Here is a 45,529-nt window from a genome sequence, read left to right as displayed (position 1 = left end):
CGAACCGGCCCGCGGGCACCCGCCCGCCCCCGGGCCCGCCGACGCGGCGCGGGCGGCCGAGTCGGCGTACGACGCGGAGCGGCGCGCCGCCGAGGCGCTCGGCGCCGAGCCGCGCCTCATCGAGCTGCTGGGCCTTCCCCAGCCCACCGCAGCCATCCCCGCCGCCCGCGCCTCGGCCGCCGAGTCCCCGCGTACGGGCTGGATCACGGTCCGGGTGGACGACGACCCCGACGCGGACGACATGCTGGGCCTGTCCCAACTCCCCGCCGCCTTCCGCGCGGACCCCGCCACCCGCTCCCAGGACGAAGGCGCGCTGGACCCCACCGCCGACCACGAGTACGCCCCCGACACCCCCCACGAAGCCCGAGGCCCGCGCACGGCGTTCGCCGTCGAGGAGGGAAGCCCGGACGACGCGCCCCACGAGGCGGCCCCCGGCGATCCCGCCCCCAGCGGCCGCACCCACCCCGCAGACTCCCGCCCCCGGGGCCGAGTGACGGTCCGCATCGAGGACGGGCCCGCCGCCCCGGAAGACGGCGACGGCACGCAGGCCACCGGCCCCCGACCAGCGGGCCGGGACGCAGCCCGTGCGGGGGAGGAGCGGCCGGAGACCGGCGCTGCGGATGGCGCTGGGGCCGAGGGCACCGGCGCCCGCATGCGGGCCACTGGCGCTGCGGATGAACGCGGCGTGTCGTCGTCGGCCGGGGCCGAGCGCTGGGGTGCGCCCACGGCGCGTGCGGGCGACGGCGCCGTCTCCGGCACCGGCCGTGCGCGGGGCACCAGTGCGGCGGACGAGAGCGCTGGCCCGGTCGCTGACTCCGTTGTGGCGGAGGCCGATTCGCAGGCTGCGCGGGGCGGCACGGACGCCCGTACCACCCGCACGCGGGCCACCGACGGCGTGGGCGAGAGCGGTGTGCCAACCGCTGCGCGCGTGTACGCGGCCGATTCGCCGCCGCCCGGGCGGGTGTCGGCCCGGGTCGGGGACGACAGCGAGGGCGACGGCGGCGACCCGACGGCCGCCGAGGCCGACGCCGACGAGCAGGCGCCGGAATCCGGTCAACCGCACCCAGCGGAAGACGCGCAGGACTGCTGGGACCCCGAGGTCGGGGACGGCGAGACGGGGCCCGCTGCCCCGGACAACGCGCCGCCGCGGCGGCCCGTGGGCGACGGGCCGCTGACCGCCGAGGAGCTGGACCGGAACGCCGACGCGCTGCGGGAGCTGCTGGAGGAGAGCGTGGCCTCCGCCGAGCGGCAGCTGTTCGACCTGCGGACCGCCGCCGCCGACGACTCCCGCATCCTCGCCGCGCTCGGCGACGGCGGGCTGCTGCCGCCCAGCACCGACGTGCTGGCCGCCGTCGAGTACCTGGGCGAGCACGGCATCCCCGCCCTGCCCGGCTGGCGCTACCTGGCCCAGGCCGTCGACCCCGTCGACCACGCGGCCGTGCTCGCGGCCCGCCCCGAGCTGGTGGATGGCGTCGTCATCACGGACCCCGACACCCACGCCCGCGCCCGCGAGGTGCTGGCGCAGGCGTCGCTGCTGCCGCGTTCGGCCGTCGCGGTCGGGACGGCCGCCGCGCTGCTCGCGCCGACGCCCGCGCCCGAAGAAGGCGCGGAGAGCGGGGTGTTCCTCGTACCGCCGAACCCGGCGATGCACGACGAGCGCGCCGCCGACGACGAGCGGCGCGGGCTGCGGGACCGGGCCACCGCGCGGGACGAGGAGATCCGGGCGCTGGCCGCCCGGCTGGGCGGGGACCGGGCGCTGGCGGCCCGGCTGGCGTCGTGGCGCGACGGCTGCCCGGCCGGGCGGCTCACCGAGCTGGCGGCGGCGGCCGAGGGTGCCGCGGAGTCGGCCGAGGCGGCGCAGCGGGAGCTGGTGGAGGCGCGTACGGCCCGGGCCGAGGCGGACGAGGCGGCCACCGAGGCGGCCCGGGTGCGGGACGAGCGGCAGGAGGCCGCACAGCGGGCCCGCCGGGTGGCGGACGCGCTGGCGGGCCTCGCCTACCGGCTGCGCGAGCGCGCCAACTGGCAGACCCGGCTGCGCGAACTCGCCGACGAGGCGGCCGAGGCCGAGGAGCAGGCCGCCGCCTGCGTGGACCGGGCCCGCGCCGCCGACGAGGACCGGCGCGCGGCCCAGCGCGCGGCCGACGACGCGCACCGCACCGCCCGCGCCCTGCGCGCCGAGCGGGCGGAGATCGCGGGCGCGCCCGACGACCTGGGTGAGGACACCGAGCCGCCCACCGCGTCGCTGCCCGCGCTGCGCGAGGCGTACCGCGCGGCCTCCCAGGTGTACGAGAAGGTCGGCGTCGGCGCCGACCTGCGGGCCGAACAGGCCCGCGCGGAGAGCGACGAGAGCGCGGCGCTGGCCAGCCTCGACCGGCTCACCAACAAGGTCCGCACCCGCGCCGCCCAGCTCCTGGAGGGCACGGACGGGGCGGACGGCCCGTCCCGGCAGGCCGCCGCGGCCCGCGCCGAATCGCTCGTCCAGATGCTGGAGACCCGCGCGTCGACGGCGAGCGAGCAGCTCGGGCGGCTGCGCGGCGAGGCCGAGCGGCTGGCCCCGGCCGACGGCGACGACGCCCACACCGTCCTGCCGGACGAGATGGCACCGGCCGACGCGGAGCAGGCGAAGGAGCTGCTGCGCACGGCCAACGGCGAACTGGCCGCCCGTACGGACGCGCTGGACACCGCCCGCACCGCCCACGCCGACCTGCTGCGCGCCCACCGCTCCGCCGAGGACGCGGCGGGCGGTTTCGACGAGACCGCCGCCCTGCTGCGGGACCTGCTCCGCGACGGCCCGGGCGCCGAGGACGACGGCGAGCGCCCCGACCCGTACGCGGGCGGCCTGGACGAGGCCCGGCAGGCGGCCACCGAGGCCCGCCGCTCGCTGCGCGGCTGCGCGGCCGATCTGTCGGGCGCCGAGTCGTCGGTCCGGGAGGCGAGCGACGTCCTCGTACGGCACGCCAACTCCACCCGCTACGAGCAGGTCCGCACCCCGGCCCGCCAGCAGATCCGCGAACTGCCCGCGGCCGCGCTGCCCGAGCACGCCGCCGCCTGGGCGGACGCGTTCGCGCCCCGGCTGCGCGTGCTGACCGACGAGCTGGAGCAGCTGGAGCGCAACCGCGACTCCATCGTGGACCGGCTGCGCGGCCTGGTCGAGTCCTGCCTGGCCACGCTCCGCTCGGCGCAGCGGCTCTCCCGGCTCCCGGAGGGTCTTGGCGAATGGTCGGGGCAGGAGTTCCTGCGGATCCGTTTCGACGACCCGGACCAGGCGACGCTGACGGAGCGGCTGGGCGAGGTCATCGACGAGGCGACCCACTCGGCGGTCAAGAAGAACTCCGACCTGCGCCGGGACGGCATGTCCCTGCTGCTGCGCGGTGTCTCGGCGGCGCTCCAGCCGCGCGGGGTGGCCGTGGAGATCCTGAAGCCGGACGCGGTGCTGCGCGCGGAGCGGGTGCCGGTCGGGCAGATGGGCGACGTGTTCTCCGGCGGCCAGCTGCTGACCGCCGCCATCGCCCTGTACTGCACGATGGCCGCGCTGCGCAGCAACGACCGGGGCCGCGACAAGCACCGCCACGCGGGCACGCTCTTCCTCGACAACCCGATCGGCCGCGCCAACGCCACGTATCTGCTGGAGCTGCAGCGGGCGGTGGCGGACGCGCTGGGCGTCCAGCTGCTCTATACGACGGGCCTGTTCGACACCACGGCGCTGGCCGAGTTCCCGCTGGTGATCCGGCTGCGGAACGACGCGGACCTGCGGGCCGGGCTCAAGTACATCAGCGTCGAGGAGCATCTGCGGCCGGGCCTGCCGACGCAGGACCCGGAGGGGGAGCAGGTGCACGGCCAGATTACGGCGACGCGGATGTACAAGCGCCCGGAGGGGGACGGGACGCCCGCCGACGCGGCGGAATAGAAGCACACAGCCTCAGTTCACCGTCTGGGTGCGGGTCGCCGAGGAGGCGGAGTAGCCGACGCTGCCGTTGTAGTTGGCGGTGATGGTGTGCGTCCCCTTGGGCAGCGGGTTGAACACCGCGCTGGCCGTGCCGTTCACGAGCGTCACGGTCTGCGGGGTGCGCCCGGGGATGGAGAGCGTGACGGTCCCGGTGGGCGTGCCCGAGCCGGGGGCGACGGGGGACACGGTCGCGGTGACGGTCACCTGCTGGCCCGTCGTCGAGGGGTTCGGCGAGGAGTTCACGGCCGTGGTGGTGGCCGCCTTGGTGACGGTCTGGGTGTCGGTGTCGCTGGAACTCGCGTAACTGTCGTTGCCGTTGTACGTGGCCGTGAAGGTGAACGGGCTGCCGGTGGTCGTCGTGTAGGTGTGGGTGACGAAGGCGAAGCCGAAGAAGAGCGACACCGTGGAGGTCGGGGTGCCGTCGCCGAAGGCGAAGGTGACGGTCCCGGTCGGCGTTCCGGACGGGGACGTGACGATGGCCCTCAGGGTGACCGACTCACCGACGACCGAAGGGCCGCTCAACGAGGTCGTCGTCGTGGTGGTCGCGGCCTTGGTACCGACGGTCTGGGTGTCGGTGCCGCTGGACGCGGTGTGGTTGGTGCTGCCGTTGTACGCGGCCGTGATGAGGAAGGGGCTGCCGGTCCTGCTGGCGTAGGTGTGGGTGGTGGTGGCGATGCCGCCGGAGAGGGTGGCGGTGGCGTTGCTGGTGCCGTCGCCGAAGCTGAAGGTGACGGTTCCGGTGGGGGTTCCGCTTCCGGGTGCGACGGAGGCCACGGTGGCGGTGATGGTCACCGACTGCCCGGCCGACGAGGGGTCCGGCGTGGACGTCACGGCCGTGGTGGTGGCGGCCCGGCTGACGGCCTGGGTGTCGGTCCCGCTCGACGTGGCGAAGTTGGCGTCGCCGTTGTACGTGCCGGTGATGGTGTACGGGCTGCCGGAGGTCCCGGTGTAGGTGTGGGTGGTGGTGGCGATGCCGCCGGAGAGGGTGGCGGTGGCGTTGCTGGTGCCGTCGCCGAAGGCGAAGGTGACGGTTCCGGTGGGGGTTCCGCTTCCGGGTGCGACGGAGGCCACGGTGGCGGTGATGGTCACCGACTGGCCCGCCACCGACGGATCGGGCGAGGAGGCCACGGTCGTGGTGGTGGCGGCCGCGTTGACGGTCTGGGTGTCATTCCCGGTGGACGTGGTGAAGTTGGCGCTGCCGTTGTACGTGGCCGTGACGGAGAAGGGGCTGCCGCTGCGCACGGGATAGGCGCGCGTGGCGGTGGCGACACCACCGGTCAGGGTGGCCGTGGTGCTGCCCGAACCATCCCCGAAGGTGAAGGTGACGGTTCCGGTGGGGGTTCCGGTTCCGGGGGCCTGGGGGGAGACGGTGGCGGTGAAGGTGACGTTCTGGCCGGTGACCGAGGGATCGGGCGAGGAGGCCACGGCGGTCGTCGTGGCGGCCGGGTTGACGGTGTGGGTGTCGGTGCCGCTCGACCCCGTGAAGTTGGTGTCGCCGTTGTACGTGGCGGTGATGGCGTACGGGCTGCCCGCGGCCGACACGTAGGCACGGGTGAGGGTGGCGATGCCGCCGGACAGCGGCGCCGTGGTGCTGCCCGAACCATCCCCGAAGGTGAAGGTGACGGTTCCGGTGGGGGTTCCGCTTCCGGGGGCCTGGGCGGTGACGGTGGCGGTGAAGGTGACGTTCTGGCCGGTGACCGAGGGATCGGGCGAGGAGGCCACGGCCGTCGTCGTGGCGGCGGCGTTCACGGCGTGGGTGTCGGTGCCGCTCGACCCCGTGAAGGAGGCATCCCCGCCGTAGGTGGCGCTGATGGTGTACGGGCTGCCGGAGGTGGCGGTGTAGGTGTGGGCGACGCTCGCCAGGCCCCCGGTAACGGGCGCGGTGGCGGTCGGGGTGCCGTCGCCGAAGTCGAATGTGACCGTCCCGGTGGGCGTTCCGGAGCCGGGGGCGACCGGTGCCACCGTCGCGGTGAGGGTCACGGACTGGCCCGCCACCGACGGGTCGGGCGCGGAGACCACGGCCGTCGTCGTCTCCGCCGTGGTGACGGTCTGGGTGTCGGTGCCGCTGGACGAGATGAAGCTCGCGTCCCCGTCGTAGTTCGCGGTCACCGTGTACGGACCACCGGCGGCCGCGTACGTGTGGCTGATCGTGGCGACCCCGCCGGAGAGCGGCGTCGACGCGACCGGGGTGCCGTCCCCGAAGTCGAAGGTGACGGTCCCGGTCGGCACCCCCGCGCCCAGCTCGATCGGCGCCACCGTGGCGGTGAGGGTCACGGACTGGCCCGCCACCGAGGGGTCGGGCGCGGAGGTCACCGTGGTGACGGTCGGCGCCGGACCGACCGTGTGGATGTCCGTGTCCGAGGAGAGGCTGAAGTTGCTGTCCCCGCTGTAGTGCGCGGTCACCGTGTACGGGCTGCCGGTCGCGGTGGCGTAGGAGTGGGTGGCGGTCGCCACCCCGCCGGTGACGGGTGCCGTGAGGCCCTCCGTACCGTCCCCGAAGTGGAAGGTGACGGTGCCGGTGGGCACCCCGGCCCCGGGCGGGGTCGGTTCCACGAGCGCGGTGAACGTCACCGACTGCCCGGTCACCGAGGGGTCCGGGAAGGAGGTGAGCGTGGTCATGGTGGTGGCGGCCCCGGCCGCCACCGTGTGGGTGTCGGTGGCGCTCGCCCCCGTGAAGTCGGCGTCGCCGCTGTAGTCCGCGGTGACCGTGTACGGGCTGCCCGCCGAGTCCGCGTACGCGTGGGTGGTGGCCGCCACCCCGCCGGAGACCGGCGCCGTGACGGGCGGGGTGCCGTCCCCGAAGTCGAAGGTGACCGTGCCGGTCGGTGTTCCGGCGCCCGGTGCGACCGCCTCGACCTCGGCGGAGAAGGTGACCACTTCCCCGGCCACGGACGGGTCCGGCGAGGTGAACAGGTGCAGGCCGGAGGAGGCTTGACCCACGGTCTGGGTGTCGGTCCCGGTGGAGGCGGTGAAGCGCGGATCGCCGCCGTAGTCGGCCGTGATGGTGTACGGGCTGTCCGACGTACCGGCCCAGGTGTGGGTGGCCGTGGCCACGCCCGCCGCGACCGGCACCGCCACGGGCGCCGTACCGTCGCCGAAGTCGAAGGTGACGGTCCCGGTCGGCTCACCCGCCCCCGGCGCGACCGGCGCCACGGTGGCCGTGACGGTGACCTCCTGCCCCGCCACCGAGGGGTCCGGCGCCGAGGCCACGGTCGTCGTGGTCGCCGCCGGGCCGACGGTGTGGGTGTCGCTTCCGGTGGAGGCGGTGAAGCCCGGGTCGCCGCTGTACTCCGCGGTGATGGCGTACGGGCTGCCGGTGGTGTCGGTCCAGGTGTGGGTGAGGGTGGCGGTGCCGCCGGTGAGCGGCGCGGTGACGGGCGGGGTGCCGTCGCCGAAGTCGAAGGTCACGTTGCCGGTCGGCACCCCCGCCCCCGGCGCGACCGGTGCGACCGTGGCGGTGACGGTCACCTCCTCGCCCGTCACCGAGGGATCCGGCGCCGTGCCGACCACCGTGGCCGTCAGCGCGGGCTGCACGGTGTGGGGTTCGACCCCCACCGACTCGGTGAAATCGGCGTCGCCGTCATAGTGCGCGCTGACCGTGTACGGGCTGCCGGCCGCGCTCGCATAGGCGTGCACGGCCGTCGCCACACCCTCCGTCACCGGGACGGTGACCGGCGCGCCGCCGTCGCCGAAGTCGTACGTCACCGTCCCGCCCGGCGCACCGCCCCCCGGCGCGTCCGGCGTCACCGTCGCGAGGAACGTCACCGGCTCGCCCGTCACCGACGGCTCCGGCAACCCCCTGAGCGTGGTGGTGGTCGCGGCCGGGGCGACGGTCTGGGTGTCGGTGCCGGTGGACGGGGCGAAGTCGGGGTCGCCGTCGTAGTCGGCGGTGATGGTGTACGGGCTGCCCGCCGTACCGGCCCAGGTGTGGGTGAGGGTGGCGGTGCCGCCCGTGAGCGGTGCGGTGACGGCCGGGGTGCCGTCCCCGAAGTCGACGGTCACGGTGCCGGTCGGCACCCCCGCGCCCGGCTCGACCGGCGCCACGGTCGCGGTGAGGGTCACCGGCTGACCGGCCACCGAGGGGTCCGGTGCGGAGGTCACCGTCGTCACTGTGGTGGCCGGGTCGACGCTCTGGGTGTCGCTGCCGGTGGACGGGGCGAAGTCGGCGTCGCCGTCGTAGTCGGCCGTGATGGCGTACGGGCTGCCCGACGTACCGGCCCAGGTGTGGGTGGTCGTGGCCACGCCCGCCGCGACCGGCACCGCCACGGGCGCCGTGCCGTCGCCGAAGTCGAAGGTGACCGTCCCGGTGGGGGTTCCGCCGCCCGGTGCGACCGCGGCCACGGTGGCGGTCACGGTGACCGGCTGGCCGGTCACCGACGGGTCGGGCGACGAGGCGACCTCGATCGCGGTCAGGGCCTGGTCGACGGTGTGGGTGGCGGTCCCGGTGGAACCGGTGAAGTCCAGGTCGCCGCCGTAGGTGGCGGTGACGGTGTACGGGCTGCCGGAGGTGGTGGCGTAGGCGTGCTCGGCCGTCGCCACGCCGTCCACGATGAACCCCTCGGCCGGGTCCGTGCCGTCGCCGAAGTCGAAGGTCACCGTCCCGGTGGGCGAGCCGTCGCCCGGCTGCTCCGGGGCCACGGTCGCCGTGAAGGTGACCTGCTGCCCGGCCACGGACGGGGTCGGCGCGGAGGTCACCGTGGTGGTCGTCGTACCCTGCACCACCGTGTGGGATTCGGTGGCCACCGAGGACGTGAAGTCGCCGCTGCCGTCGTAGGTGGCGGTGATGGCCAGCGCGCCGGGGTGGGTGTACGCGTGGTCGAGGATGACCGCACCGCCGGTCAGCGGCACCGTGACGGGTGCGGTGCCGTCGCCGAAGTCGAAGGTCATCGTCCCGTCCGGCGTCCCGGCCCCCGGCGCCACCGGGGTGACGGTCGCCGTGATGGACACCGCTTCGCCCACCACCGAGGGGTCGGGCCCGGCGGTCAGCTCCGTGGCGGTCGCGGCCGGGAGCACGGTGTGGGAGACGGTGTTCGTGGACGCGTTGAAGTCCGCGTCGTCGCCGTAGGTCGCCGTGATGGTGTACGGGCTGCCGCCCGTGCCGGTGTACGCGTGGGTGACCGTCGCCAGCCCGCCCACCGCGTCGGCCGTGACGGTCGGGGTGCCGTCGCCGAAGTCGAAGGTGACCGTGCCGAGCGGAGTGCCCTCCGCTGGGGCGAGGGCGGTGACGGCCGCGGTGATGGTCACCGACTGCCCGGCTGCCGACGGGTCCGGCGACGAGAAGACTCTGATGGCGGTGTCTGCCGCGTTGACGGTCTGGGTGTCGGTGTCGGTTGACCCGGCGAAGCTGGCGTCCCCGTTGTAGGTGGCGGTGACGGTGTACGGGCTGCCGGTGGTGTGGGCGTACGCGTGGACAGCGGTCGCGACGCCGCCGTCGAGGGGAGCCTGGAGGGGGTCGGTGCCGTCGCCGAAGTCGAGGGTGACCGTGCCGCTCGGGGTCCCGGCGCCCACACTCACGGGCGCGACGGTCACGGTGACGGTCACCGGCTCGTCGACGACGGACGGGTCCGGGGCGGTGCTCACCGTCGTCGTGGACGCGGCCAGGATGACCGTCTGGTCGTCGATTCCGGCCGACCCGGCGAAGTTGCTGTCGCCGCCGTAGACCACGGTGATCGGGTACGCGGCGCTGGCGGCGGTGTAGATGTGGGTGACCGATGCCGAGCCGCCCGTGAGCGGGACGGTGGCGGTCGCGGTGCCGTCACCGAACCTGAAGGTCACCGTCCCGGTCGGAGTGCCCGAGGCGGGCGGGACGGCCACGACGGTCGCGGAGATCGTGACCTCCTCGCCCACGACCGACGGGTCCGGGTCCGAGGTCACCGTCGTCTCCGTGGTCGAGACGCTCGCGTCCACGTCCTGCGCGGTGGTCCCGGTGGAGGTGGCGAAGTCGCCGTCACCGCTGTACGTGGCGGTGACCGTGTACGGGCTGCCCGCCGTGCTGGTGTAGGCGTGCGCCGCCAGGGCCCGGCCGCCGGAGACCGGTTCGGTGACGGTCGGGGACCCGTCGCCGAAGTCGAAGGTGACCGTGCCGGTCGGCGCACCGGCGCCCGGTGGGGTCGGCGACACCCGGGCGATCATCGTCACGCTCTGGCCCACCGCCGACGGATTCGCCGATGACGTCACCCGGGTGACGGTCTCCGCCGGGTCGACGGTGTGGACGATGGTGTCCTCGGACGGGGCGTAGTCGGCGTCTCCGCTGTACTCGGCGGTGATGGTGTACGGGCTTCCGGACGCGCTGGCGTACGCGTGAGTGACCGTCGCGGTGCCCGCCACCAGCTGGACCGTGACCATCGGGGTGCCGTCGCCGAAGTCGATGGTGGCCGAACCGGTCGGGACGCCGGACGCGGGCGAGCCGGGCACCACGGTGACCGTCACTGTCTCGCCCGTCACCGAGGGTTCGGACTCGGCGGAGACCACGGTGGTGGTCGTGGCCTGGTCGACGCTCTGGAAGGTGGTGCCGGTGGACGCGGTGAAGTTGAGGTCCCCGCTGTAGGCGACGGTGACCGGATACGGGACGAGCGCCGCGTGGGCGTAGGCGTGGGTGACGGTGGCGGCGCCGCCGACCAGGGGCGCGGTGGCGGGCGCGGTGCCGTCGCCGAAGTCGAAGGTGACCGTGCCGGTGGGGGTTCCGGTGGCGGGCGGGGCGGCCTCGACGGTCGCGGTGAAGGTGACCGTCTCGCCCGTCACCGAGGGCTCCGGCGCGGACGACACCAGCGTCGTCGACCCGGCTTGGACGACCTCGTGGCTGTCCGACGCCCCGGAGGCCAGGAAGTTGGCGTCCCCGCTGTAGGTGGCCTCGACCGTGTACGGGCTCTGGTCCACCTCCGGGTTGGTGTGCTCGACCGTCGCTGTACCGCCCACGACGGGCGCCGTGACGGGCGGGCCGCCGTCGCCGAACTCGAACGTCACCGTCCCCGTCGGCGTCCCGGACGCCGGGGCCTCGGGGACGATCTGCGCGACGAACACCGTCGACTGGCCCACCGCGGACGGGGCGGGCACGGCGCTGAGGGCGGTGGCGGTGTCGGCCTGTTCGACGGCGTGGGTGTCGGCGCCGGTCGATCCCGTGAAGTCGGTGTCGCCGTTGTACGTGGCGGTGACGGCGTACTCGTCGGCGTCGGCGTAGCTGTGGGTGCTGGTGGCGACGCCGCCAGTCAGGGGCGCGGTGGCGGGTGGCGTGCCGTCGCCGTAGTCGAAGGTGACGGTGCCGGTGGGGGTGCCCGCGCCGGGCGGGAAGGCCGTGACCGTCGCGGTGAAGTCCACCGGTTCGCCCACCACGGACGGATCGGGCGCGGTGGTCACGGCGGTGGCGGTGTCGGCGGGTGCGGTGGTGTGGGTGTCGTCGCCGGTCGACCCGGTGAAGTCCGCGTCCCCGCTGTAGGTGGCGGAGACGGCGTACTCGGCCGCGTCGGCATAGGTGTGGCTGGCCGTCACCGTGCCGCCCACCAGCGGGGCGACCACGGCCGGGCTTCCGTCGCCGTAGTCGAAGGTGACGGTCCCGGTGGGGGTGCCCGCGCCGGGCGGTACGGCCGCCACCGTCGCGGTGAAGTCCACCGGCTCGCCCACCACGGACGGATCGGGCGCGGGGACCACGGACGTCGTGGACGCGGCCTGACCCACCGTCTGGACGCCGGTCTCCACGGAGGCGATGAAGTCGGCGTCGCCACTGTAGGTGGCGGTCACCGTGTACGGGCTGCCGGAGGTGGTGGCGTACGCGTGGGTGGTGCTGGCCGTGCCGCCCACCAGCGGGGCGACCACGGCCGGGGTGCCGTCGCCGTAGTCGAAGGTGACGGTCCCGGTGGGGGTGCCCGCGCCGGGCGGGACGGCCGCCACCGTCGCCGTGGCGGTCACCGGCTCTCCGGTCACGGACGGATTCGGCGCGAGGACCACCGAGGTGGCGGTGGCCGCCTGGTCGACCGTCTGGGTGTCCAGCCCCGTGGAGGCCGTGAAGTTGGCGTCGCCGCTGTAGTCCGCGGTGAGGGCGTACGGGCTGCCGCCGGTGTCCGCGTAGACGTGGTCCACGGTCGCCGCGCCACCCTCCAGCGGCAGGGTCACCGGGGGAGTGCCGTCGCCGAAGTCGAGCGTCACCGTGCCCGTCGGCGTACCGGCTCCGGGGGCCACGGGGGCGACCCGCGCCACGAGCGTCACCGGCTGCCCCGCCACGGACGGATCGGGCGCGGAGGTCAGCGTGGTCTCGGTCGCCGCCTCGTCCACGGTCTGGGTGTCGTCGCCGGTGGAGGCCGTGAACAGGACGTCGCCGCTGTAGGCGGCGGTGACGGCGTAGGGAGCGCCCGACGGCGTGGCGTAGGCGTGGGTCACCGTGGCGGTGCCGCCCTCCAGCTGGGCCACCACGGCCGGGGTGCCGTCGCCGTAGTCGAAGGTGACGGTGCCGGTCGGGGTGCCCGCCGTGGGCGGGACCCCGGTCACGGTGGCGGTGAAGGTCACCGGCTCGCCGACGACGGACGGGTCGGACGCGGAGACGACCGCCGTCGCCGAACCCGCCTGATAGCCGAAGGCGCCGGGCACCGTGACACTGCCCCCCGGCGTGGTGACGGTGATGTCGGCGGGCCCGGGCCCCGCCGCAGGGGGCGTCACCACGACGATCAGGGTGTCCGAGTACGCGCGGAAGGACGCCGCGGGAACGCCGCCGACGGTGACCCCGGTGACCCGGCTGAGCGCCGTACCGGTCAGGACGAGGGTCGTTCCGCCCGCGATCGACCCGGTCGACGGGGTCACACCGGTGACGGTCGGCACGCCCACATAGGTGTAGAGCAGCGGGTTGCTCACCCCGCCGATCGCGGTGACGTAGACGGCGACGGTGCCCGGCCCCGCGGCGGGCGGTACGGCCACCAGGAGCTGCTGGTCGGAGACGGGCGTGGGGTGCGCCGTGCCGTCGCCGAAGTGCACCAGCTGCGCGGTGCTCAGGCCGACGCCGCTCAGCTCGACCACGTTGCCCCCGCCGACCGGACCGGCGGCGGGCTCGATGCCCTGCAGACTGGGCCAGCGCAGATAGAAGAAGTAGCCGATGACGGCGCTGCCGCCGGGCGTGATGACCGAGACCGGGACCGCTCCGTAGCCGGGCGGGCTCACCGCCAGGATGGTCGCGTCGTCCAGGACGGTGAAGCTCGCCGCCGGACGGGACCCGAAGCGCACGGCCGTGGCGTTGCTGAAGTTCGTGCCGATGAGGGTCACCAGGGTGCCGCCGCTGTACGAACCCTGGTCGGGGAAGACACCGGAGAAGCGGTTGAGGAGTTCTTCGAACGTGTCGAAACGCCCGGTACGCAGCCCAGGGACGTCGGCGGCGGCCGTGAGACGGGCGACGACGAGCCCGGCGGGGAGGCCCGAGGCGCCCCGTACCACGAGCGGGGCCGGTACCCCGAGCGTGCGGACGACCTGGCGGGAGACCGGGTCGATCACGGCGACGCGGTTCCCCCGGTGGTCGGTGAGGATGATGAGCCCGTCCGGGCGATACGGAGTCAGCATGACGGCGCGCCTTCCACTCCTCCGGAAAGGATGGGCGGCCCGCCGGATATTGACGGACTCAGTAACCCATTCAGGTGAGGGCGAAGGCAACGCCGCGCACAGCGGATCACCCGAACGGCGGAGCGCGGAGAGGCAGCCCCTCCGCGCTCCCCGCGCCGGTCAGACCGTGGCGGCCGGGTCGCTGTCCGTCGTGCCGCTGTCCGTCCCGGTCGCCGCCGCGTGCTCGGCCAGCACGCCCGTACGGTGGCGCTGGACGAACCAGTAGTACGCGAACCCGCCGAGCGCGACCGTCCCCACGAAGAGGAACGCGCCCCAGCGCAGATACCAGTGGTGCGGCGGAGCCGCGTTGTAGACCGCGTCGCGCGGCCACGCCAGGTTGAGCGTCATGCCCGCGCCCCACAGCACCGCGAGTACGTTGACCGGCAGCCCGAACCGTCCCAGCGAGAACCGCCCCTCACCCGCCGGAGTCCACCGGCCGCGCACCCTGGCCACCAGCATCGGCAGCGTGACCAGCAGATACGCCACGTAGATCATGATGATGCCGATGCTGGTCACCACCGAGAAGATCTGCGGCTGACGGATGTTCACGGCCAGCACGCCCAGTGCGAGCAGGCCCACGATCACCGCGGGCAGCACCGGGGTCTGGAAGCGCGGGCTGACCCGGGCCATCAGCGACGCGGCGGGCAGGTTGTTGTCCCGGGACATCGCGAACGCCAGCCGCACCGCCGCCGTGTGCACGGCCAGCGCGCACACCGTCACCGCGATCAGCACACACCACAGCATCGCCTTGCCGACCGTCGGCCCGAGCACATCGAGCACCACATACTGCAGACCGTCCGTGGACAGCCCCTCGCCGGTCAGGCTCCCGACGCTCATCAGCGCCAGCAGCAGGATCAGCCCGCCCAGCGCGAACGACGCGATGAGCGCGCGCAGGATCGCCCGGGGCGCGTTGCGCGACGGGTCCAGGGACTCCTCGCCGAGGGAGGCCGCCGTGTCGAAGCCGTACATGACGTACGCGGAGGCCAGCGAGGCGGTGAGGAAGGCGCCCAGATAGCCGAGGTTCTGCCCGGAACCGGTGTGCGCGGTCTCCGTGACGACGCCCGGACCACGCACCACATGGACGGCGAGCAGGACGATCAGCACGACCGTGGCGACCAGCTCCAGGAACACCCCGGCCGTGTTGATCCGCGCCATCAGCTTCACCCCGAAGGCGTTGACCAGCGTGGTGAAGAGGATGAGGACGGCGGCCAGCAGCACCGCGTTGGTCGCCGTGTCATACGTACCGGAACCGTCCCCGATGAACTGGAACGCCGAGGATATCTGCGGCAACGTGAGCTGATAGGCGAGCGCGACGGCGGCCAGCGACACGATGGAGGCGACCAGCATCATCCACCCGGCCAGCCAGCCCACATGCGGGTTGCCCAGCCGCTTCGCCCAGTTGTAGACGGATCCGGCCACCGGATGGCGGGCGGCCAGCTCGGCGAAGCACAGCGCGACCATGAGCTGCCCGCCGAACACCATGGGCCAGGACCACCAGTAGGCGGGTCCGCCCTGGGCGAAGCCGAAGTAGAAGAGCTGGAAGGTGCCGGTGAGGATGGAGATGTAGCTGATCCCGGCGGCGAAGGTGTGGAAGCTGCCGAGGGTTCTCTTCAGCTCGGGGCGGTAGCCGAACTCGGTGAGTTCGGCGTCGTCCTGCGTAGTGGACACGGTGGACACTCCAAAATGTCGGGCGGGCGAGCCCGAGGTGTGGGTCAGGTGAACCAACCCTGAGGCCTGGGGTGGGTGTTGCACCAGATGTGTTTCGCCTCGCGATATTCGGCGAGCCCACTCGGCCCCAGTTCCCGACCCGTCCCCGACTGCTTGAACCCGCCCCACTCCGCCTGCGGCACCGACGGGTGGTAGTCGTTGATCCACACGGTGCCCAGCCGCAGCCGGGACGCGACCCGCCGCGCCCGCCCCTCGTCGCAGGACCACACCGCCCCGGCCAGCCCGTACACCGTGTCATTGGCCAGCCGTATCGCCTCCTCCTCCGAAGCGAAACGCTCCACCGTGAGCACCGGCCCGAAGGACTCGTCGGCCAGCACCGACATCCCGCTGTGGCAGCGGTCGAGCACCGTCGGCCGGTAGTAGAAGCCGTCCCGCAGCTCCGGATCCTCCGGGCGGCGGCCGCCGCAGCGCAGCCGGGCGCCCTCCGCGAGCCCGGTGGCCACGTACGCCTCGACCTTCGCCCGGTGCGCGGCCGAGATCAGCGGACCGGTCTGGGCCCGCTCGTCGAACGGCCCGCCGAGCCGGATCTCGCGGGCGCGGCGCACCACCTCCTCCACGAACGCGTCGTGCACCGGGGTCTGTACCAGCAGCCGGGCACCGGCCGAGCAGACCTGCCCGGAGTGGAGGAAGACGGCGGTGAGCGCGTAGTCGACGGCGCTCTCGAAGTCCGCGTCCGCGAACACGATGTTGGGGTTCTTGCCGCCCAGCTCCAGAAAGGTCCGCTTGACCGTGCCGGAGGCCGCCGCCATGACACGGCGCCCGGTGCGCAGCCCGCCGGTGAAGGACACCAGGTCCACATCGGGGTTGTCGGTGAGCGGGGCGCCCGCCTCGGCGCCAGGACCCAGCACCAGGTTGGCCGCCCCGTCCGGCAGCCCCGCCTCCGCCAGCAGCCGCATCAGCGCGATGGCCGTGGACGGGGTCAGCTCGCTGGGCTTGAGGACGATGGCGTTGCCCGCGGCGAGCGCGGGTGCCACCTTCCACGCCGTCTGCAGCAGCGGATAGTTCCACGGGGTGATCAGCGCGCACACCCCGACCGGTTCGTAGACGATCCGGCTGACGGCGTCCTCGGTGCCGGTGTCCACGATCCGCTCCGCCTCGGTGCGCACCAGCTGCCCGTAATAGCGGAAACACGCGATCACGTCGTCCACGTCCCGGCCGCTCTCCGCCAGCCGCTTCCCCGTGTCCAGCGACTCCGCGCGGGCCAGGGCAGCCTTGTCGCGGGCCAGCAGACCGGCCACCCGCAGCAGCAGATCACCGCGGGCGGCCACCGGGGTGCGCGGCCACGGGCCGTGGTCGAAGGCCTGCCGGGCGGCGGCCACCGCCTCGGCCGCGTCCTTGCCGCCGCCCTCGTCCACGACGGCCACCAGCGAGCCGTCGGCCGGACACCTGATCTCCCGGGTGCGTTCGTCGATGGCCTCGGTCCACTGGCCTCCTATGAAGAGGTCCCTCACGGGCATTCCTCCGCTTCCGGGGTCGGGACATGGTCGGTCACCCATTGGTGAAAGGCACCGATGTGGTGTTCGCTGGGCACCAGCACCCCGCCGCCGCGATAGGCGCGCGAGTGCATGGCGGGCTGGGTGCGCTCACAGGCGTCGAAGTCCTGGGTGTTGACCCGGTGGAACAGCTCGACCGACTTGGACAGATCCCGCTCCGACGCCACCACCTCCGGCGCGTACAGCCAGTCACAGGTGATCAGCGTGCGGTCGGCGGCGAGCGGGAACATCCGGTGGACGATCACATGGTCCGGGACCAGGTTGATGAACACCTGCGGCCGCACGGTGATCGCGTAGTAGCGGCGGTCCTGGTTCTCGGCGATGCCGTCGAACCGGTCGAAGCCCGCGCTGCCGTCCACCGTGAACCCCTGGGCCTCCTCGGCGAACTCGGCGCCGTGCCCCACGAAGTACTGCGCCGCCAGACCGTCGGCGAACTCCGGCAGCACCTCGGTCAGTTCGGGGTGGATCGTCGCGCAGTGGTAGCACTCCATGAAGTTCTCGACGATCAGCTTCCAGTTGGCCTTGATGTCGTACTCGATCCGGCGGCCGAGCGACAGCCCCGCCACGCCGTACCGCTCCACCGCCTCGGTGTCGCCCAGCCGCTCGGCGACCGCCCCGACGACGGACTCCTCGAACGACGGCGGCTCATCGGCCAGGCACACCCAGGCGTACCCCAGCCACTCGCGCAGCCGCACCGGCAGCAGCCCCCGCTCGCCACGGTCCACATCGGGCATCCGCTGGAGGTTCGGGGCGGCGGTGAGCCGTCCGTCCAGGTCGTACGTCCAGGCGTGGTACGGGCACTGGAGCGAGCGCCGCACCGTGCCCGACTCCTCCGTGCACAGCTGGGCGCCGCGGTGGCGGCAGATGTTGAGGAACGCGCGCAGCTCACCGGCGCGATTGCGGGTGATCAGCACGCTCTCCCGGCCCACCTGCACGGTACGGAACGCCCCCGGCCGGTCCAGATCGGCGCTGCGCACCGCGCAGAACCACATCGCCTCGAACAGGTGCTCCTGCTCCCGCCGGAAGACCGAGGGGGAGGTGTACCAGGGGCCGGGGAGGGTGGTGATCAGGCTGGAGGCCGGGGCGGCGGGGGATTCAGGAGCCACGGTCATGGGATTCTCCTCAGACGGGCAGGGATCACCTGCGGATGCGTTCCATGCGCGGATCGAAGAGGGGCTCGGCGGCCACGGTCGCGGGGACCTTCTCGCCGAAGTACTCGACGTGGACGGCGGTTCCGGGGACAGCGGCCCCGGCGGGCAGCCAGGCGTAGGCGACGGTACGGCCGATGGTGTAGCCGTACGCGGCGCTGGTCACATAGCCCGCGGGGACACCATCCACATACACCGGCTCCTTGCCCAGGACGATCGCGGCCGGGTCGTCCAGGGTGAGAGGGGCCAGCCTGCGCCGCGCCGTCTCCTCGCCGCGGCCCTCCAGCGCCGCGCGCCCCAGGAAGTCGCCCTTGTTCATCCGGACGGCGAAGCCGACGCCCGCCTCGTACGGATCGTGCTCGGTGGTCATGTCATGGCCCCAGGCGCGGTAGCCCTTCTCCAGCCGCAGGCTGTTGAAGGCGGAGCGCCCGGCGGCGATCACCCCGTGCCGCTGCCCGGCCTCCCACAGCGTGTCCCACAGCCGCAGGCCCAGGTCGGCGGTGGTGTACAGCTCCCAGCCCAGCTCACCGACGTAGCTCAGCCGCATCGCGGTCACCGGGACATGGCCGATATATGCGCGCCGGGCCTTGAAGTAGCCGAACGCCTGGTGCGAGAAGTCGTCCCGGGTCAGCGGCTGGACCAGCTCCCGGGCGAGCGGGCCCCACACCCCGACGCAGCAGGTGCCGGGCGTGATGTCGGCGATATGGACGCCGTCAGGGGCGTGCCGCAGCAGCCAGTCCAGGTCGAGACCGCTGTTCGCGCCGACCTGGAAGCGTTGTTCACCAAGGCGGGCGACGGTCAGATCGCTGCGTACGCCCCCGGCCTCGTCCAGCAGCAGGGTGTAGGTGACCGCGCCCGGCTTCTTCGCGAGCTGGTTGGTGGTCATCCGCTGCAGGAAGTCCAGCGCGCCGGGGCCGGAGACCTCCAGCCGCTTGAGCGGGGTCATGTCGTACAGCGCGACCCGCTCCCGGGTGACCCGGGCCTCGGCGGCGGCGATCGGCGACCAGTAGCGGGCCGACCAGGCGTCGCGCGCGGGCACTTCGAGCCCCTCGGCGAGCGGGGCGTTGGCCTCGTACCAGTGCGGCCGCTCCCAGCCCCCGGCCTCCAGGAAGTACGCGCCCAGCTCCCGCTGCCGCCCGTAGAACGGGCTGACCCGCAGCGGGCGCGGCTGCTCCATGGGCTGCAGCGGATGGATGACGTCGTAGACCTCGGTGAAGCTCTGCGCGCCGCGGTCGGCGATGTAGGCGGGGGAGGTCTGGGCGTCCTCGAAGCGGTACGGGTCACACTCGTGGACGTCCACGGACGGCCGCCCCTCGGTCATCCACTCGGCGACGGCCCTGGCGACGCCCGCGGAGTGGGTCACCCACACCGCCTCGGCCAGCCAGAAGCCGCGCACCTCACGGGACTCGCCGACGACCGGCATCCCGTCGGGGGTGAAGGAGAAGACCCCGTTGAACCCCTCCTCGACGCGGCTCGCGCCGAGCGCCGGGATCAGCCCGAGGCTGTCCGTCCAGCTGGGCGCGAAGTCCTCCTCGGTGAACGGCAGCGAGGACGGCATCACGGGCGCGTCGTCGAAGGCGGGCACGGCGGCCGGGTCGACCGGCATCGGGCGGTGGGCGTAACTGCCGATGCCGATCCGGTCGGTGTGCTCGCGGTAGTACAGGTCCCGGTCCTGGAAGCGCAGCAGCGGACGGCTCGCCTCGGTCCGCGGGTCGTTCACCCCGGCCAGCTCCGGCAGCGGTGCCGTCTTCGCGTACTGGTGGGCGAGCGGCAGCAGCGGTACGCGGACGCCCGCCATCGCGCCGATCAGCGGACCCCAGAACCCGGCCGCCGAGACGACGATGTCGGCGGGGAAGGTGCCCCGGTCGGTGACGACCGATGTCACCCGGCCGCCCTCCTGCTCGATGCCGGTGACGGTGTGCCGCTCCAGGAAGCGGGCACCGCGCGCGGTGGCCCGCTCGATCTGGGCGCGGCAGGCGAGCAGCGCGCGGGCCAGTCCGTCGTCCGGGGTGTGGAAGCCGCCGAGGATCTTCTCCGGGTCCAGCAGCGGCCACAGTTCGGCGCACCGGGCGGGGGAGAGGAGTTCGCCCCGGATGCCCCAGGACGCGGCCAGCCCCGCCTTGCGGTGCAGATCGGCCCAGCGCTCCTCACTGGTGGCGATCTCCAGACCGCCGACCGGGTTGAAGCAGGACAGCCCCTCGACCTGAAGCGCGGAGAACTTCTCCACGGTGTAGACGGCGAATTCGGTGAGGGTCTTGGAGGGGCTGGTCCGGAACACCAGACCGGGCGCGTGCGAGGTCGAGCCGCCGGGCGCGGCCAGCGGGCCCTGCTCCAGGACGGTGACGTCGCTCCAGCCGCGCGCGGTCAGCTCGTCGGCGAGCGAGCAGCCGACGATCCCGGCGCCGACGATGACGACGCGCTGGTGCACCGCCCCGGCCATCAGAGCACCACCACGGAACGCAGCACCGCACCGCGCTGCATCTTGGCGAACGCGGGCTCCACCTCGTCCAGCGTGATCGTCTCGCTGACGAACGCGTCCAGGTCGAGCTTGCGGCTGAGGTGGAGGTCGATCAGGACGGGGAAGTCCCGGCTGGGCAGACAGTCGCCGTACCAGGACGCCTTGAGCGCGCCGCCGCGCCCGAACACGTCGATCAACGGCAGGTCGATGCGCATCTCCGGGTCCGGCACCCCGACCTGGACCAGCGTTCCGGCCAGATCGCGCATGTAGAAGCCCTGGCGGTAGGTCTCGGGACGGCCCACCGCGTCGATGACGATGTCGGCGCCCACGCCCCCGGTCAGCTCGCGGACCGCCTCGACCGGGTCCGTACCCCGGGAGTTGACGGTGTCGGTGGCGCCGAAGCGGGTGGCCAGGTCCAGCTTGGCGTCGTCGATGTCCACGGCGATCACCCGGCGCGCCCCGGCCAGCGCGGACGCGGCGATCGCCGCGTTGCCGACCCCGCCGCAGCCGATGACCGCGACGGTGTCGCCGTTGGACACCCCGCCGGTGTGCACCGCCGCGCCGTACCCGGCCATCACCCCGCAGCCGATCAGCCCCGCCGCCTCGGGCCGGGCCGACGGGTCGATCTTCACCGCCTGTCCCGCCGCGACCAGCGTCTTCTCCGCGAACGCGCCGATGCCCAGCGCCGGGCTCACCGCCGTGCCGTCGGCGAGGGTCATGGGCTGGGCGGCGTTACGGCTCTCGAAGCAGTACCAGGGGCGGCCGCGGCGGCAGGAGCGGCAGCCGCCGCAGGGCGCGCGCCAGGCCAGCACCACATAGTCGCCGGGGGCCAGGCCCGTGACGCCGGGGCCCACGGCCTCGACGATTCCGGCCGCCTCATGTCCGAGCAGATACGGGAACTCGTCGCCGATCGCGCCGTCCCGGTAGTGCAGATCGGTGTGGCACACCCCGCAGGCCTGGACCCCCACCAGCACCTCGCCGGGTCCGGGATCGGGCACGAGGACCGGCAGCACCTCGACGGGTGCGCCCTTTTTCAGCGCCACGGCGGCGCGGACTTCTTGCGGCATGGCTCACTCCTCTGTTCTCCTGCGACGCGGGCAGGGACCGGTGCGTGGGAGCTGGCACGAGCTGGCATGAGTGGGGTACTCGGAAGATGCGGGAAACCCGGCCGGTTGAACGGCCGCTGGTTACCCCCCAGTTGCGTATAGCGCGGCGTGTTGCGCGATGAGGGACATCCTGAAAGCCGTGTCCACGACGCGTCAAGAGGGTGCGCGCAAACCGTCCGTAAGGCAGCGCTGACTACGGGTTCCGGCTCCGGACGCGACGAAGGGGCCGGATCGGATCCGGCCCCTTCGGGTGTTCCGCGGGTGGTGCGTCGTGGCTGGTCAGCCGGGGAAGCCCATGCGGCGGGAGAGTTCCTCGGCGGTCTTCATCGCGTGCTCGGCGAGGTCCAGCAGCTGGCTCTGGGCCATCCGGTACACCGGTCCCGATACGCCGATCGCGCCGATCACCGCGCCGTCGTGGCCGCGCACCGGAGCCGCGACCGCGTTCAGCCCGATCTCGAGTTCCTCGCACGAGTACGCGAATCCGCGCTCGGCGGCGGTCTCCAGCTGCTGCCGCAGCTCGGCGGAGGTGGTGATCGTGTGCTCGGTGAACCGCGGCAGCTTCCGCGTCACCAGCCGCTCCCGCCGGTCGCCGCTCAGATGGGCCAGCAGCATCTTGCCGCTGGCGGTCGCGTGCAGCGCGGTGCGCCGCCCCAGCCAGTTGTAGGCCGTGACCGCGGCGGCCCCGCGCGCCTGCATGATGTTGACCGCCGCGTCCGAGTCCAGCACCGCGATGTTGGCCGTCTCGCCGGTCTCGTCGGCCAGCGCCCGGCAGACCGGGGCGCCCTCCTGCGAGATGTCCAGCCGGATGGCGGCCGCGCCCGCCAGCCTCAGCACCCCGGCGCCCAGGTAGTACTTCCCGCGCTCGCGCTCCTGGGCGACCAGGCCGCGGTTCTCCAGCACGCCCAGCAGCCGGAACGCGGTCGACTTGTGTACGCCCAGCTCATCGGCGATCTCGGTCACCCCGGCCTCGCCGAGTTTGGCGAGGATCTCCAGGACACTGACCGCCCGGTCCACCGACTGCACTGCCCCGGAGGCCCCTCGCTTGTCATCGGGCCGATCCTCGGTCGTGTTCGTCATGGGTCTGATCTCACCATCCGGCGGCTCCGAGTGGGGCCTCTCGACGGGCAACTCTTGACGGCTGCCTTCCCAATCTGGATTCTGTTGCGCATCGCGCATTTCGATGCGCCATTCACAACGCATGATACCGATCAACGTGAGGGGGGCCAATGATTCCCGTCTGCCGTATCGAGGATCTGCCGGAAGGTGAGTCGGTGCGCGTCGAGGCCGGCGACAGCCACGCGGCGATCGCGGTGTTCCACAGCGAGGGCGCGTTCTACGCCGTTGACGACACCTGCAGCCACCAGGACGCCTCCCTCTCCGAAGGCTGGCTCGAGGGCTGCTACGTCGAATGCCCGCTGCACGCCGCCCTGTTCGATTTGCGCTCCGGCATGCCCACCTGTCTGCCCGCCCGCAAACCGGTACGTACGCATGCGGTCACGGTGGTGGACGGACTGCTCTATGTCCACCCCCTGGTGCCCGCTGCCCAGGAAGAAGCCGTCGCATGATGCGGTCGGTCACCGTCGTCGGGGCCTCGCTCGCGGGGCTGCACGCGGCGCGCGGCCTGCGCGACCAGGGGTACGACGGCCGGCTGGTGATCGTCGGCGAGGAGCGCCACCGCCCCTACGATCGCCCTCCGCTGTCGAAGGCGTTCCTCACGGCTGAGGAAGATCCGGACGGCGGGCTCGGCCCGCTCGCCCTCACCGACCCCGAGGACGAGGCCGAACTGGACGCCGAGTGGCTGCTCGGTGTCCGGGCCGACCGGCTGGATCCGGCGGCGGGCGCGGTCGGGCTGGCCGACGGCCGCACCCTGCGTACCGACGGGGTCGTCATCGCCACCGGGGCCGCGCCCCGGACGCTGCGCGCCACCGCCCTGCCCGGGGTGCACACCCTGCGCACCCTCGACGACGCCCGGCGGCTCCGCGCCGAACTGCGGGCGGGGGCGGCCCGGGTGGTCGTCATCGGCGCCGGTTTCATCGGCGCCGAGGTCGCCTCGTCCTGCGCCGCCCTCGGGCGGGACGTCACCGTGGTGGAGGCCGCGCCGCTGCCGCTCGTCCCGCAACTGGGGGAGCGCATGGCCCAGGCGTGCGCCGCCTTGCACGCCGCGCACGGCGTGACCCTGCTGTGCGGTACGGGCGTCGCCACCCTGCGCGGCACCGATCGCGTCACCGGTGTGGAGCTGGCCGATGGCCGGGTGCTGCCCGCCGATGTGGTCGTCGTCGGCGTCGGGGTGCGCCCGGTCACCGGATGGCTGGAAGACTCCGGACTGGCCCTGGACGACGGGGTGCTGTGCGACGAGGGCTGCGCCACCGCGCTGCCCACCGTCGTCGCCGTCGGCGACGTGGCCCGCCTCGCCCAGCCCGGTACGGAGCGCACCGTACGGGCCGAACACTGGACCAGCGCCGCCGAACAGGGCGCGGTCGCCGCCCGCAACCTGCTCGCCGGGGCCACCGTCGAACCCTTCGGCGCGCTGCCCTACTTCTGGTCCGACCAGTACGGCGCGCGCGTCCAGTTCGCCGGGCGGCGCGAGCCCGGCGACACCGTCCGGATCGCCGAGGGCGATCCCGAGAGCGACGCGGCCGGTGGCTTCCTCGCCGTTTACGAACGCGACGGGAATCCGACCGCCGTCCTCGCCGTCAACCGCCCGAAACCGTTCACGCGGCTGCGCCGCGAGCTCGCCCGCGCTCGGCTGCCCGTCGCGCGCTGACCGCCTCCTTACGGGCCCGCCGCCGCTGGCGGCGCATCTCCCGCGCCGAGCTGCTGGGCCGGGAGACCACCCCGTACCGCTGGTTCCACACCTGCCGGGTCACCCATACGTCCAGCACCCCCCAGGTCGCCACCACCGTGCTCGCCACCGCGATGAGCACGGAGGGGAAGGCGAACCACGAACCGGCGAACGCGCACAGCACCGCCACCATCGCCAGCACCATCGTGATCGCCACGATGATGACCGCCCGCACTGCCGACGTACGCACCGGATCGGGCAGCCGTCGCCTGCGGGCGGGCTCCTCGGTCCATAGCGGCCGGGCCCCTGGTGCCGGGATGTCGCGATCCTTGTCCATGGCGTCCATGACGTTCCCACCCCTTTCGGCGCTGCCCCGGTCCGGTCGGTCACACATGGCGGGACTTGGGTCGTATGCACCCCTAGTGTGCCTTGTTGGATCACGAATGGCAGCGATCGGTGGTTCCCGTGGGGAGGGGAAATCCGGCCATCGGTGTTTGGCCCTGCGCACACGGTGACCGGCACCGTTGTACCCGACACACGGGGGTTAAGTCCGATAATCATCTGACAACTGATGATCACCGAGGCGGGAGTCTTCACAGAAGCGGTATGACAAGCCTTCGGGATGACCAAGCCTCAGTAGTAGGCTCACGCCGCTCGTTGTCGGAGAACATCAGTCGCCGCCCCGGTTCCCGGGGATGACGTTGGGGAGGCCATGCGCTTTCGCGGGAAGTCCATCCGCAGGAAGATCGTGGCGCTGTTGCTGGTGCCGCTTGTCTCGCTGACGGCGATCTGGGCCTTCGCGCTAGTGATCACCGGCCGGGAGGCACTGCAACTGCTCGACGCCTCCGCCATCATCGACAAGGCGGGCCAGCCCGCCGAGGACGCGGTGCACGCCGTCCAGCTGGAGCGGCGGCAGACCCTGATCCTGCTCGCGGACCCACGCCAGGCCGACGCGCTGCCCCTGCTCCACACCCAGCAGCGCAAAACCGACGAGGCCATCGGCCAGCTCCGCGACGCCCAAGCGGACAGCACCGTGCACGACCGGATGAACAGCGAGTCCGAGGACCTGCTCGACGACGTCCTGAAGGCATCCGAAGGCCTCGACAGTCTGCGCCGGAAGGTCGAGGACAACGGTACCTCGCGGACCGCTGCCTTTGAGTATTACAACAAACTCGTCGACCTCTGCTACGCGTTCCGCAGTTCGCTGCACGCCGTACCCGACACGGACCTGGACAAACAGGGCCGCGCGCTGGTCGCCATGATCCGCGCCCGGGAGGCGCTGTCCCGCGAGGACGCCCTGTACGTCTCCGCGCTGACGGCACGGAAGCTGACGCTGGCCGACCTCAAGTCGATGTCCGACCTCATCGCCGAGCGCACCCTGCTCTACAACACCAACCTGCCGATCCTGCCCGCCTCGGAACAGAAGGTCTTCGCCGACTACCGGCGCACCAACGCCGCCCCCGCGGCGCTGCGCATCGCCGAGGGCAAGGCCCTGGCCACGATGGAGCCGCGCGACGCCATCGGCGCCCTGGACCGGGAACACTGGGAGAACGCGGCCGGGCCCGTCCTCAACGACTACGACCAGCTGGGCGACGAGGCCACCGACCGCCTCCAGAAGCGCATCGAACCGGTGGCCGACAGCGTCCTGATCAAGGCGGGCGCCGCCGCCGTCCTCGGTCTCCTCGCCTTCGTCCTCTCGGTCTTCGTCTCCGTCCGGATCGGCCGAGGCCTGGTCCGCGACCTGTCCCGGCTGCGCACCGACGCCCAGGAGGCGTCCAGCGTCCGGCTGCCGAGCGTGATGCGCCGCCTCGGCGCGGGCGAACAGGTCGACGTCGAGCGGGAAGTGCCCCGGCTGCGGCACGGCCCCGACGAGATGGGCCAGGTGGGCCAGGCCCTCAACACCCTCCAGCGGGCCGCCGTCGAGGCCGCCGTCAAACAGGCCGAACTGCGCCAGGGCGTCTCCGACGTCTTCGTCAACCTCGCCCGCCGCAGCCAGGTGCTGCTGCACCGGCAGCTGACCCTGCTGGACACGATGGAGCGGCGTACCGAGGACACCGACGAACTCGCCGACCTGTTCCGGCTGGACCACATGACCACCCGTATGCGGCGGCACGCCGAGGGCCTGGTCATCCTCTCCGGCGCGGCCCCCTCCCGGCAGTGGCGCAAACCCATCCAGCTGATGGACGTCGTGCGCGCCGCCGTCGCCGAGGTCGAGGACTACGAGCGGATCGAGATCCGCAGACTGCCCCGGGTCGCGGTGAACGGCCCCGCCGTCGGCGACCTCACCCACCTCATCGCCGAACTCCTGGAGAACGCCACCGTCTTCTCCCCGCCGCACACCGCCGTCCAGGTGCACGGGGAGCGGGTCGCCAAGGGCTTCACGCTGGAGATCCACGACCGGGGCCTCGGCATGACGCCCGACGCCCTGACGGAGGCCAACCTCCGGCTCGCCGAGACGCCCGAGTTCGAGCTGTCCGACACCGACCGGCTCGGTCTGTTCGTGGTCAGCCGGCTCGCCCAGCGGCAGGGCGTACGGGTCTCGCTCCAGCCCTCCGCGTACGGCGGCACCACCGCCATCGTGCTCATCCCGTCCGCCCTGCTCACCGAATCCGGCCCGGACGGCCAGGAGGGGGGCGGGGACGACGACACCGGTCGGCAGCGGAAGCGGCAGCGCGGCGCCACGGTGCCGGGGCAGCGGCGCTCCGGCGGCCCGTCCCCGTCCGTGGTGAGCGCGCCGCCCGCCGAACAGCACCAGCAGGCCTCCGACAGCCGCTCCGGCGCCCGCGACGGCGGCCCCGCGCCGCTGCCCCGCCGCGTGCCACCGGTGCTGGTCTCCGACCACGGCCACCCGGTCGACGGCGCGTCGGGCGGACGGCACACCCGGCCGTCCTGGGCCGAACAGCGCGAGCAGGACCCGGACGAAGACGTGAACCAGCCCCGGAACCAGACCCGGTCAAAGGTCCGGGAACAGGACCGGGAACAGGTCCGGAACGACGGCGAGGACCGGCGCCAGGACCAGGCACCGGCCCCGGAGAGCCAGGCACCGACCAGCCCGGCGGCCTCCGGGCTCCCCAAGCGGATACGGCAGGCGAGCCTCGCCCCGCAGTTGAAGAACGACCCCGAACCACCGGCGGAGAGCGACCACTACGCTGCCGACACCGATCCCGAACGCGACGCCGAACAGGCGAGGGCCACCATGGCCTCGCTGCAACGGGGATGGCAGCGCGGTCGGCGGCAGACGGCCACCGGTTCCGGCGGGTCGGACACCGCACCAGGAACGAGAGATGAGGGGGACGGGCGATGACCGCATCGAACGCCGCAGCACGCAACGGATCGGCACCGTCGGGCGAGTTGAACTGGCTGCTCGACGAACTCGTCGGCCGGGTCGGCAGCATCCGCAAGGCGCTGGTGCTCTCCGGCGACGGACTGCCCACCGGCGGTTCGCGCGATCTGTCCCGGGAGGACGGCGAACACCTGGCCGCCGTGGCCTCGGGATTCCACAGCCTCGCCAAGGGGGTCGGCCGCCACTTCGACGTCGGCCGGGTCCGGCAGACCGTCGTCGAACTCGACGACGCCTTCCTGTTCGTCACCTCTGCCGGTGACGGCAGCTGCCTCGCCGTGCTCGCCGATGCCGACTCGGACGTCGGCCAGGTAGCCTATGAGATGACGCTGCTGGTCAAGCGGGTGGGAGTGCATCTGGGCTCCGCTCCGCGCTCCGGCGGGTGACGGAGGCGGGGGGAGATGACCGGAGAGGGTGCGACCGACGACCGCTGGTTCGACGACGCGGCCGGACCGGTGGTCCGGCCCTATGCGATGACGCGGGGCCGCACCCGCAGCGCCGCCGAGGACAAGCTCGACCTGATCGCCGTCGTCGTCGCCGACAGGGTGAGCCCCGGGACCGCCGCCGACCAGACGTTGTCACCGGAGCACATCGACATCGTCGAACTCAGCCGCGACACCCCACAGTCCGTCGCCGAGCTGGCGGCCGAGCTCGACCTCCCGGTCGGCGTGGTCCGCGTACTGATCGGTGACCTGCTTCACGCGGCACTCGTCCGAGTGTCCCGGCCCGTACCTCCGGCGGAACTGCCGGACGAGAGGATTCTGCGCGAGGTGATCAATGGTCTACGGGCACTCTGACCCGGGCCGCGCCCACATCATCGAACCCGTGACGCTCAAGATTCTGGTGGCGGGCGGGTTCGGTGCGGGCAAGACGACGCTGGTGGGGGCGGTCAGCGAGATCAAGCCGCTGCGCACGGAGGAGCTGCTCACCGAGGCGGGCCGGCCGGTCGACAACATCGCGGGGGTGGAGGGCAAGAAGACCACCACCGTCGCGATGGACTTCGGGCGCATCACGCTCCGCGAGGACCTGGTGCTGTACCTCTTCGGTACCCCGGGTCAGGACCGTTTCTGGTTCCTCTGGGACGAGCTGGCGACCGGTGCGCTGGGAGCGGTGGTGCTGGCCGACACCCGTCGGCTGGAGGACTGCTTCGCGGCCGTCGACTACTTCGAGCGGCGTGGCATCGCCTTCACGGTGGCCGTCAACTGCTTCGAGGGCGCCGACAACTACCCGGAGGAGTCGGTGCGCGAGGCGCTGGACCTCGACCCCGGCACCCCCGTGGTGATGTGCGACGCGCGCGAGCGGGAGTCCGTCAAGCGGGTGCTGATATCGGTGGTGGAACACGCGATGCTCGCCACCGCCTCCACCCGCTGACCGCGCGGCGCACCCGGCTCACCGCACGGCGCACCCGCCTCACCGCACGGCGATCACCGACGAACCATGGCCGAACAGGCCCTGGTTCGCGGTGATCCCCACCCGCGCCCCCGCCACCTGCCGGTCGCCCGCCCGGCCCCGCAACTGCCGGGCCAGCTCACACACCTGGGCGATGGCCTGAGCCGGAACCGCCTCCCCGAAGGAGGCGAGACCACCGCTCGGATTGACCGGGATCCGGCCGCCGAGCGCCGTCGCGCCCTCCCGGAGCAGCTTCGCGCCCTCCCCGGCGGCGCACAGCCCCAAGTCCTCGTACCACTCCAGCTCCAGCGCGGTGGACAGGTCGTACACCTCGGCGAGCGACAGATCCTCCGGCCCGATGCCCGCCTCCTCGTACGCGGCCCGCGCGATCGACGGCCGGAACGCGTCCGGTACCGAAGTGGCCCCGGTGGCGGAGTCGGTGGCGAGGTCCGGCAGGTCGAGCGCGGTCCGTGGATACACCGGCGAGACGGACGAGACGGCGCGGATCCGCACCGGATCCGTCACCCCGTGCCGCCGCGCGAAGTCCACGCCGCTCAGCACGAGCGCCGCGGCCCCGTCCGAGGTCGCGCAGATGTCCAGCAGCCGCAGCGGATCGGCCACCACCGGCGACGCGGCCACCTCCTCGGCGGACACGGGGGAGCGGTAGCGGGCATGAGGGTTGGCGGCGCCCGCGGCCGCGTTCTTCACCTTGACCGCCGCGAAGTCCTCGACCGTGTCCCCGTACACCGCCATCCGGCGGCGCGCCCACAGCGCGAAGTACGCCGGGTTGGTCGCGCCCAGCACCCGGAAGCGCAGCCAGTCCGGGTCATCGGGCCGGTCGCCGCCGGACGGCGCGAAGAATCCCTTGGGCGCCGCGTCCGCGCCCACCACCAGCACGGTGTCCGCCATGCCGGACAGGATCTGGGCGCGGGCGGTGTCGATGGCCCGCGCCCCGGACGCACAGGCGGCGTACACGCTGGTGACGCGCGCCCCCTGCCAGCCCAGCGCGCGGGCGAAGGTCGCCCCCGCGACCTGGCCGGGATAGCCGCAGCGCACGGTGTTCGCGCCGACCACGGACTGGATCGCGGTCCAGTCGAGCCCGGCGTCCGCGAGCGCCGCCCGAGCCGCCTTCGTCCCGTACTCCACGAAGCTCCGGCCCCATTTGCCCCACGGGTGCATCCCGGCGCCGAGCACCGCCACCTCGCCTGTCATGACGGGTCCTGAGAGAGAACGGGCCGCCAGTGCCAGGTCGCCCAGCTCTCCCCGCCCTTCCCGGCCAGCACCCCCGGCACCACCTCGACCTCCATGCCGACCGCCAGATCCGCCACCGTCACTCCGGGCGCGCCCTGCCCGAGCACCACCATCCGCTCGGCGGCCAGCTCCACGGCGATCAGCGTGTACGGCTCCCACTCGCGCGCGGGATCGGAGGGGTACGGGGCGGGCGGGCGGTAGCGGCCGTCGGTGTACGACCACACCCTGCCCCGCCGTGACAGCGGCACCTCGTCCAGCTCCGTGCCGCCGCACCGGGGCACCCGGCAGAACGTGTCCTCGCGCGGGAAGTACACCGCGCCACACCCCCGGCAACGGGTGCCCAGCAGCCGGAACTCCCCGTCATGCGAGGCGAACCATCCGGCGACCACGGGCGTACGCGCAGATGCCACGGCTTCTCCCGGCGGTGATGGTGAATATCTGACGGAACGTCAGAAGTGTGGCACACCCTCCCGGTGCAGTGAACGCCGCGAGACCGGGAAGTCGAAGTAGGTGTCCGGGAACAGCTCCGGCCGATAGGTGTAGTGCCACCACTCCTCGGCCAGATTGACGAAGCCCTGGTCCTCCATCGCGCCCTTGAGCAGCAGCCGGTTGGCCCGCTGCTGGCCCTTGATCCGCGGGTCGAGGGTGTGCGAGAGGGTGTCGAAGCAGTCGTAACCCGTCCCCATGTCCACCGAGTTGTCGGGGAAGCGCTCCTTCTTGGGCGCGTAGCAGGACACCAGCTTCTCGCCCGGTACGTACGGCCGGGTCGGCAGCGCGGGCAGCCGCGCGATCGTCAGGTCCAGCGTGCTGCCCCGGCTGTGCCCCGACTTCTCGGCGATGTAGCCGTCCTCGAACAGCCGGGTCTTGTCGACCTTCGGATAGAACTCGCCCTTCATCCGCTGGTCGTCGAGGTCCTTCGCCCAGTCGACGAACTGATTCACCGCGCGCTGCGGCCGGTAGCAGTCGTACACCTTCAGGGTGTAGCCCCGGCGCAGCAGTTGACGCTGCGCCCGGTGCAGGGCCAGGGCAGCCGGGCGGGTCAGGAGACACAGCGGCCTGCGATAGCCGTCGACGGGGCGGCCGGTGAAGTTGTGCGGGGTGATGTACCGGATCTCCTGGCGGATCGTCGGATCCACATCGCTCAGCGCCACGAACTCCTTCGGCGCCTTGGGCTCGTCCCCGGCCTGCGCCGGAGCGGGCGAGGCGAGGGCCAGCAGAGCGGCGACGGGCAGGGCGAGCACACGCGGCACGATTCTTGGCATGAACACCGAGTTACCCAGTCCCCCCGGCCCCCGAACCCCACCGGCCGCCACCAGGCGGTGCCCCTGCGAGGACGCCCCGCCCTCGGCCCGCACTCAGCAGCGAAACCCCAGGAGAAACCGGGCCTCGGGGCAGCGCCCCCGGTTGCGGTGCGCGGGTGGCTTGTCCCCTGTCCCGCCCCTTCCCGAAACCGGGGCGCTGCCCCGGGCCCCGGGCACCTGCGGTGTGCCCCTGCCCCGCGCCTTGGTGAGCCCTGCGGCGGCCACCCGCCCCCAGCCCCCGCCGGGCGGTGCCCCCTCTCGCCGCGTTGTCGGGCGCGTCCGAGGAGGCCCGCCCCCGGACTCCGTCCGGGCGGTGCCCCCGCGCTCTCCTCGCGCGGGTTGCGATGCGCCCCGGCTACCGCTGGGAGGCGCCGCCCGCCGACCCGGGGTGATCGTCACGGTTTGCGCGGTGACGGGACCTCCGGAGCCGTGCCCCGGACCCGCACCGGATACCCCGCCTCGACGCCGCCCTCCCGCTCGACCCGCACCTCATCCCCGCGCAGCCGGGAGACGAACCGCAGCAGCTCCGCCTTGTCCCACCCGTCGCCCGCGTCCACCACCATCGACCCGCCGCCCTTGCGCCCCTGGTGCGGCATCCACACCTCCAGCTCCACGCCGCCGTCCGGCGACGCGACGGGTATCACCGCGCCCGCCCGGGCCAGCACCGGGATCCGGGACAGCGGGGCGTCGACCACCACCTGCCCGGGGCCCTCGTACGCGCGGCCTGTCGCCGTGTCGTACCAGCGGCCGCGCGGCAGCCGCACCGCCCGCCGCACCGCGCCCTCCTCCATCACCGGCGCCACCAGCAGCGCGTCGCCCAGCAGGAACGCGTCGTCGCAGTCGCGCAGCGCCCGGTCCTTGGGCTGCCGCCACCACACGGGCCGCACATAGGGCGCGCCGGTACGTTCCGCCAGCCGGGCGAGCGTCATGAAGTACGGCAGCAGCCGCTGCCGCTCGCGCAGCGCCGCCGCCGCGTGCTCCAGCACCGGGGCCCCGAACTCCCACGGCTCGCGCCGCCCGGCCGTGATCGCCGAATGGGTACGGAACAGCGGCAGATACGCGCCCAGCTGGAACCAGCGCAGATACAGCTCAGGCGACGGGGAGCCGGTGAAGCCGCCGATGTCCGGGCCGGAGTACGGCACTCCCGAAAGACCCAGCCCGACCACCAGCGCCAGCGAGGCGCGCAGCCCCGGCCAGCCGGTCGTCACATCGCCGGACCAGCTGCCCCCGTACCGCTGGAGCCCCGCCCAGCCGGAGCGGGAGAACAGGAACGGCCGCTCGTCGGGGCGCAGCTCGCCCAGCCCCTCGTACCCGGCCCGGGCCATCGCCAGCCCGTACACGTTGTGCGCCTCCCGGTGGTCGCCGCCCCGGCCCTCCAGGGCGTGCCGGGCCGAGCGCGGCAGCGTGGTCTCGCCGAACGCCGCGAACGACACCGGCTCGTTCATGTCGTGCCACACCCCGGAGAAGCCCTGCTCCAGCCGCTCCGCGTACAGCCCGCCCCACCACTTGCGCACCCGTGGATCGGTGAAGTCCGGGAACACCGACTCGCCCGCCCACACCACCCCGCGCACCTCCCGGCCGCGGGCGTCGGTCACGAACCCCTCCGCCGCCACCCCGCCGTCGTACACCGGGTTGCCCGGCTCCGCCTTCACCGCGGGGTCCACGATCGACACCAGCCGCACCCCGTCCTCGCGCAGCTCGGCGGCGAGCCCGGGCAGATCGGGGAAGCGCGCCGGGTCCACCGTGAAGACCCGGTTCCCGGCCAGATGGTCGATGTCCAGGTGCAGCGCCGACAGCGGCAGGTTCCGCTCCCGGTAGCCCGCCACCACCCGCCGTACCTCCGTCGCGTCGCCGAACCCCCAGCGCGCGTGGTGGTGGCCGAGCGCCCAGCCCGGCGGCACGGTGGGGGAGCCGGTCAGCGCCGCCCAGCCGTGCAGCACCCGGGCCGGGGTGCCCGCGAACACCCAGTAGCGCAGCGGCCCGCCCTCCATGCGCATCCGGACGCCACCGGGCCGGTCGTGCCCCGAGCCCGCGCCCTCCTCGCCCTCCCGCAGCGTGACCGTGCCGTCCCACGAGTTGTCGTGGAACACCAGATGGGTGCCCGCGTCCGCCACCACCAGCTGCACCGGCATGGTCAGGTACAGCGGATCGTCGCCCGGCCCGAAACCGCCGCCGGGGTCGGTGTTCCACAGCCGGTACGAGCCGTTCCGCAGACGCGGCCCGTCCGCCCGCCCGCCGAGCCCGAAGAACCGCGCGTCCGCCGCCACCTCCGACCGCTGATGCCAGCGCGCGCCCGGCACCCCCGTGGTCCGGCCCTCGCTCCCGACGCGCTCGATCACCGCCTCGGCCGGTTCCCACCAGCGCGGCGGCAGATCCCGCCGCAGCACCACCCCGCCCGGGGTGCGCACCTCCACCGTGCCCATCCGCGACACCGCGACCGTCACCCGCTCCGACACCACCCGCCAGCCGCCGTCCGTGTCCGGCTCCAGCTGCGCCCGCTCGTCCGCCTCCGGACAGGCGCCGTCCAGCGCGTACGACGGCTCCGGCTCCGCCCCGTCCCAGCCGCAGAACACCGCGCCGCCCGCCGCCACCCGCACCCGCAGCGAGGACCGCGCGAACCGCACCACCCCACCGCCCGGCTGCGGATCCGCGCCCTCCACCACACCCGGCACCCGCGCCAGCTCGGCACCCCGCCGCGGCAGCCCGGTGGCGTCCGAACGGCGGCGCCGCCACGCCGACCGCAGGGAGCGCAGCCCCTGCGCCGTACCGACCACCTTCACCGACCGCACCAGGTCACGCGCATTCATACTGATCACTGTGCCATTGACGAGGGAGAACGCGGCCATGGTTCAACTGCCGTTCACCCGTGGTCGTCCCACATGCAACCTCCCACGGATGTGGAGCAGCGCCTCTGGTGCCGAAGTCGATCACATGGCATCGTCCTGCACGGACCCTGAAGCAGCGGACGCGGACCTCCCGGGAGCCGACACAGATGAACACCGCAGCCCACGCCGACCACCTGCCCGGCCCCCTGTGGCAGCCCGGCGCGGACCGGATCGCCCGCGCCCAGCTGACCCGCTTCCACGCCTGGGCGGCCGAGCGGCACGGCGCGCCCGCGCCGCTCCCCGGTGACCCGGCCGCGAGCTACGCCGCGCTGCACCGCTGGTCGGTCGAGGAGCTGGAGAGCTTCTGGCGCGCGGTCGCCGAGTGGTTCGAGGTGCGCTTCGGCACCCCGTACGAGACCGTCCTCGCCGACGACGCCATGCCGGGCGCCCGCTGGTTCCCCGGCGCCACCGTCAACTACGCCGAGCACGCCCTGCGCGCCGGTGAGGACCCCGCCCGCGCCGACGAGCCCGCGCTGCTGCACGTCGACGAGGGCCAGGAGCCGCGCCCCGTCACCTGGGCCGAGCTGCGGGCCCAGGTCGGCGCGGCCGCCGCGGCGCTGCGCCGCCTCGGGGTCCGCCCCGGCGACCGGGTCAGCGGCTACCTCCCCAACATCCCGCAGGCCGCCATCGCCTTCCTCGCCACCGCCGCCGTCGGCGGGGTGTGGACCTCCTGCGCCCCCGACTTCGGCGCCCGCAGCGTCCTGGACCGCTTCCAGCAGGTCGAGCCGGTCGTCCTGTTCACCGTCGACGGCTACGTCTACGGCGGCAAGACCCACGACCGCACCGAGACCGTCGCCGAGCTGCGCCGCGAACTGCCGACCGTGCGCGCCACCGTCCACATCCCGCTGCTGGGCACGCCCGCCCCCGAGGGAGCGCTGACCTGGGACGACATCGTTCGCGACGGGACCGAGCCGGTCTTCGACCAGGTGCCCTTCGACCATCCGCTGTGGGTGCTGTACTCCTCCGGCACCACCGGGCTGCCCAAGGCGATCGTGCAGTCCCAGGGCGGCATCCTGCTGGAGCACCTCAAGCAGCTGGGCCTGCACTGCGACCTCGGCCCCGGGGACCGCTTCTTCTGGTACACCTCCACCGGCTGGATGATGTGGAACTTCCTGGTGTCCGGGCTGCTGTCCGGCGCCACCGTGGTGCTGTACGACGGCAGCCCCGGCTACCCGGACACCGCCGCCCAGTGGCGCGTCGCCGAGCGCACCGGCACCACGCTGTACGGCACCTCCGCCGCGTACGTCATGGCCTGCCGCAAGGCCGGTGTCCACCCGGGGCGCGACTTCGACCTCTCCCGGGTGAAGTGCGTCGCCACCACCGGATCCCCGCTGCCGCCGGACGGCTTCCGCTGGATCCACGACGAGGTGGCCGAGGACATGTGGATCGCCTCCGTCAGCGGCGGCACCGATGTGTGCAGCTGCTTCGCGGGCGCCGTGCCGACCCTCCCCGTCCACATCGGCGAGCTGCAGGCCCCCGGCCTCGGCACCGACCTCCAGGCGTGGGACGCGCGGGGCAGGCCGGTGGTCGACGAGGTCGGCGAGCTGATCGTCACCCGCCCCATGCCGTCCATGCCGGTCCGCTTCTGGAACGACCCGGACGGCAGCCGCTACCGCGACAGCTACTTCGAGATGTTCCCCGGCGTCTGGCGCCACGGCGACTGGATCACCCTCACCTCGCGCGGCACCGTCGTCATCCACGGCCGCTCCGACTCCACGCTCAACCGGCAGGGCGTACGGATGGGCTCCGCCGACATCTACGAGGCCGTCGAACGGCTCCCCGAGATCCGCGAATCCCTCGTCATCGGCGTCGAACAGCCCGACGGCGGCTACTGGATGCCGCTCTTCGTCCACCTCGCCCCGGGCGCGACCCTGGACGACGAGCTGCTGGCCCGTATCAAGAGCACCATCCGCACCCAGCTCTCCCCGCGCCACGTCCCCGACGAGGTCATCGAGGTCCCGGGCGTCCCCCACACCCTCACCGGCAAGCGCATCGAGGTCCCGGTCAAGCGCCTCCTCCAGGGCACGTCCCTGGACAAGGCGGTGAACCCGGGGTCGGTGGACGACATGGACCTGCTGCGCTACTACGAGCGCCTGGCCCGCGCCAAGGCCGCCCCCGCCGACTAGACGCGCGCGGACGGGGCGTCGTGCGTGGTGTCCAGCTGATCGGCCAGACAGGCCAGATAGAGGGAGAGCGCGCCGCGGTCGCGCAGGGAACGGCCGCTGATCTGCTCGATCTTGTTCATGCGGTAGACGAGGGTGTTGCGGTGAATGTGCAGCGCCGCCGACGCCCGCACCAGGTTGAAGCCGTTCTCGCACCACGCCACCACCGTCTCCCGCAGCACCGGCCAGTCCGGCTGCGCGCGCAGCTCCACGGTGGTCAGGGCGATGAGCCGGGCCCGGGCGTGCTGCCCGACGGCGGCCAGCAGCTGGTGGCCCCGGAGATCGCCGATGAGGTGGACGGGGGCACCGGCGGCGACCCGGGCGCCGAGCCGTAGCGCGTCGCACGCGTCCTGGTACGAGTCGTGCAGCCCGCCGACGGTGGACGCCGGTTCGCCGATCCCGGCGCGCAGCACCAGGCCGTACCGCGCGTCGGCGGCCTCCGTGAGCCGGGCGCAGACGGCCGCCACCCCGGGGTCGAGGGCAACGCCCGGCAGCCGGTGCAGCACCCCGATCCACCCGGGCGCGGCGCTCGCGACGATGTCCTGCGCGTCGGGGAACGCCTCGCGGACGGTACGCAGCAGCTCCGGGCGGACCAGCGCGGTGTCCCGGGACCGGCGCCCACCGGCGTACCCGGTGCCATGGCCGCGCCCGCCACCCCGGCGCTCCCCGCCCGGCACGGTCACCTCCATCGCGATCGCCACCCGCGCGAGCCGCAGATCGAAGCCCAGCTCCGCCGCGCGGAACACGATGAAGTCCGGCTCGACCACCTGGGCGTCGTACGAGGCGACGTCGACGATCAGATCCTCCAGCACCCGCTCCCGCAGCACCCGCGAGCGCAGCAGCACGGACTCCCGCATCAGGATCTCCGTCTGCCGCTTCACCAGCAGCCCGAAGCGGCCCACCTGCGCGGGCGTGCCGGTGATCCCGACCGTGCCGACCGCGTGCCCGTCCCGGACCAGGGGGAGCGTGACGCCGGGGCGCACGCCCCGCAGGGACTGGGCCTGCGCGGTGGTGTGGGTGGCGGGCTCCTGGGTGCGCAGCACCTCGACGGACGCCTCGTGGAAGGTACCGATACGGCTCTGGTCGCCGCTGCCGATGACCGTGCCCTCACTGTCGGTGATGAGGACGTTGAATCCGATGACCGCCGAGGTGTCCCCGGCGATCTCCTGGGCGAGTGACGGGCTGAGCATGCGTGAACCCCCGTCGAGAGGTGCGCGGGAAGGGGCGCGCGAGGCGGCGCGAAGTGGACGCACCATACAGGGCGGCAAACCTTATCCGCCATATATTCGTACGAAATAGCCAGTGACCGAAGCTCGGTGCACTCGTAGCGTATGGGGCAATTCGCACCGCCGCCGCGGCGGAAGACGCGGTGAACGGCGGGCCCTGCCCAGCCCTGACACGGAAGGCCGATCCGATGGCCCGTGTACGCATCCTCCTCACAGCCCTCTCCGTCCTGCCGCTCCTCGCCCTGACTGCCTGTGGATCGGACAGCGACGCCGCGGCCCCCAAGAAGGTCTCCGCGAAGACGGCCGCGCTCGGCACGATCGACCCCGGCGTCCTGAAGGTGGCCGTCCAGCCCTACGCGCCCTACACCACCGTCAAGGACGGCAAGATCGTCGGCCTCGACGGCGACATCCTCAGTTACGCCGCCAAGAAGCTCGGCCTCACCGTCCAGCCCGAGACGACGGACTTCGCGGGCATGCTCGCCGGAGTCCAGTCCCGCCGGATGGACATCACCATCGGCGGCGTCGCCTGGACCAAGGACCGCCAGAAGCAGGGACTGTTCACCGACCCGCCCTACTACTCGCCCCCGGCGATGGCGGTCGGCTCGGGCAAGACGTACAAGACCATCGACGACCTGAAGGGCCTGCGCCTCGGCACCGTCGAAGGCTACGTCTGGGTCAAGTCCATCAAGGCCGTCCCCGGCGCCAAGCTGCGCGCCTACCCCGACGCCAACGGCGTCTTCGACGACCTCGCCGCGGGCCGCATCGACGTCGGCTTCCTGGACCCGCTCATCATCATCGCGGCCGAGAAGGAACGCTCCGAGCAGATCAAGACCGAATACCTGACGCCGCCCACCGCCGCCCAGGTCAAGGCCAAGCCCGCCTACGAGTACTTCCGCCCGTACCAGACCGGCTTCTACCTCCCCAAGAAGGCCACCAAGCTGGAGAAGGCCATCTCCGCCCAGATCGACGCCATGTACCGGAACGGCGAGCTGTCGAAGCTGGTCAAGAAGTGGGGCGGCGACCCGGCGCAGTTCCTGAAGCCCGCCTCCGACGTCGCCCCCGCCCGCCGCGGAGTCGACCGGCCCGCCGACTGGAACGCCCCCTCCATCACCTCCGCCGGACAGTGAGAAGGCCACCGACGTGACGACCGCCGCAGGCCTGTTCCAGGTCCCCTGGTCCGACTACCGCACCGATCTGTTCGACGCCCTGCTCAAGACGGTGTCGTACACCGCCGTCAGCTTCGCGGGCGCGGCCCTCCTCGGCCTGGTGGTGGCCCTGCTGCGGCTGAGCCGCGTATGGCCGCTGCGCGCCCTGGCCGCCGTCTACACCGAGCTGTTCAAGAACATCCCGCTGCTCGCCATCATCTTCCTGACCTACTTCGGCCTGGGATCCGTCGACATCCGGCTCGACGTCTTCACAGCCGGATGCCTGAGCCTCATCGTCTTCTACTCCGCCTACCTGTCCGAGATCTTCCGCGCCGCCATCAGCGGAATCCACGACGGCCAGACGGAAGCCGGAGAAGCCCTCGGGCTGGGCCGCCTGAGCGTCTTCGGCCACGTGGTCTTCCCCCAGGCGCTGCGCCTGGCGCTGCCCGGCACCAACACCATGCTGGTCGACCTGCTCAAGGGCACCTCCCTGCTGGTCACCATCTCCGCCGCCGAGCTGATGTCCGAGGCACGGCTCATCACCTCCTCCACCTTCCGGGCCCTGGAGGTGTACCTCGTCATCTCGGCCGTCTACTTCGCCCTCTGCTACCCCCTGTCCCAGCTGCTCCTCGCCCTGGAGCGCGCCATCCGGGCCGGAAAGCCGCTGACACCGAGGCGGCGGCGACGGCTGCGCACCGCCCGCGCCCTCCTCGCCGAGACACCCGGCCCCGCCGGAACACCCGACTCCGCCGAGGCGCCCGCCCTGGCCGACACCCCGCCCCCGAAGGAGGCGACGGCATGACCACCGACGCCGTCGTACGGATCACAGACCTCGGCAAGTCCTTCGACGGGCGCCGCGTCCTCGACGATGTCTCACTCGACGTACCGCGCGGCCGGATCGTCAGCGTCATCGGGCAGAGCGGCGGCGGCAAGACGACCCTGCTGCGCTGCGTCAACCTGCTGGAGAGGCCGGACAGCGGCACCATCGACGTGGCGGGCGAGACGGTGCACCGCGACGGACGGACCGTCTGCCGCGACCTCGCCCGGCTGCGCCGCACGGTCGGCATGGTCTTCCAGCGGTTCCACCTCTTCCCGCATCTGACCGCCGTCGAGAACGTCATGCTGGCGCAGGTCAAGGCGGGCGTCCCCGAAAGCGCCGCCCTGGAGCGCGCCGTCGTCCTGCTGCGCCGGGTCGGGCTCGCCCACCGAGGCCTCGCCCACCCCGACCAGATGTCCGGCGGCGAGCAGCAGCGGGTCGCCATCGCACGGGCCCTCGCGCTCAAGCCCGAGGTGCTGCTCTTCGACGAGCCCACCTCGTCGCTCGACCCGGAGGCGACCCGGGAAGTCCTGCGGGTCATGCGCGAGCTGGCCGAGGAGGGGATGACGATGATGCTGGTCACCCACGAACTGCCCTTCGCCCGCGAGGTGTCCGACTGGGTCGCTTTCGTCGACGGCGGCCGGATCATCGAGGCGGGCCCGCCCGCCGAGGTGCTGGGGCGGCCCCAGCAGGCGCGCACCCGGGCGTTCCTGACCACGTACGACTCCACCGCCGTCGGCGCGTAGGGGACACGCCATGGACACACTGCAAGGCAGCGGACCCGTGGTGGTCGTCGGTGGCGGGGTGGTCGGCCTGTGCACGGCGTACTACCTGGCCGAGCACGGGCTGCCGGTCGAGATCGTGGAACGGCGCGGCGTCGGCTCCGGCGTCTCGCGCGGCAACGCGGGCTGGGTCTGCCTCAGCCACTCCACCCCCGTCCCCGCCCCGGGCGTCCTGCGCTACGCGGCGCGCTCCCTCGGCAGGCCCGACTCCCCGCTGTATCTGCGCCCGCTGCCGGACCCCGCGTTCGTACGGTGGCTGTGGCGCTTCTGGCGCAGCAGCACCCCCGCGGCGTTCCGGCGCGGCTACGCGGCGATCGCCGAGCTGAACCGCACCACGTTCGCGCTCTTCGACGGGTTGCGCGAGGCCGGGGTCGAGACCACCCTCACCCGCCCGGGCATGGTGCACGCGTTCCTGTCGCCCGGCGAGGCACGGCACCACCTCCAGCTCCAGCGGCAGATGGCGGACGGCCGCTACCCGCTCCCGGACGACGTCAGCACCGGCCCCGAGGCGATGGCCCTGGACCCCTCGCTGGCGCCGGGGGTCCAGGCCGCCTACCTCGTCCCCGGCGAAGGCGTCCTGGACCCGGTGGCCTTCGCGCAGGCCCTCGAAGAACGGCTCGCGGCAAGCGGGGTGAAGGTCCACGAGAACGTGGCCGCGACCGGCTTCCGGCGCGGCCCGGCCGGGGACCGGGTCACCGCCGTCGTCACCGACACCGGCGAGATCCCGTGCTCGGCCGTCGTCATCGCGGCCGGAGTGCGCTCCGCGGACCTGCTGCGCGAGCTGGGACACCCCCTGCCGCTCCAGGCGGGCAAGGGCTACAGCTTCTCTGCCGACCTCGACCCCGCGCCGACGCACACCCTGTACTTCGGCGAACACCGGGCCGTGGCCTCCCCGATCGGCGGCACCACCCGCATCGCCGGGACGATGGAGCTGAGCGGCAACAACAACCGGCTCGACTGGCGCCGGATCGTCGCCGTCGCCCGGGCGAGCCGCCACTACCTCGGGCAGTGGTTCGACGATCCGGACGACCTGGTGGCGCTGATCCGCGACCCCTGGGTCGGCGGCCGTCCCTTCCTGCCCGACGGACTGCCGGTCATCGACCGCGTACCCGGCCCCGGGAACGCCTTCACCGCCACCGGCCACGGCATGCTGGGCGTGACGCTCGGCCCGGTCACCGGCAGCGAACTCGCCTCCTACGTCGTCACCGGCCGCCGCCCCGCCGCCCTCACCCCGTTCCGCCTCGACCGGCTCCGTGGCTGAGGTGCGTTGTCAGTGCCCCCGGTTACGGTGAGTGAGCACTGAACGTCTGCGCTGAGGGGGAGTCATGGCGCACACCGACAACGGCACCGACAACGGCACGGGCACCGGCACCGGTGGCACGCACCTCGGAAAGCCCACCGCGATCCGGGCCTTACGCAGGGAAGTGCCCAGCGTCGTAGCGCTGTTGGCGGCCGAGGAGGACTTCGCCGCCATGCGCGGGTACGCGTCGTTCGGCTTCGACGACCACGCCCGCTACCTGCGCCGGATGGAGGGGCTGCTGCGGGCGCTCTCGTCACAGGGAGTGCACACCACCGTCGCCCTCTTCGACCCGGTCGCCTACCAGGAGTACTGCGCCCACGCCCGGCTCGACCCGGACACCCCGCGCAGTCGCAGCCGCTTCACGGCGGAGGTGGCGTCCACGGGCGCCACCGTCGTCTACGAGGGCCAGCCCCTCGACCAGCTGCTGCCAGGCCTGATCACCGCCGCCGAGGAGCACGCCACCTGGGAGTACGCCTCGGCGGTGCTCGCCCGGGCGGGCGGCTGCGGCGGCCCCGGCGGCTGCGGGAGCGGCACCGGACGTGCCGCGTTCGACCGCGCCGCCGCCGCGCTGTCCGCACTGCTCGACGCGGCGGGGCCGGGCCTGCACCACCTGGTGTGCAGCGTCCCGGTGGACGGCGTCCCACTGGCCGCTGTAGTCCACGCCACCGCGCGGGAAGGTCGGCCGCCGAAGTTCGCCGAGCCCGGCGCGGTCGTCTTCCGCACCGTGCTGGCCTGCGGCATCGCCACGGCGAGCCCCGGCGGCGTCGTCCTGCGGACCAGCCTGCCCAAAGCCCCGGACACGGTGCGCGGCTGGGCGCTGCGCGACGGCTGGCCGCAGCCGCTGAGCGAGGCCGAGGTCTTCACCGCGTACTGCACCGACGCGCGGACCGGCGAGCCCATCCCGCCCGAGCACCGCGTCGAATACCGGGCGGGCATCCCGCTGCCCCGGCCCGAGCAAGGGGAGGGGTGACACGCCGAAGGGCCCGCCCCACCGTGGTGGGACGGGCCCTTCGGCCGTTCAACGGCATCGCCATCGGCTCACTCGCCGGACAGCACCGCCTGCGCCGCGCGGCGCGCGTCCTCGGCGGTGTCCGCCGCGCGCGCCGCCGAAGCGGCCCGCTCGCACTGGGCGAGCGTGTGCTTGGCCAGCGTGGCGCGGACATACGGAATCGACGCGGCGCCCATGGAGAGGCTGGTGACGCCCAGACCGGTCAGCACACACGCCAGCAGCGGGTCGGACGCGGCCTCACCGCACACCCCGCAGCTCTTGCCCTCGGCCTGCGCGGCCTCCGCCGACGCCGCGACCAGGTCGAGCAGCGCGGGCTGCCACGGGTCCTGCAGCCGCGACACCGCACCCACCTGCCGGTCGGCCGCGAAGGTGTACTGGGCCAGATCGTTGGTGCCCAGCGACAGGAACTCGACCTCCTGGAGGATCGAGCGGGCCCGCAGCGCGGCCGACGGGATCTCCACCATCGCGCCGAACTTGGCCTGCAGCCCGGCCTCCCGGCAGGCGTCCGCGAACGCCTTGGCGTCCAGCCGGTCGGCCACCATCGGCGCCATGACCTCGAGGTAGACGGGCAGCCCCTCGGCCGCCTTCGCCAGCGCCGTCAGCTGCGTCCGCAGGACGTCGGGGTGGTCGAGCAGCGTGCGCAGCCCGCGTACGCCGAGTGCCGGGTTGGGCTCATCGGACGGGGTGAGGAAGTCCAGCGGCTTGTCCGCGCCCGCGTCCAGGACCCGGACCACCACACGGCCCTCGGGGAACGCCTCCAGCACCTGCCGGTACGCCTCGGCCTGCTTCTCCTCCGACGGCGCCTTCGTGCTGTCGTCGAGGAAGAGGAACTCCGTGCGGAACAGCCCCACGCCCTCGGCGCCCGCCTCGACCGCAGCCGGTACGTCCGCCGGACCGCCGACGTTCGCCAGCAGCGGCACCTTGTGCCCGTCGGAGGTCGCGCCTGGCCCGGACGAGGCGGCCAGCGCCGCCCGCCGCTCCTCGGCGGCCCGGGTCAGCTCGGCCCGCTTCTCCTCGTTCGGCGACACGAAGATCTCGCCCGTGCTGCCGTCGACGGCGATCATGGTGCCCTCGATCAGCTCCCCGGCACCGGGCAGCGCCACCACGGCCGGCACCCCGAGGGCGCGCGCCAGGATCGCGCTGTGGCTCGTCGGCCCGCCCTCCTCGGTCACGAAGCCGAGCACCAGGGTCGGGTCGAGGAGCGCCGTGTCGGCCGGGGCGAGATCGCGGGCGATCAGCACATACGGCTCGTCGCTGTCGGGCACGCCCGGCATCGGCACACCCAGCAGCCGCGCCACGATCCGGTTCCGTACGTCGTCGAGGTCGGCCACCCGGCCCGCCAGGTACTCCCCGGCCCCGGCCAGCAGCGCCCGGTACGCGGCGAACGCGTCGTACACCGCCCGCTCGGCGGTGCTGCCCACCGCGATCCGCCGTTCGACGTCGGCGATCAGCTCCGGGTCCTGCGCCATCATGGCCTGTGCCTCGAGCACGGCCTGGGCCTCGCCGCCCGCGAGATTGCCGCGCGCGATCAGATCCGCCGACACGGCCTCCACCGCCTGGCGCGCCCGCTGCTGCTCGCGCGGCGCCTCGTCGGCCGGAATCTGCTTCGCGGGCGGCTCCAGCACCGCCGTGCCCATGTGGCGCACCTCGCCGATGGCCACACCGTGGCTCACGCCGACGCCTCGCAGCGTTGTCTCCATGTCACCTATCCCGGTTGATACGGCGGAACTCCGCCGTGGTGGATGTCGTACTCGCCGTCGACGCCGCCCGGACCGGTTCCGGACGGCGTCGGGGTCACGTCCAGCCGAAGAGCGCGTCGCCCGGCTTCACATCGCCGTCCTCGCGGACCGCGGAGAGGGAGTCGGCCGTGGCCTCCAGGGCCACGACCGGGCAGATCGCCGACTTACCGGCGGCCACGGCCGTCGCGGGGTCCCAGCGCACGATCGCGTCACCGCGCTTGACGGTGTCTCCCTTGTTGATGAGCACCTCGAACCCGTCGCCGTTCAGCTGCACGGTGTCGATGCCGAGGTGGGTGAGCACCCCGTGCCCTTCCTCGTCCACGACCACGAAAGCGTGCGGGTGCAGGGAGACGACGATGCCGTCGACCGGAGCCACTGCCACACAGGGTTCGAGCACCGGGTCGATCGCCGTACCCGGACCGACCATCGCGCCCGAGAACACCGGATCGGGAACCGCAGTCAGTCCGATCGCGCGCCCGGCGAGCGGAGACGTCACGGTGGTCATTGGGAAGCCTCCCAGGGTGAAGATCCATCTCGCGCCGTCACCGCCTGTCCCGGACAGCGCACTGCCCAGAAGCGTAAGTCATAGGAACTTGGGATTCCGCACAAGCGGCGCAGGCCGGAGACCCCCGGGGCCCCCGAATCGATTTGCCACCGCCGCGTGAGGCGCTGTACTGTCTTACTCCTGCCCATCCGGATGAAGCATCGCAGTCAGCTGCGGGCCCGTCCAGGTGAGGGCGGCACCTTCAGTCACTTGATCCAAATCCCGGATCCGCTTTCGCATGCCATGCGGAAAACAGCGATTCGGAAAGCGGAAAAAGGTCTGATAGCGTGGTGGAACACCGAACGGAAGCGCCCGGAGAAACCGGTGATACGGTTTCAAAGGAAGCGATCGTTCCTTGAGAACTCAACAGCGTGCTAAAAGTCAACGCCAGATATGTTGATACCC

28 protein-coding genes and 1 pseudogene are annotated in these 45,529 nt (G+C 73.1%); 13 read left to right on the top strand and 16 right to left on the bottom strand.

Going from position 1 to position 45,529, the window contains the following annotated elements:
• Nucleotides 1–3,907: pseudogene (locus ACFV9T_RS37540) on the top strand (hypothetical protein); the annotation flags it as partial.
• A gap of 12 nt (nt 3,908–3,919) precedes the next feature.
• Here ACFV9T_RS37540 and ACFV9T_RS37535 read toward each other — a convergent pair.
• From ACFV9T_RS37535 to ACFV9T_RS37505, 7 genes are all read right to left on the bottom strand, one after another.
• Nucleotides 3,920–13,480 carry an Ig-like domain repeat protein gene (locus ACFV9T_RS37535; RefSeq protein ID WP_385447054.1) on the bottom strand — a complete coding sequence of 3,187 codons (9,561 nt, stop codon included), beginning with the start codon at nt 13,478–13,480 and terminating at the stop codon, nt 3,920–3,922.
• A gap of 159 nt (nt 13,481–13,639) precedes the next feature.
• Entirely contained in the window at nt 13,640–15,196 is a 1,557-nt protein-coding gene (locus ACFV9T_RS37530) for an APC family permease (protein ID WP_385447052.1), read from the bottom strand.
• A gap of 35 nt (nt 15,197–15,231) precedes the next feature.
• A complete protein-coding gene (locus ACFV9T_RS37525; protein WP_385447050.1) occupies nt 15,232–16,698 on the bottom strand; it encodes an aldehyde dehydrogenase family protein in 1,467 nt (488 codons plus the stop codon).
• A complete protein-coding gene (locus tag ACFV9T_RS37520) occupies nt 16,695–17,852 on the bottom strand; it encodes an aromatic ring-hydroxylating dioxygenase subunit alpha (RefSeq protein ID WP_385447048.1) in 1,158 nt (385 codons plus the stop codon). Before ACFV9T_RS37520 ends, ACFV9T_RS37525 begins: the two co-directional genes overlap by 4 nt.
• Before the next feature lie 25 nt (nt 17,853–17,877).
• A complete protein-coding gene (locus ACFV9T_RS37515) occupies nt 17,878–20,328 on the bottom strand; it encodes an FAD-dependent oxidoreductase (protein WP_385447046.1) in 2,451 nt (816 codons plus the stop codon).
• Nucleotides 20,328–21,413 carry an S-(hydroxymethyl)mycothiol dehydrogenase gene (locus ACFV9T_RS37510; protein WP_385447044.1) on the bottom strand — a complete coding sequence of 362 codons (1,086 nt, stop codon included), beginning with the start codon at nt 21,411–21,413 and terminating at the stop codon, nt 20,328–20,330. The genes ACFV9T_RS37515 and ACFV9T_RS37510 overlap by 1 nt, the downstream gene beginning before the upstream one ends.
• A 318-nt stretch (nt 21,414–21,731) precedes the next feature.
• On the bottom strand, nt 21,732–22,529 hold the full coding sequence (locus ACFV9T_RS37505) for an IclR family transcriptional regulator (RefSeq protein ID WP_385447042.1): 798 nt from the start codon (nt 22,527–22,529) through the stop codon (nt 21,732–21,734).
• 149 nt (nt 22,530–22,678) lie between these two features.
• Here ACFV9T_RS37505 and ACFV9T_RS37500 point away from each other — a divergent pair, with 149 nt between their 5' ends.
• Nucleotides 22,679–23,017 carry a bifunctional 3-phenylpropionate/cinnamic acid dioxygenase ferredoxin subunit gene (locus ACFV9T_RS37500; RefSeq protein WP_385447040.1) on the top strand — a complete coding sequence of 113 codons (339 nt, stop codon included), beginning with the start codon at nt 22,679–22,681 and terminating at the stop codon, nt 23,015–23,017.
• On the top strand, nt 23,017–24,216 hold the full coding sequence (locus ACFV9T_RS37495) for an NAD(P)/FAD-dependent oxidoreductase (RefSeq protein ID WP_385447056.1): 1,200 nt from the start codon (nt 23,017–23,019) through the stop codon (nt 24,214–24,216). The genes ACFV9T_RS37500 and ACFV9T_RS37495 overlap by 1 nt, the downstream gene beginning before the upstream one ends.
• Here the strand turns inward: ACFV9T_RS37495 and ACFV9T_RS37490 are convergent.
• Nucleotides 24,164–24,580: a hypothetical protein gene (locus tag ACFV9T_RS37490; RefSeq protein ID WP_385447038.1), complete on the bottom strand. Its 417-nt coding sequence runs from the start codon at nt 24,578–24,580 to the stop codon at nt 24,164–24,166. The two genes, ACFV9T_RS37495 and ACFV9T_RS37490, sit on opposite strands and share 53 nt — an antisense overlap.
• A gap of 366 nt (nt 24,581–24,946) precedes the next feature.
• On the opposite strand from ACFV9T_RS37490, the gene ACFV9T_RS37485 reads away from it, so the two are divergent.
• Genes ACFV9T_RS37485 through ACFV9T_RS37470 form a run of 4 tightly spaced genes read left to right on the top strand, consistent with a single transcriptional unit; the run spans nt 24,947 to nt 28,945 of the window.
• Entirely contained in the window at nt 24,947–27,538 is a 2,592-nt protein-coding gene (locus ACFV9T_RS37485) for a nitrate- and nitrite sensing domain-containing protein (protein WP_385447036.1), read from the top strand.
• Nucleotides 27,535–27,960: a roadblock/LC7 domain-containing protein gene (locus tag ACFV9T_RS37480; RefSeq protein WP_123107646.1), complete on the top strand. Its 426-nt coding sequence runs from the start codon at nt 27,535–27,537 to the stop codon at nt 27,958–27,960. Before ACFV9T_RS37485 ends, ACFV9T_RS37480 begins: the two co-directional genes overlap by 4 nt.
• A gap of 15 nt (nt 27,961–27,975) precedes the next feature.
• Nucleotides 27,976–28,371 (top strand): DUF742 domain-containing protein, encoded by a 396-nt coding sequence (locus ACFV9T_RS37475; protein WP_385447034.1) that lies wholly within the window; start codon nt 27,976–27,978, stop codon nt 28,369–28,371.
• Entirely contained in the window at nt 28,352–28,945 is a 594-nt protein-coding gene (locus ACFV9T_RS37470; protein WP_385447032.1) for an ATP/GTP-binding protein, read from the top strand. Before ACFV9T_RS37475 ends, ACFV9T_RS37470 begins: the two co-directional genes overlap by 20 nt.
• A gap of 39 nt (nt 28,946–28,984) precedes the next feature.
• On the opposite strand, the gene ACFV9T_RS37465 is transcribed toward ACFV9T_RS37470, so the two are convergent.
• From ACFV9T_RS37465 to ACFV9T_RS37450, 4 genes are all read right to left on the bottom strand, one after another.
• On the bottom strand, nt 28,985–30,175 hold the full coding sequence (locus ACFV9T_RS37465) for a lipid-transfer protein (protein ID WP_385447030.1): 1,191 nt from the start codon (nt 30,173–30,175) through the stop codon (nt 28,985–28,987).
• On the bottom strand, nt 30,172–30,624 hold the full coding sequence (locus ACFV9T_RS37460) for a Zn-ribbon domain-containing OB-fold protein (RefSeq protein WP_385447028.1): 453 nt from the start codon (nt 30,622–30,624) through the stop codon (nt 30,172–30,174). The genes ACFV9T_RS37465 and ACFV9T_RS37460 overlap by 4 nt, the downstream gene beginning before the upstream one ends.
• Nucleotides 30,625–30,663: 39 nt before the next feature.
• Nucleotides 30,664–31,476 carry a M15 family metallopeptidase gene (locus ACFV9T_RS37455; protein ID WP_385447026.1) on the bottom strand — a complete coding sequence of 271 codons (813 nt, stop codon included), beginning with the start codon at nt 31,474–31,476 and terminating at the stop codon, nt 30,664–30,666.
• Nucleotides 31,477–31,910: 434 nt separating this feature from the next.
• A complete protein-coding gene (locus tag ACFV9T_RS37450) occupies nt 31,911–34,322 on the bottom strand; it encodes a glycoside hydrolase family 31 protein (RefSeq protein ID WP_385447024.1) in 2,412 nt (803 codons plus the stop codon).
• A gap of 185 nt (nt 34,323–34,507) precedes the next feature.
• Between ACFV9T_RS37450 and ACFV9T_RS37445 the strand changes: the two genes are divergently transcribed.
• Nucleotides 34,508–36,526 (top strand): acetoacetate--CoA ligase, encoded by a 2,019-nt coding sequence (locus tag ACFV9T_RS37445; RefSeq protein ID WP_385447022.1) that lies wholly within the window; start codon nt 34,508–34,510, stop codon nt 36,524–36,526.
• Here ACFV9T_RS37445 and ACFV9T_RS37440 read toward each other — a convergent pair.
• Nucleotides 36,523–37,752, bottom strand: a complete 1,230-nt coding sequence (locus ACFV9T_RS37440; RefSeq protein ID WP_385447020.1) for a CdaR family transcriptional regulator — start codon at nt 37,750–37,752, stop codon at nt 36,523–36,525. The two genes, ACFV9T_RS37445 and ACFV9T_RS37440, sit on opposite strands and share 4 nt — an antisense overlap.
• A 224-nt stretch (nt 37,753–37,976) precedes the next feature.
• On the opposite strand from ACFV9T_RS37440, the gene ACFV9T_RS37435 reads away from it, so the two are divergent.
• The 5 genes from ACFV9T_RS37435 to ACFV9T_RS37415 all read left to right on the top strand — a co-directional run bounded on the left by ACFV9T_RS37435 (nt 37,977) and on the right by ACFV9T_RS37415 (nt 42,802).
• Complete coding sequence (locus ACFV9T_RS37435) at nt 37,977–38,915, top strand: substrate-binding periplasmic protein (RefSeq protein WP_385447018.1); 939 nt, start codon at nt 37,977–37,979, stop codon at nt 38,913–38,915.
• 13 nt (nt 38,916–38,928) lie between these two features.
• Entirely contained in the window at nt 38,929–39,735 is an 807-nt protein-coding gene (locus ACFV9T_RS37430) for an amino acid ABC transporter permease (RefSeq protein ID WP_385447016.1), read from the top strand.
• Complete coding sequence (locus ACFV9T_RS37425) at nt 39,732–40,496, top strand: amino acid ABC transporter ATP-binding protein (protein ID WP_385447014.1); 765 nt, start codon at nt 39,732–39,734, stop codon at nt 40,494–40,496. Before ACFV9T_RS37430 ends, ACFV9T_RS37425 begins: the two co-directional genes overlap by 4 nt.
• Nucleotides 40,497–40,506: 10 nt before the next feature.
• Complete coding sequence (locus ACFV9T_RS37420) at nt 40,507–41,793, top strand: NAD(P)/FAD-dependent oxidoreductase (RefSeq protein WP_385447012.1); 1,287 nt, start codon at nt 40,507–40,509, stop codon at nt 41,791–41,793.
• Between the two features lie 64 nt (nt 41,794–41,857).
• Nucleotides 41,858–42,802: a hypothetical protein gene (locus ACFV9T_RS37415; protein ID WP_385447011.1), complete on the top strand. Its 945-nt coding sequence runs from the start codon at nt 41,858–41,860 to the stop codon at nt 42,800–42,802.
• A gap of 68 nt (nt 42,803–42,870) precedes the next feature.
• Here ACFV9T_RS37415 and ptsP read toward each other — a convergent pair whose 3' ends face one another.
• The 3 genes from ptsP to ACFV9T_RS37400 all read right to left on the bottom strand — a co-directional run.
• Nucleotides 42,871–44,541, bottom strand: a complete 1,671-nt coding sequence (gene ptsP, locus ACFV9T_RS37410) for a phosphoenolpyruvate--protein phosphotransferase (RefSeq protein ID WP_385447009.1) — start codon at nt 44,539–44,541, stop codon at nt 42,871–42,873.
• Between the two features lie 94 nt (nt 44,542–44,635).
• Nucleotides 44,636–45,085, bottom strand: a complete 450-nt coding sequence (locus ACFV9T_RS37405) for a PTS glucose transporter subunit IIA (RefSeq protein WP_385447007.1) — start codon at nt 45,083–45,085, stop codon at nt 44,636–44,638.
• A gap of 241 nt (nt 45,086–45,326) precedes the next feature.
• Nucleotides 45,327–45,529: hypothetical protein (locus ACFV9T_RS37400; RefSeq protein WP_385447005.1), on the bottom strand; the 203-nt coding region annotated here is incomplete at its 5' end.

Source organism: Streptomyces sp. NPDC059850 (genome assembly GCF_042731515.1).
Lineage (GTDB): Bacteria > Actinomycetota > Actinomycetes > Streptomycetales > Streptomycetaceae > Streptomyces.
Note: the sequence above shows the minus strand (reverse complement) of the source record. Positions and strands in the feature narration are given on the sequence as shown.

Excerpts from the sequence above, each read along its gene's own strand:
- ACFV9T_RS37535 (WP_385447054.1), bottom strand. The coding sequence starts at position 13,480 with ATGCTGACTCCGTATCGCCCGGACGGGCTCATCATCCTCACCGACCAC.
- ACFV9T_RS37520 (WP_385447048.1), bottom strand. The coding sequence starts at position 17,852 with ATGACCGTGGCTCCTGAATCCCCCGCCGCCCCGGCCTCCAGCCTGATC.
- ACFV9T_RS37515 (WP_385447046.1), bottom strand. The coding sequence starts at position 20,328 with ATGGCCGGGGCGGTGCACCAGCGCGTCGTCATCGTCGGCGCCGGGATC.
- ACFV9T_RS37510 (WP_385447044.1), bottom strand. The coding sequence starts at position 21,413 with ATGCCGCAAGAAGTCCGCGCCGCCGTGGCGCTGAAAAAGGGCGCACCC.
- ACFV9T_RS37505 (WP_385447042.1), bottom strand. The coding sequence starts at position 22,529 with ATGACGAACACGACCGAGGATCGGCCCGATGACAAGCGAGGGGCCTCC.
- ACFV9T_RS37500 (WP_385447040.1), top strand. The coding sequence starts at position 22,679 with ATGATTCCCGTCTGCCGTATCGAGGATCTGCCGGAAGGTGAGTCGGTG.
- ACFV9T_RS37495 (WP_385447056.1), top strand. The coding sequence starts at position 23,017 with ATGCGGTCGGTCACCGTCGTCGGGGCCTCGCTCGCGGGGCTGCACGCG.
- ACFV9T_RS37490 (WP_385447038.1), bottom strand. The coding sequence starts at position 24,580 with ATGGACGCCATGGACAAGGATCGCGACATCCCGGCACCAGGGGCCCGG.
- ACFV9T_RS37485 (WP_385447036.1), top strand. The coding sequence starts at position 24,947 with ATGCGCTTTCGCGGGAAGTCCATCCGCAGGAAGATCGTGGCGCTGTTG.
- ACFV9T_RS37480 (WP_123107646.1), top strand. The coding sequence starts at position 27,535 with ATGACCGCATCGAACGCCGCAGCACGCAACGGATCGGCACCGTCGGGC.
- ACFV9T_RS37475 (WP_385447034.1), top strand. The coding sequence starts at position 27,976 with ATGACCGGAGAGGGTGCGACCGACGACCGCTGGTTCGACGACGCGGCC.
- ACFV9T_RS37470 (WP_385447032.1), top strand. The coding sequence starts at position 28,352 with ATGGTCTACGGGCACTCTGACCCGGGCCGCGCCCACATCATCGAACCC.
- ACFV9T_RS37465 (WP_385447030.1), bottom strand. The coding sequence starts at position 30,175 with ATGACAGGCGAGGTGGCGGTGCTCGGCGCCGGGATGCACCCGTGGGGC.
- ACFV9T_RS37455 (WP_385447026.1), bottom strand. The coding sequence starts at position 31,476 with ATGCCAAGAATCGTGCCGCGTGTGCTCGCCCTGCCCGTCGCCGCTCTG.
- ACFV9T_RS37450 (WP_385447024.1), bottom strand. The coding sequence starts at position 34,322 with ATGAATGCGCGTGACCTGGTGCGGTCGGTGAAGGTGGTCGGTACGGCG.
- ACFV9T_RS37445 (WP_385447022.1), top strand. The coding sequence starts at position 34,508 with ATGAACACCGCAGCCCACGCCGACCACCTGCCCGGCCCCCTGTGGCAG.
- ACFV9T_RS37440 (WP_385447020.1), bottom strand. The coding sequence starts at position 37,752 with ATGCTCAGCCCGTCACTCGCCCAGGAGATCGCCGGGGACACCTCGGCG.
- ACFV9T_RS37435 (WP_385447018.1), top strand. The coding sequence starts at position 37,977 with ATGGCCCGTGTACGCATCCTCCTCACAGCCCTCTCCGTCCTGCCGCTC.
- ACFV9T_RS37425 (WP_385447014.1), top strand. The coding sequence starts at position 39,732 with ATGACCACCGACGCCGTCGTACGGATCACAGACCTCGGCAAGTCCTTC.
- ACFV9T_RS37420 (WP_385447012.1), top strand. The coding sequence starts at position 40,507 with ATGGACACACTGCAAGGCAGCGGACCCGTGGTGGTCGTCGGTGGCGGG.
- ACFV9T_RS37415 (WP_385447011.1), top strand. The coding sequence starts at position 41,858 with ATGGCGCACACCGACAACGGCACCGACAACGGCACGGGCACCGGCACC.
- ptsP (WP_385447009.1), bottom strand. The coding sequence starts at position 44,541 with ATGGAGACAACGCTGCGAGGCGTCGGCGTGAGCCACGGTGTGGCCATC.
- ACFV9T_RS37405 (WP_385447007.1), bottom strand. The coding sequence starts at position 45,085 with ATGACCACCGTGACGTCTCCGCTCGCCGGGCGCGCGATCGGACTGACT.